The following is a 57,671-nucleotide window of genomic DNA, read 5'->3' as shown; positions in this document are numbered from 1 at the left end:
TCAAGCCGTCTGCGCGAACCGCAGCCGTGCTGACAACGAGGCTGCCGGCCGGATAATCGGCCGAATAAGAGCCCGCCGTCCCAACGCGAATCAGCGTCGTAACGCCGCCCTTAATCAGCTCCTCAAAGCATACGGCCGCACCCGGCGAGCCTACGCCATGGCTGACTATCGCTAGGCGTACGCCTTTATAGGTTCCAACATAGCTGCGGTATTCACGGCTGAATGCCAGCTCGCGCTTTTCCTCCAAATGTCCTGCAATCGTCTCGGCGCGTTTCGGATCGCCGCAAACGATAGCAATAGCGGGCAAATCCTCTGTATTCACTTGTAAAATCGGCAACAGCAAGTTAATCCCACTCCTTTTTATGCCATTCATCTTCCGGCAGCCCCAAATCTTCTCCAGAGAAGCGCTGCTCCTCAAACGGATCCGCGTAATTGTGGAAGCCATTGCGCTCCCAGAAGCCCGGACGGTCCTCCGTCATAAATTCAAAGCCGCGAATCCATTTCGCGCTTTTCCAGAAATACAAATGCGGCACCACGAGGCGCAGCGGCCAGCCATGCTTTGGCGTCAGCTGCTCGCCATCATAGCTGTGAGCAAGCAATACATCCTCCCGCAATAAATCTTCAAGCGGCAGGTTCGTTTCATAATCCTGATCGGCATAAATCATCACATATTTGGCTTCCGGCTTAACGCCAAGCAGCGGCAGCAAATCCTTGAATTTGACGCCTTCCCACTTCGTATCCAGCTTCGACCAGCGGGTTACGCAATGAATATCGCTTACCTGTGTCGTCTGAGGCATCGCCATCAGCTGCTCATAGGAAAACACCGTTTCCTTCTCTACAACACCGCTGATTGTCAGCGTCCATTCCGCCATATTATATTCGGGCACTTCATTCTCATGCAAAATCGGAAAACGATCCGTCAGCGCTTGTCCAGGCGGAACCCGGTGGGCGATTTCGGCAGCCACTTCAATATGCCGAACCGGCGCTTTTTTCAAACGTTCAGCTTTACTAAGCATACTCAATTAAACCTCCTTCAATTATGCGGCTTGCAGCAGCACTCCTAACGCGAGCTTTCGTTCGCCTTGCGCGCTTCCGCCAAATAGCTTTTATCCTTGAAGAAAAACATCGCAATAATCGTCACTACATAAGGCAGCATCATTGTAAAATGGACCGGCAGCGCATAGCCCTGCAGCCGGGTGCTGAGCGCATCCATAAACCCGAACAGCAAGCTCGCACCAGCAACGCCAAGCGGATTAGACTGTCCAAGCATCGTGGCAACTAGCGCGATAAAGCCTCGTCCTGCCGTCATGCCTTCGGTAAACATGGTCACTTGACCGAGCGACAGCTGTGCACCAGCTAGTCCGCACAGGACGCCGCACATCAGTACAGCTCCATACTGAATATGCGTCACTTTGATGCCGAGGCTTCTCGCAGCAACCGGATTTTGGCCAGCAGCGAGCAAGCGGAAGCCCGAAACGGTTTTAAATAAATAATACTGCAAACAAGCGACGAGCACGATTGATAAATAGACGAGCGGCGAATGGCCGGAAACGACATCTCCGACCCAAGGAATGTCCTTAATCAGCGGAATATCCCATTTTGGCAGGCCTACCATGCTTTTATCGTAATAAGCGCCTTTGACATCAAAGATCGCCCGCAAGGAAAACGTCGTCAGCCCAAGCGCCAGAAAGTTAAGCGAAATCCCGACGACGATGACATTCGCCTTCAAATGAATGGCCATATAAGCAAGCAATAAGGAGAACACGAGCACACAGACGATAGCAAACAGCACAGCGAGCCATACATTGCCCGTCAAATGGTTGCCGACAATCGCCGAGAAGGCGCCAATGAGAATGAGCCCTTCCAAGCCGACGTTAAACAGGCCAACCCGCGCGCATAACGCACCGCCGAGCGCTGCAAGCAAAATCGGCGTAATCATGCGGAGTGTCGAAGCGAACAGGGAAACATCAAACAGCTGATCCACCTTAAGCCCCCGCCTTCTTCTTTTTCTTAAAGAACGAATAAGTAAACTTTGCGGAAATAAATAAAATAAGTACGGCCTGAATAATGCTTGATACTTCCAGCGGTACATCGGTATTGCGCTCGACGCCCATTCCGCCGGTTTGCAGCGCAGCCAGCAATATGGCAGCGAGCGCAGTGCCTAGCGGATTCGATCCAGCCAGCAGCGTCGCCATAATGCCTGACCAGGCGTACCCAGGTGAGGTAAGCGCGCCATCCAAATAGCGGTATTGGGTGCCCAGTACCTCACCCGCTCCGGCGAGACCGGCAAACCCACCGCTGGCGAACATGCTGTACAGCATCAGCCTTCCGCGATTAACACCGCCATAGCTCGCGAACAGCGGATTGCCGCCCATCATCCGGATCTCATAGCCTTTAACCATATAACGCATAAACCAGGCAAGCGCTATAGCTCCAAGCAGCGCGAACAGAAACCCTGCATGCAGGCTCATCCCTTGAAACAGCTTCGGCAGCCACACGCTCTTATCCACCATGACCGTCTGCGCCATAGCCGCCGAGCCGGATCTGTCCATCAAGGGGTAGGAAACAACATAACCGGCAAATAAGGATGCTATATAATTAAGCAATAAGGTCGTAATCAATAAGTTCATGCGAAACCGGGCATCCAGCCATCCGGCAAAAGCGGACCATAGTCCGCCAGCAATTACGCCGGCAAGCAGCGCTGCAACAAGCTTAAACCAAGCTGGACCCGGCAAATAAATCGCGGTCACTGCGGCGCTTAGCGCGCCAAGCACCATTTGCCCTTCGGAGCCCATATTGAAAAAGCCTGCCCGGAAGGCAAGCGCCACCCCAAGCCCAATCAGCATAATAGGTGTAGCGCGGCTTAATGTATTTGTGAAAAAATAAAAACTGCCGAAGGCGCCCTTCCACATCTCGGCATAGGTCTCAGTGACAGATCCGCCAACTATCGCGATGGCGATAGCGCCCGCTCCGAGACCGACAACGATGGCGAGAAGCGGCTGCAATAACGCCCTCAGTATTCCTTTAAGCTTGTCCACCCGTTTATCCTCCCGCCATTAACAGACTAATTTCTTCTTCCGTAGCCGTTAAGCCCGGCAGCTCGCCAACGATCCGGCCATCATTCATAACGAGCACGCGGTCGGACAGCTTTAGTATTTCCGTCAGCTCCGAGGACACGAGCAAAATCGCTCCGCCATCAGCCCGCCGCTTCAGCAGCTCGCCATGAATAATTTCCATTGCGCCGATATCGACGCCACGGGTGGGCTCAGCTGCAATTAGGAAAGGTGTTTCCTGAGCAAGCTCGCGCGCCACAATCAGCTTCTGCAAATTGCCCCCCGATAAATATTGCGCCTTCGTATGAATCGAGCCTGTCTTAATGCCAAAACGCTCAACCCAGCCGCTTACGAGCTGGCGGATAGCAGCCCCGCGCAGCACGCCTCCGCGCTGATAGCGCCGGGTATGGCCCATTAGACCATTTTCCAGCACCGTAGCGTCCTTGGCCACGCCCCATTGATAGCGGTCCTCCGGTATATGGGCTAGCCCTTGCTCACGAATGCTGCGCACAGACTCGCCTGTAACCTCTTTGCCTCGCAGCTCGATTTTTCCAGAATCGACAGGGACAAGTCCCGAAATCGCCTGCAGCAGCTCCGATTGCCCATTGCCGGAAATACCGGCGATGCCGACAATTTCTCCAGCGTGAACGGTAAGGCTGACTTGATCAAGCTTCGGCTTGCCATGCTCGCCTTTTATCGTAAGCTGCAGCGCTTCAAGCACCTTCTCGCCGCTCGCTGGGGCCTCTTTCTGCAATTCCAGCAGCTCGCGGCCAACCATCATTCGCGACAGCTCTTCAATACTCGTATCCGCCGCATTAACCGTACCGCTAAGCTTGCCGTCGCGCAGCACCGTAATGCGATCAGCTACATCCATAATTTCCTGCAGCTTATGGCTGATTAGAATGAAGCTTTTGCCTTGTGCGGCCAGCCGCTTGATCGCAATAAGCAGCTCCTTGACCTCAAGAGGAGTTAATACTGCTGTCGGCTCGTCCAAAATAATGATTTCTGCTCCCTGATGCAGCACCTTCAATATTTCTACGCGCTGCTGCAAGCCTAGCGAGCAATCCTCTACCTTTTTCCACGGATCAACGGGCATGCCATAAGAAGCGCCCAATTGCTCTGTTATAAGTGCCGCTTGCTTGCGATCGAAGCTCACTGCCTTGGCGGGCTCCCGGCCGATGACGATGTTTTCAGAAATGGTGAACGTTGGGAACAGCATAAAATGCTGATGCACCATCCCGATTTTACTGTTAATAGCATCCGATGGGCTATGAAACGCCACCTGCTTGCCGTTTACAACGATGCTGCCAGAAGTCGGCGTCTCCATGCCGTACAAAATGCGCATCAATGTCGTTTTTCCAGCGCCATTTTCTCCGACCAGCGCATGAATTTCTCCTTTACGCAGCGAAAAATCCACTTCGCTATTGGCCTTTAGCGCTCCGTAGGATTTTGTAATCTTATTCATATGCAGCAGCATGCGGGCAGCTCTCCTCTCACAATAAACCAAGGTGAAACGGCCGCGCGCCGTCCTTTGACGGCGCGCGGCGTTTCAGTCCGAGAGAAATATAGAGAAAGTATGGCGAAATCATATACTTTCCTATATTTCAAAAACAAGCAAACCGGCTGCCCGCTGGCAGCCGGTGCATCTTCTTATTTCGCCGCTGGAAGCTCTACGACGACTTTGCCTGAAATAATATCTTCAGCAATGGCTTTCACTTTAGTAATTGTATCTTCGCCAACAAATGGGCTAAGTGCTGATTTGCTGTCTTGGGTTACAAATGTAAGACCTACACCTTTTTCCTTCAAGCCGTAGTCAGTTGCTGTAAAGTCGAATTGGTCGTTTGCGAATGCTTTAACTGTTTCATACGCTACTGCATCTGTACCTTTCAATTGGGAGAGGACGATGTGCTCAGGATCAAGCTCCGTACGGTCAACGTCTTGACCCGAAGCGTACAGGCCTTTTTCCTTCGCTGCTTCAAATACGCCAAGATCGCCTACTGCCGACATGCCGGCTACAAAATCTGCACCTTGCGAGTATTGCAGCAGTGCAAGCTCCTTGCCTTTTGCCGAATCATTGAAATTGCCTACATAGTTAGTCAAAAATTTTGCATCAGGGTTTGTGCTTTTAAGCCCCTGCTCAAAACCAAATGTGTATTTCTTAAGCAGCGGTGTATCCATCGCCACTACTGCGCCAACTACATTCGTTTTAGTGGAAAGGCCAGCTGCTGCGCCTAGCAGGTACGCTGCTTCCTGTTCACGGAACACGACGCTGCGAACGTTCGGCTGATTCACGATTGTATCGATAATCGCGAACGGCTTGTCCGGATTTTCTGGAGCTACTTTATTAAGGGCATCCTCCGCTTGGAAGGTTGCTGTAATGATCAGATCGTAATTGTCTGCTACCGCTGCGCGCAGGTTTTGCTCGAATGCAGCAGGGTCTGTAGACTCAATCGTTTTCACTTCTACATTAAATTCTTCACCGGCTCTTTTGAAGCCTTCATCCATCGATGCGAAAAACGGGTTAACACCGATTTGCTCAGGAAGCACGAGCGCAACGCGTTTTTGCTTTTCATTTTCAGGAGAAGCTGTTGCCGTGCCTTCATTTGTAGCCGTGCCGCCATTCGTACCGGTGCTGCTGTTATTTGTTCCATTCGAGCCGCAGGCCGCTAGTAAAACGACAACCATCAATAATGAAATTGTTAACGCCAATGTCTTTTTCATCTGTGTGCGTTTCTCTCCCTTAAATAGCTTGTATTTTTCTCTTTATCCTAGTAAGCTTATCGGATTTTGTCAATAGTGAATATTCGACAAAACTCTCGTTTATTCTACATTATTTTCATGAAAGTTAGTTATAAAAATACGATGTTGACACAAAATTGTAACAATGCTAGTATAATCGTACTATTCCGAGTCATTTAATATGTTTTGGAAAATAATATCCAATACCGGAGGGAACTTTATGAGCACAAAATATCCTGCACTAACCAGATCCTTATTGTCCGCATCTCTGGCCCTATCCATCGCTTTATCATCGGCTGTTCCTATTTATGCAGCTACTTCTACTACTACAGCAACAAGCACGGCAACGACTGCCGCTTCATCCGAAGCTAAGCTGTTCCTTAAAGAGAAGTTCGGCATCACCTTCACTACCAGCACGATTACAAGAGGACAATTCATTCAAGCTGTAGCGGGTGCGCTTAAGCTGGAGCAGCCGGAAGAGCTTCCTGCCTTCACTGATTTGACGGAGACCAGTCCTTATTATACCGCAGCAGCTGCCCTTCATAAACAAGGAATTCTCACATCAACAACCGTAAACGCCGAGCAAAAGCTGACAGCAGCTTCCGCTTTGTATATCGCCGTTAAAGCAGCTGGACTGCAAGAGCTGGCCCATACATACCCGCAGGCGAAAATTACAGCTGGACTGAAGAAGCTGAATCTCCCTGCCTCCTCTCTTGGAACAGCAGCAGCGCAAGAGCTAGCTGCAGCCGTTGATACAGGCTTGCTGCCAGCCTCCCAGTACAAGGCCATTAAAGGCAAAGGACTGACGCCGCAGCTTGCCGAAACACTGATCGTGCAAATTCTTTCCTTTAAAGGAGAATACAAGCACTTCATCGGCAACATCAGCGACAGCACTATTTACGCCCAATTGAATGATGCTTTCAAAACGTCCAACATTATTCAAGCACCTGAGCTGCAAACGATTGTAGATATGGCGCTCAAAAATAATTTGGTGACGGGCTACAACCTGAAGGACGCGCGATTTGACGCCAACTTCACGCCATCGCTATCCCTTACTTATGGACATAGTGACCTCAAGCATGTCATCCAGCTTATCGGGCTGCTGCGCAGCGAAGGCATTGACGCCAAAGTTCAACTGGAGCCTAAAACATCCGCCTTCGTCTTCATGAAGGAATGGGGCGAGCCGCCGACAAAGGATACTGAAAATTATAAAGTTGTCCAAATCGAGAACGGCAACTATATTACGTATGCGAAGGAATTCGACATCGCCTTTGAATTCAACAATGCAGCGGATAAAGCCCGCTTCCAGCCTATTATTTTGCAATATGCGAAAAAAGATAAAGCCGATCAGCCTGGCCTAATCTATGGCTCATGGTTCCAGCCGCTTTATTATTCCTCGACTAAGCTCGATGAATACGAGGTCATTACGAATAATAAAATTACAGGCAGCGGCTATTTTTATGCCCAGTCCTTCTCGCTGAATGATCAATCGAAAGACATCGTAGAGGGCTTCCGCAAGCTCGATCCGGCGGTCAACATTGATTCCTATACGTTCTGGGTAGACAAGCCATTCCATAACTACTTGAATGGCGAAGGTCTATAAGCTTTAGAACAAACCAGCTATTGTTAAAAAGGGATTCCTTCGTGAAAACGAAGCGAATCCCTTTTTTTGAAATACAGGAAAGGATATGATTTTCTCATTCTTTCTCTATATTCTCGGACTGAAACGCGCTGCGCCACCAAAGGACGGCGATAGCCGTTTCACCTTGAAATATAGGAAAGGATATGAGTTTTCCATCCTTTCTCTCTATTTCTCGGACTGAAACGCGCTGCGCCCCCAAAGGACGGCGATAGCCGTTTCACCTTGATATGAACGCATGGGAAGCTTACTGCGCAAAGGCAGCACCAAGGGCCAGTCAGCGGGACTAAGCCTCGCTGTTGTCCTCGCGCTTGCGTTCCAAATTTTCACTCATTCTTGTGAACATGCTCACGGTAATATCCATATCCTCCAGCGAAAATCCTTCATAGAGCCTGAGCATGAGATCTTCGCGAACACGCATAATGCCATCCACCAATTTGCGCCCCTCATCCGTGATTGTGAGCAGCACAATACGGCGGTCCTCTTCACTGCGCTCGCGGTCAATGTAGCCAAAATTAATTAATCGGTCTGCGATGCCGGTGACCGCGCCACTCGTGATTTGCAGAAGCTCCGCCATAACCGACGCTTTCTGCGGGCCATGCTCCGACAGCAGCAAAACCATCTTTGCATCCGTCATGCCAAGCCCTTGAACATTAAACCGATTCCATTCGGCATGGATTAGACGTCTGAGCTGGCGAAAGGCCTCGTCCATCTCACGCATTTTTTCTATTCTTTTCTCCGTATTTTCCTGATTCATTTATACCCCTCGCGATACTGGATTTCTTCACGTCACGATAATTATACTTTTCCTACTACTATACCGTGTTTTTCCTTGATAGCCAAGCCAGAAGCCGTATTAAGCATATAAGTCCATCAACATTACTAGCCAATGCTTGTCCTCTGTGTTAAACTCAAAGGTATCGACTTTTCATACTGGAGGGATTTTTAATGGCACCTAAGAAGATGCGTTCCGACATGATAAAAAAAGGATTTGACCGTGCACCGCACCGCAGCTTGCTGCGTGCAGCAGGGGTTGCGGAGGAAGATTTCGACAAGCCCTTCATTGCTGTTTGTAATTCCTATATTGATATTGTACCTGGTCACGTTCATTTGCAGGAGTTTGGCAAACTGGTTAAGCAAGCCATTCGCGATGCTGGCGGCGTTCCTTTCGAATTCAATACCATTGGAGTTGATGACGGGATTGCAATGGGACATATCGGCATGCGCTACTCGCTGGCGAGCCGTGAAATTATCGCCGACTCCGTAGAAACCGTTGTAAATGCGCACTGGTTCGACGGTATGGTTTGCATACCGAACTGTGACAAAATTACTCCAGGCATGATGATGGGCGCCCTGCGCGTCAACATTCCGACGCTGTTCGTCAGTGGCGGACCAATGAAAGCGGGTAAAACATCTGACGGCCGCTCGATCTCGCTCTCCAGCGTTTTTGAAGGCGTCGGCGCTTACCAAGCAGGCATCATCGATGATAAAGACTTGCTGGAGCTTGAACAGTTCGGCTGTCCGACTTGCGGCTCATGCTCAGGCATGTTCACTGCCAACTCGATGAACTGTCTTGCTGAAGGCCTTGGCCTCGCGCTTCCAGGCAACGGCACGATTCTTGCCGTAGCACCTGAGCGTAGAGAATTCGTTAAGCAATCGGCTACTCAGCTGATGAAGCTGATTGAGCTTGGCATCAAGCCTCGCGACATCGTAACGAAAGATACGATTGATAATGCTTTTGCCCTCGATATGGCAATGGGCGGTTCCACAAATACTGTTCTGCATACGCTGGCACTTGCACATGAAGCAGGCATTGACTACCCAATCGAGCGCATCAATGAAATTGCTGAGCGCGTGCCGCATTTGGCTAAAATCGCTCCGGCTTCCGATTACCACATCGAAGATGTGCATCTGGCTGGCGGCGTAAGTGCCGTACTGAATGAAATGTTCAAAAAAGAAGGCACTCTGCATGGCGATTGCATCACTGTAACTGGCAAGACGCTGCGCGAAAACGTAGAGGGCTGTGAAATTCAAAATACCGACGTTATCCGGACGATTGACAATCCGCATAGTGAGCGCGGCGGACTTGCTGTACTGTTCGGCAACCTTGCTCCAGGCGGCGCAATTATCAAAGTCGGCGCGATCGACAAATCGGTTAACGGCTATCATAAAGGTCCTGCTATTTGCTTTGATTCCCAAGATGAAGCTCTTGCTGGCATCGCTAACGGCAAAGTTAAAGAAGGACATGTTGTCATCATTCGTTATGAAGGACCTAAAGGCGGCCCAGGCATGCCAGAAATGCTTGCTCCTACCTCACAAATCGCTGGTATGGGCCTAGGCGCTAAAGTCGGTCTCGTAACCGATGGACGCTTCTCCGGCGCATCCCGCGGAATCAGTATCGGCCACGTTTCACCGGAAGCGGCTGAAGGCGGTCCAATCGCTTTCGTACAAGACGGCGACATCGTTGAGCTGGACATGAACAACCGTGGAATGAACGTTTTAATCAGCGACGAGGAGTTCGAGAAACGCCGTGCCGCATGGCCAGGCTTCGAACCAAAAATCAAACGCGGTTATCTCGCGCGTTATTCCCACCTCGTTACTAACGCCAGCCGTGGCGGCGTAATGAAAATGTAGTCTAACATCAAGCAGCGCTTCGGCGCTGCTTTTCTTTTGCCCTAGATGTGTATTCTAATCAGAATCGAGCTGCTTGTTCTTACATTACGTTTATCCCAATCCAAGCCAAGCCAATCTAATCTGACGGTTCAAGGCTCATTAGCCGCGGCATGCGAGTGTTGCAGGAACAACACAGCTCGAGGCGCTGCCTCCTTTTTGAAGGACTGAGGTTCCGCTATTGTGTCATTTTAGACGATTTGAGGCTGTACGCGGACAGGAAATCCGCTATCCTCCTCATTATCCCGGCAAAATAATGTTTGGCGGCAAATAGCGTCTCTGGAGTCCGCAGACTCTGCCATTACCCGTGATTCGGTTGAAATAGCGGCTGCTGTGTCCACCAAGCCTAAAGAGCTTGACCGAAGCGACCTTTCATTAAGCAGGCTCCTATTACTTGTGCGCTAAATTCAATCAGAAACTGCAGCTGGCTAGGCTTGCGGGTGAATGAAACAAGAAAAAGCACGCTCAACCGCGTTGACCGCGAGCAAGCGTGCTTTTTTGCATGGTCTTTCCTATTTAACCGCTAAAATGATTTAATAACAAGCAGATAAGCAAACTGGCTTGCAAGCAAGCTAAACCTGCAATTAAGAGCTTGATTTCTCGCTTTGGCTTAATGCCCCGGCAAGCACCATCGAGCCTCTTGGCTCTACCCCATTGGCATCCGGCTCTTGCGTAATGGCAATTTGATCGTAGTCATCCGGATTAAATGTAAAATACAGCGCTCCTACGCCTTCATTTGGTAGGAACGTCCCCGCATTAACCGGCTTGCCCTCTTTAAGCAGCCACACCTGAAAGGCTTCATCGCCTTGAAGCTTAGGCAGCTGCTCGACCTGAACGATCAAATGCATGCCTTTGCTGTCTACGCTAATCGTTGCGCGGCCCTCGGCTACAATGCCTGCTTCCGCTGGCTTAAGCGATACGACACCGTTTACCTGTGAAGCAGCAGCTGGACTGTCGGAGGCAGCAATCTGCTGCTTCAGCTGCTCCAGCTGGCTCGTTAAATCAGCCGTTTCATTGCTAAGCTGGTTAACCTGCTGCAATAAAAAGCCGGAAAGAATAACAAGCGAAGCCGCAACACCCGTCACCAAACGAGCAACCCAGCGTTTGCGCAGCTGAGCCTGTAGAGCTGCTGTCCGCTGCTCTGTTTGGCTTGGAGACGGTCGCTTGTCCGCCGCGCCTGCTTCCCCTGCTGCTGCTCGCAATGGGACTACCCCCGGGCGATGAGCGGATTTTTCACTGTCAGCCTTGTTTTCACTGTTAGAATCGATAGGGCTGCTTGCCTGATTATCACTGCTCTCTTGGCGTTCTGGGCGAATGCTTTCATCAGCGGCTGTTAATGTCGACATCGGTACAGGCGTTGGCGCAGACTGCAATACAGCAGCCAGTATACGCTGCTTCATACCGGCTGGCGGTTCTACCGACTCAACTGCCAGAGGGAATTGAGAGATAAGTGGTTGTAACTCCTCCACCATCTCTCTGCACTGCTGGCAATGCGACAAGTGATGTTCAAATTGCTGCGTTGCTTCAGCATCAAGGCCTCCAAGTGAATACATCTCCACGTCATCACAAAATGAATCATTAGGTTTAATCATTGCCGCACTCCCTCCTTCCATGTATGTTCGAATCGTTTGCGCAGCTGGCCTAGCGCCAGCCTTACCCTGCTTTTAACGGTACCAAGCGGAATTTGATGCTTGTCCGCCACCTCTTGCTGCGTATAACCCATATAATAGATCCATTCAACAACCTGCTTCTGGTCATCACTCAGCTGTTCAATGGCTTCTTTCATCTGCTCGCCGAGCATTCGGTCCTCCACAACCTTTTCAGTTGTAAGCGGATCGACCGTTCGCTCTAAGATGTTCTCTTCCTGAACCTGCTGCGGACGTCTGCCCTGCTTTCTGATCCAATCAATGGCAAGGTTGCGGGCGATTGCAAAAATCCAGGTGCTAATTTTTCCTGAGGCTTCTTCGGTTTCAACTCTAGAAGCCGCATTCCATACCCGCACAAACAGCTCCTGCACCACTTCCTCCGATGCCATCTCATCTTTCAGCATTCGATAAACGAATGAGTAGACGGGCCGTTCATAGCGATCGTACAGCTGCTCAAGTGCCGATGCATCCTGCCGTGCAATCAGCTGAATTAAATATTCATCAGATGTCGGTTCCCCCATCCTGGGATAGCCTCCTCTATAATTAAGTGATCTGTATGCCTTTTTTTCTATTTTAAAACTCCGGCCGCCTGTAAACAGACGCCGGAGTTCGATTATATGGTGGAAGTACTGCCCTCAATCGGAACAGCATCCACAGCAACTGCTGGCGCCGCCTGCAAGCTCGCCTCTTGACCTATGCTTACCCTCAGCAGCGCTGCTTGCGTATTTTGAAAAGCTTGTATTTTGCTCATCGGATATAGCAGCATACATGGATCAATCGCTTTCCTGCGCTCCTTGCTTTTCGCATTCCTCGGTTTCTTCGTCAACACGCGCATAAGCAGCCGCAAGTAAATTCGGGTCGTACGAGCAAATAAGCCGTCCGGCAATGGAATCACCTCAAAGCCAAATCGATCCGCTCCTCGATGAATCATTGTAACGCCGTATAATGCTTTCGCATCAGCCGCCGAGGGATCATGCGCCAATTGATGGGCAAGCATAGGCAATGCTGCTTCTACTTCCCGCAGCATTCTAATTCCAGCAGCTAGTGGCGATGCCGCTTCTGCCGCAATGCCGGACAGCTTGCGGTTGTCAAAATGCAGCTCCACCACGCGGTCTCCCTTGCTTAAACGTTCGCCCTCAGCTAGCTCGATTGGCTGGCCGCTGTAAGAAATCATTCGATAATGCAGCGCCGGCGACTCCACTCCTACCTGCTTAAGCTGAAACGCGAGATGGAATAAGCGCTCATACTGCAGCCAAAGCGTTATAAGTGATTTTTTAAACCATGACAGCTGGCGTTCCTTAGCTCGCTCTGTCAGCTTAATCATCTCTTCAATCGTAACAAAACGATAGCCTTGCTGGGAGCCTTCCTGCAAATAAGCCTCAAGTGCGATCAGCATATTAGCAGGAGCATCATGATGGGCGCCAGGCGTTTGCCCGCAATCATGAAGCAGCAGCACCTCGCCGGGGCGGAGCTTCTTCAGCATTTTCCGCTTAAGGCGTTCCGCCCCCAGGCTCTTGTTCCAATCTCCGAACATTGACGACCATAATACGATTTGCAAATGGCCAATGCTAGCAAAATCAAACACATTGATAATGCCCCAAGGAGGCCGATAATAATTGGAACGGCTCCCCGTCGCCTCTCGTATTATTTCGCATGTACGCTCGATCTGACGCTTGACGGACCTTGGCCGCATGAACCAATTGGTCTTGTGAACATAATTGTGTATGCCAAGCGTATGGCCTTCCTCATGTATTTTGCGCAATAGCTCCGGCTGCGCTTCGCCATGTGCACCAACGATGAAAAAAGTCGCTTTCGCATCATAGCGAGCCAGCAATTCAAGCAGCTTTGGCGTATAGATAGCATCCGGGCCATCGTCAAAGGTAAGGGCAATTTCCTTCTTTACCAGGCCTTTCTTAAAAACCCTAAATCCGAAAGTACGACTGATAAACGCAGGGAGGAAAGCGTAGAACGAGAAAAGATAAAGAGTCCAGACAACTAAGTTCTCCATATTGTTTCCCCACCGTTATTAAAATTTTAGCTGCATGTAATCGGCGATAAACAAACAACGATAACTTTAATTGTATCATATGGCTACAAAAAATAGGCAGCAAAATTAAAATTATAGTACAATCAAAACGAGATATACGAAATTGGAAAAGAGAGGTTTTCAGCTATGCTACCCTTTTATAAGAAATATTGGCGAACCGCTTTCGACATTGCATTGATCGCGCTAACGGTTTATTTAATTATGTTTGCCTTTAGTCATTTTTATCAATTGGCGACACCTATCATCTTCTCCTTTGTTATTTTTATGTGCATTGAGCCGCTGGCACGCAGGCTGAACAAGATTGGCATTAAGAAATCCATCGCGTCAGGCATATCGATTTTATTGTTTTCCATCCTTATTCTATCCGCCTTCTCCGGGCTCGGTTACATTATTTCGAAGCAGGGCTCAGAGTTTCTGGACAAGCTGCCGGAATATCAGGCTATTCTCGTGGAGCAGGTAGAGCTTAGCACGTCACAGGTGCAAAATAAAATTCAGGCCCTCCCGCCTGAGCTCGTCGCGCAAATTACGGAATACATCCAGGGCGCTGCCGAATATGTGCCGAATTTGGTCAAAACGATTTTCGCTGGAACCGTCGGCTACGTGTCCTCGTTCTCCAGCTTTATGTTTAACTTTCTGGTCGGTATTATATTAGCTTATTTCCTAAGTATTGAAATTAATGACTGGAAAAAAACAGCGGCGGATAAAACGCCAAAAACGTTTAAAAAAGCCTTTTTCTTCTTGCGTGAAAATGTATTAAAGGGCATTTCCGGCTACTTGAAGGCGCAAGCCAAGATGATTACGATTACGTTTTTCGTCATCTTCATCTCACTGCTGCTGCTCGGTGTCAAAAATGCCCTTGTAGTCGCCGTTATCTCGGCTATTTTTGATGTGCTGCCGCTGCTTGGGGTAGGAACGATCTTTATCCCTTGGATCATTTATTTGTTTATCGTGGGGCATACTTCCCTTGCGGTATGGCTGTCCGTATTATATATCGTCGTCGTATTGGCCAGACAGCTATTGGAGCCTAAAATTACCGGAGACACGCTCGGCGTATCTGCATTTACGATGCTGGCATTTATGATTATTTCGCTCAAGCTGTTCGGCATTGCCGGCGTCATCTTATCGCCCGTGCTCATCATTTTGCTCAAAACCTTGTATGACCAAGGCTTTTTCCATCGCTGGATCAGAGCGCCGCAAGGCGAATTCGACAGCCAGGTGCCTCCTCCAGGTGCCGGAGGAGGCACAGGCAACCCGCCTGCCCCTCCAAGCGTTTAAATCTGCTTTATCGCTTCGCTATAATATCCATGACGCCGCGAAACAGCTTCGTCGCCTGATTGCTTGTACCGGGACTCCTGTTCTCGGCAAGCACGGCGACGGCGTATCGCGGCGTATTTGTTGGTCCGTAGCCGATGAACCACTGGTGAACGCGCTCCTTGCCGCTGAGCAGCGTCTGCGCCGTACCGGACTTACCGGCAACTGGCCATATGCCATCCCGAATGGAGCGTCCCGTTCCGTACTCGGTGACCGCCTTCATCCCTTCCAGCAGCGTGCCAGCGGTTCTCGCATGTATCGGCGTTCCCGCCTGCCGGGCTTGCCGGGGCTTCAGCTCCACCATCAGTTGTCCGTTCGCATAACGAATTTCACTTACGATTCGCGGCTCCAGCCGTTGACCGCCATGTAAAATCGTCACGACCAAATTCGCCGCCTGCAGCGGCGTCATCCTGACATCCCGTTGGCCGATACCGCTTTGAGCCATAATGCCTCCGTCTACGTCAAGAGTAGGCTTGTCCTGCAATTGCTGCCAAATGCTCGCAGCAAACAACTGTCCGCCCTCTTCCTCGCCAAGCAGCCGCAAACGTCCGGCAAACGGGCCAAATGCTGATTCGGCATGCCAGCCAGATGGATCACCAATGCCAAGCGCCGTAGCAGTCTGATACAGCTCATAGCCACTCAACCGCTCCGCAAGCGTTGCAAACACAATGTTGCAGGACTTGGCTAATCCTTCCTCAAGCGTCAGACTTCCATGACCATCCTGCTTCCAGCAAGTTAAACCATATTTTCCGTATTGCCCACTGCATGTGAACACTTCTTTTTCATCCACAACACCAGCCTCAAGCGCCGCCGCTTCTGTTACAAGCTTAAAAATCGAACCCGGGGCAACCGCTTGGAGCGCATGATTCGACCAATCGGTTTCTTCATTCCGATCCAGCTGCTGCGGGTTCATCTGCGGTCTGGACACCATGCTGACGATATCCGCATTTTGCGCATCCAGCACGACGATTGCTCCAGCTTTCAAGCCATTTGCATCTGCGTACAGCTCAAGCTGCTGCTGGAGCTGTACATCCAGCGTCGTCTTTACTTTCAACGGATAATAGGCGCTATCCGGCTGAAAAACCCGCAGACCCAGCCCCTGAAGCGGATGCCGCTGCCCATCAACATAAAAAGATACCGACGTTGGCCCATTGCCTCTTAGCAGCGTATCCAGCGATTTCTCAAGTCCAGCACCGCCGATTTCATCTGTCAGCTTGCGCTTGCCTGACGCCAGATCCGCTCCATAAGCCTGCTCCAGCCATTCCGGATGCTGGCTTATAAAACCAATGGCTTGCCTGGCATTAAGCTGCGGCAAATACCGATTGTGATAGGGCAGCACCTTGACTCCATTTATATGGAGCTGCGAAAGTCCTGTGAGCTGGCTCGCAGAAAGGTCCAAGGGTGCCTTCTGCCCTTCCTCCCGCCAAAAATCAGCACTCTTGAGCGCATCCCATTTTTCCACCAGCTGCTCGTAAGACACCTGCAGAAGCTTCGCTAGCTTGCGCAGCTCTGTCGTCTCTCCCCGTGCCTTGCTCTCTACTGGAAATAGTGCCAATGCTGAATAGCTTTCCCCCGTAATGGCTCTCCCGTAACGATCCATAAAGTCGCCGCGCCCTGAATCCAGCACCAAATTTCGCTGCCGCTGAATAGCTGCCTTATGCTTCCAGTCGATATGCTTGCTGAGCATCTGGGCAGCGGGCTGACCCAAGCTTGGCACCAACTGCAGCGTCGCCAGCCTAATCAAATAACCTGCCATTATAACCGTTAAAAGTATTGCTACAATTGCTGCACGCCGCCTAATCATTTCAGCTAGCCTCCCTCCCCTCAGTATGGCCTTAATGCCAACGTATAAACCGCGTCGCCCTTCCCTTAAGCCCTTCAACACTCGCTCCAGCTGCCCCCAAAATAGTTCAGTTTCATTTAAGGTAGCCCAAGTATGATAACCCTCAAGAACCTACATGAAGAGGTGATGCTTCTATTATGAAGACGCACAAGAAGGCAGCCAAAAAAACGAAACGGATATGGATGATTGCAACGATTGCAACGATCGCAACGCTCTTAGGCCTTGGCTCATTGACATATGGTCTCGCAGACCGTTATTTGATCAAGCACGTTGAAGTCGTCGTAACTGACCAAGCTGCAACGTCCAACAGCTCAAGCGATACAGCTGCTTCAACTGCTGAAGTTCAAGCAGCATCAGATGATTGGAACTACAGCAGCGACGATATCCAAATTAAAATTGAGCAGGTTCAGACAGGCTCTGGCTCAGATCTGATCACGTATTTTGTCGCAGATGTCACGGTTCAAGATGCCAGCAGCCTGCGCTCTGCATTCGCCGAAAACAGTTTTGGAACGAATATTATAGAGGATACCTCGGTCATCGCTTCCAGCAATAATGCCATTTTTGCAATCAACGGCGATTATTATGGCTTCCGTGATGATGGCGTCATTATTCGCAACGGCACCGTATACCGCGATGATCCGGTGCGGGATGCGCTGGCACTATTCGATGACGGATCGCTCCAAACGTATGATGAAGCAGAGATTTCCTCCTCCGATCTGCTTGCTGACGGCGTCACCAATACGTTGTCATTCGGCCCCATACTGATACAAGATGGCATAATCACTAGTGATTTCAGCAGTGTGAAAATCGATACTAATTTTGGAAACCGCTCGATCCAAAATGCGAATCCGAGAACCGCGATCGGAATGATTGCTCCAAACCATTATGTATTTGTTGTAGTAGACGGGCGGAAGGAAGGTTATAGCCGCGGAATGACACTTACCGAGCTTGCTGATGTCATGGCTGGCCTCGGAGCTACAGAAGCCTACAATTTGGACGGCGGCGGTTCATCGACGATGTATTTCATGGGCAGAGTTGTCAATAATCCGCTTGGTAAAAATCAAGAGCGCGGCGTCAGCGACATCTTATATATTGGGGAGGAGTAATTCATCATGACTATATTAATTCCGGCCTATGAGCCTGATAATCGGCTGCTTGATCTGATCCAGCAGCTGCATGCGTTCCAGCTTGAGCCCATCGTCATTGTTGATGACGGAAGCGGGCCAAGCTACCGTGACATTTTTGAAGCGGCTGAAGCCTCCGGCTGCACCGTTCTGACCCATGAGGTCAACCTCGGGAAAGGACGTGCCTTAAAAACGGGGTTTGGCTATATACAAAAAGCCGGTTTGCCGGGCCACGTCGTCTGTGCAGATAGTGACGGGCAGCATCTGCCCCATGACATAAAGCGGATTTTCGAGAAGCTGCTCAGCCAGACAACGCCGGGCATTGTGCTGGGCAGCCGCCGTTTTAGCGGAACCATTCCACTGCGCAGCCGCTTTGGCAACTCGGTCACTCGGTCAGTCTTCTCTCTCACTACGGGCACTAAAATTTATGATACGCAAACCGGTTTGCGCGGCTTTTCATTTTCCATGCTGGACTGGCTGTGCCAAATTCCTGGCGAGCGGTTCGAATATGAAATGAACATGCTGCTGACCGCTCACCGGGATGGCTATAAGATTACCGAGGAATATATTGATACCGTCTATTTGGATCATAATAAATCATCCCATTTTCGCCCGCTGCTCGACTCTTTCCGCATTTATTTGCCGATTATAATGTTCAGCACCTCTTCCCTGCTGTCAGCAATACTAGATTTCACGCTATTATTCCTTATTCAAAGCATTAGCCACAACCTGTTCTTGTCCGTAGTAACCGCAAGATTGTGCAGCTCCATCTTCAACTATACAATGAACAGAAAATACGTGTTCACGGGCAGCAAAGTATCCAGGGTCCACCAATCGCTGCCTAAATATTTCTCGCTGGTCATTCTTGTGCTGCTCTTAAATTATGGATTGCTGTATTTTTACAATGAAACCCTTATCCTTCCCCTTGTTATCGCCAAATTGCTGACCGAGGCATCCATCTTTCTTTTCAGTTATTGGGCCCAGCGCAAATATGTGTATTAGAGTAAAATATGGCTTCAATGCATGAAAAGCTTGGCTTCCGATCGCCATTACTCCAGCACAACCTTTTCATTTTCGTTACGCATTTTTCACCATGTTTGAAAAAAAGCCGTTTGAACAAGGGAAGCACCCCGTTCAAACGGCTGAATGAAAGTCGATATTATTCGATTTTAAATTTCGAAAGCGAATCCTTCAGCTCACGCGATACGCTGCCCAGCTCTTCCGACAGGCTGACGAGACCGTCACTAATGCTAAGCTGCTCGCTGCTGAGGGAAGCTACCTCCTCTGATGTTGCCGAGGATTGCTGTGCTACTGCGCTGACATTCGTCATCGCCTCAGACAACACTTCCTGCGACTTGTCCAGCTCGCCGATGGAATCCGTTACCGAATCCAGCTTGTGTACAAACTGTACCATCTGCTCCTGAACACCTACGAAAATATCCGTCGCCTGCTTCACAGAAACAATTTGCTCCTGGAATAAAGGATAAGCATCCGACAATACGCTAACCGTATTGTCAATTTCCTCTTGGATTTTTTCCGTGATTTGTCCTACCACATCAATCGATTGACGGGATTGATCGGCCAGCTTGCGAATTTCATCAGCCACGACCATAAAGCCTTTGCCCGCTGCACCTGCACGCGCTGCTTCAATCGCCGCATTCAGGGAAAGGATGTTGGTCTGCTTCGTCAAATTGTTCAATACATCCAATATTTTAACGATAGAGCCTGTGCTGTCTTTAAGGCTGTCTACCTTTTCAACCATAGAGCGTGTCATTTGCTCGGTCTGTCCAGTTTTGTGGCTCAGCTCGCCCATGTAGGCCGCTCCACGCTCACTCGCTTTCTCTACCTCACCAGCTGCACGCACAATTTCCGCATTCGCCTGCTTCACCGTTTCCATTTGGGTCGAAATATTGCCGCTCAAGTCGCTGCCGCGCTCTGCTTCAACAGCAAGGCTTGAAGCGCCATTTGCGATTTCTTCGGTTGCGACTGATATTTCCCGTGAAGAAATGGCTGTTTTCCGCGATACATCCGTCAGCTCGCCTGCAGTATGCAGCACAGTATCCGCAGATTGTGTAGCCTGCTTCGCCAAATTGGTAATTTGCGTCATCATATCGTTAAAGCTGTCGCTCAGCTCACCGATTTCATCGGAACGTTTCCGAATCGTAGAACGCACCGTCAAATTGCCCCGTTGTCCCTCGTTCATCAAATTACGCAGGTTCGTCAGTGGCTGTGCAATCGTTCTAATGACAAGGAAGCCAATCGCAATCGCAATGAATACAGCTACAATCGCTGTAATAATGGTCATATTGCGAATAACTTTTGCATCCTCGACCAACGTATCTACCGGAATAAGACCGAGCAGCTTCCAATCTACGGAATCAAATGATTTATAGACCGTCAGCATGGATTCGCCATCGCTAGTATTCAGCTTTTCCGATCCTTCTAATGCAGCGTCTCCTTCAGTCGGAAGAGCTACTGGAGCCGGCTGAGCAATCAGGTCAATGTTAGGAGGCAAAATATAGTTGTTTTGACCATCTACGATCGAAAGCTCACTGCCTAGTCCCAAGGATACATCCTTTATTGAATCTTGGAGGCTTGCTAAATTAATTTCAATTAGCAGCATATAGGAAACTTCATTCAGCGTGCTGTCCTTCAGAAGACGGCTGATGCCAACCGTTGGCACACCGTTCGCACCGCCAAAGCCCTTCGGCTGGGTCGCAATCCATAGCGCCTTGCCATTTGCTTCTTGCACCTTGCTGAACCACTCTTCCTGCATCATCGCAGCGGTTGCAACAGAAGAAGCATTTCCTGCTGTTACGACTGGCATCTTGTCGTCCAACGGCAGCAAATAGATTGCCTTAATGCTGGAGTTGCCTAGCGCGTAATCCTGCATTTTGCTAGACAACTCGCGGCTTGCTTCAAACCGGGTATAATCGTCCTCGCCGTTACGCATTTTACCGATCAACGTATGTAAGTCTTTATTAATTAAAATTTGCATCGTCATTTCTTCATAGTTGTCCAAAATAATGTTCAAGTTCGCCGTTACCTGACTGACCGTCTGAAAGCTAGCCCCGGAAACTTTGCGCTCGACAATCGTTTTCGTCTGTGAATATGCAATTAGACCTACCGCCAAAACGCAGGTTACGATGCTGGCAAATATAATTAAAAACAGCTTCGTACCTACCGATTTATTGACCTGGTTCAGCTTCATTTCCTTCGTCAGCGCGAGCAGCTGCTTGGAGGAGCTTTTCCCGTACTTGCCCGTATTAGTGGCGATTTTTTTCATAACCGGTTTAGAGCTGCCCCAAAGCCCGGAAAGGGCTTTCATAGATTTTCCCGCTTCTGTTTTTTTCATCGCAATTTTCTTCGACTGAGTTTTGTCCTCATTTTTTTTCAATGATGACACCGCCTTTTTCATTTGTTACAGACTAGGTCTCTAGAAGCGTTCAATATGTTGTCAATGAATCCTTCTACTCTCTTTTCTTATGTAGCCCCTAATTCTATATATCGGTTTTCAACTCGCAAATAATTAATAAATAATAAAAAAAACACAGTTTTCGAAAAACGAAAACAGTGTCGTGGTCCTAGTTATTTTTTTATCATCAGTTTACGCAGCATATCCATTGGTTCAACAGGTGCAAAAGTCTTAATGTGGATGCGCTGAAGCGGGTGTCTTGCTGCATCCAGCTCTTGTCCCTTGTCATCGGTCATCCGCGTAATCGTCTGCTTGAAGTAGCGGCCGCCGGGACCTACAAACTCAACTTCTTGTCCCAATTTGAAGTGGTTGCGCTGCTGTACAACCGCAATGCCCGTCTCTTCGTTGTATTCCAGAACAACTCCGGCAAAATCATAAGGAGCTGGCTTATCTTCCGGCTCATAAATATGATCCTCTGCACCCGGTGTATCGAGGAAAAATCCCGTATTGAGCGGACGGTTCGCCGCTTTGAAAATTTCATCCAGCCATTCTTGCTTCAGCACAAAATTTTCCGGGTCCTCAAAATAGGAATCAATCGCTTGACGATACACATTCACAACAGTAGCAACATAGTGAATGCTCTTCATGCGGCCTTCAATTTTGAAGCTGTCTACGCCAACATCAATCAGCTCCGGCAAATATTCAATCATACACAGATCTTTAGACCCCATCGTGAATTGATCTTCGCCTTCGGTGTACATTGGCATATCATCAACGAACAAATCGTATTTCCAGCGACACGACTGCGAGCAGCCTCCACGGTTGGAATCCCGATCGGTAAAGTGATTGCTGAGTACACAGCGGCCAGAAAATGAAGAACACATCGCGCCATGAATAAATGCTTCAATTTCAATATCTACATGCTTTTTAATTTCGGCGATTTCTTCAAAGCTTGTTTCTCTGGCCAGAACGACGCGTGGCAGTCCTTCTTCCTTCCAAAACTGTACCGCCTGCCAGTTGAGCGTAGATTGCTGGGTGCTCAAATGCGCTTCCAGCTTAGGAGCTACTCGCGCAGCCGTCTCGATAATAATCGGATCTGCGACAATAATCGCTGAAATGCCGACTTCCTCCAGATTGCGCAAATACTCCTCAAGCCCGCCGATATCCTCATTATGCGCGTAAATATTCGTAGCCACGAAAACCTTAGCGCCATAACGCTTGGCAAACTCGACGCCTTCTCGCATTTCCTCAAAGCTGAAATTGCCTGCGTTGGAACGAAGGCCGTATTTTTGTCCGCCAATGTATACCGCGTCAGCGCCATAATGGATGGCGAATTTCAGCTTTTCCAAATTGCCTGCCGGGGCAAGCAGCTCGGGACGATCGAGTCTATGGCGTTTCCCTTGATAGCGGGTTTTCACCGGGCTCGTCGCCCCTGAATATGTGTTTTCTGCAACTGTCATAGTTGCTGCACCTCCTGCTCCATACCTCAATACACCTGTTCTTTATAAAAGAAACCAAAGCTCAGCTCACGCTGTGGATCTTGCGCTTCTTGAATCGGCTTCAGCCACTCATCCTGAAAACGGTAGCCCTCCGGATCAGCCATATAAGCGTCAATGACGTTGCGATAAGCCCTTACTACGATTTCATTGTATTCTATCGACTTGAGCAGCCCTTCAATCTTCAAGCTCTCCACGCCGATTTCCATCAGCTCATGCAGGTTTTCCAGCATGCAAATATCATCCGAGCTCAAAATATGCGTGCCGTTGGCATCCTCAAAAATAGGGAAACGCTCATCTTTACGCTCAGCTTCCATTACGTATAGCCCTTGCTCCTTGCTGGCGCTGCCAAGCTTGCCGGAGTCCTCCTGATGATCCAAATAGCTGTTCACAAGCGAACGCTTGGAATGATAAATATTCGTCAAGCCATGAACCTGCACCTCGATTGGCATCGTGGAGTTTTCTTTGATTTCAATGACCTGATCCATATTCAGCTCGCGGGCAAGCACAAACCGCGTAGCACCGCGCTTTCTCCAATATTCTGCTGTCGCATAATTCGTTGAAGTCATCTCGGCATTCCAATGCAGCGGCATGTCAGGAGCCGCACTCCGTGCAGCCATCAATACAGCGGGGTCACCGAACATAACGCCGTTTACGCCAGCTTCGGCCAGTGCCTGCAAATAGCCAGGCAAAGATTCCACGACTTTGTTTTCGATCAAATTATTTACCGATACATAAATGTTTACGCCGTGAGGCGCCGCCAGCTCCACCGCTTGCCTGATCATTTCCAGATCAAATTGTCCAGCAAGACGCATGCCGTAGCGTGCTTCTCCAATCAGGAAAGCATCAGCCCCGGCAGCAATTAGGCGCTCCAGCTCCTCCAAAGATGAAGCTGTCGTTAATAATTCTGGCTTTACTGCCATGCTCCTAACACTCCTTACTTAGACTGAGCAGTCTTGTTGCTGTTAGCAATATTCTGGTTATGCTCGCTAAAGGTTTTAGCAAACAGATGCTGTCCCGTTCCATCTTTCTTAGTTACATAGAAAAAATATTCCGTTTCCTGCGGATAAAGCGCCGCTTTGATTGAGCTAAGGCTTGGGGCTGCAATCGGTCCCGGCGGGAGCCCATCTACCAAATAGGTGTTATAAGGGCTGTCTACCTTGAGATCCTTATTATATAAACGTTCCTTTGGCTTATCGAGTGCATATTGCACCGTTGCATCTATTTGAAGCTTCATCGGCTTGTTCAAGCGATTATATATAACGCTCGCAACTATCGGACGCTCCTCGTCAACGACCACCTCGCGCTCGACCAGGGATGCAATCGTAAGCAGCTGATGAATCGTCAGCTTGCGTTTTTCCAGCTGAATCGTCCAATCATTGGGAAGCTGGGCAAGCTTGACATCAAGTTCAGAAATCATACGGTTCAATATTTCCTGCTCCGTACTGCCCTTCTTCATTTCATAGGTTTCAGGAAACAAATACCCTTCCAGACGGTGATGCAGCTTGGCATCAGCGGAAATCTCATTGACCGCATCCGCATTGCTCCACGTTTGCTGTTTATCGGCAAGCTCCAAAAATTTATCCTTGTCGATCAGCTTCTCTTCAGCCAGCTTATCGGCAATTTGCAGTACCGTAAGCCCCTCTGGAATCGTAAACCGGATCGTCTCCTGCTTGACGGTGCTGCCGCTGTTCAGCATAGCAATGACATCTGCCTTATCCATGCCAGGATTCATCGAATACGTGCCCGCTTGGAATTTGCCGCCTTCTTTTTCCAGCTTCAAATAATATTTAAAGATCAGGGCATTTTTAATAATCCCTTCCTCTTCAAGCACATCGGAAATTTGGCTCGCTGAGGCGCTGTTTGGAATGACAATCTGCTTGGCCTCTGCCGTCTTGGTTGGCTCTAATTGAAGCCACAAATAAATAAATGCGCCGCCCACCACTGTAGTGATGACGCCTAAAATGCTTAAAAATACGTAAAAAGCGATACGAACCTTGCTAGGCTTAGATGACTGCCTCTTTGCGTTGTCCAACCTGCTTTCCTCCTAATTCCCCAATACGTCGAGAAAAAGAGCGGTGTGCACCGCTCTTTTTCTCGATGTATACGTATAATAAAGCTTGCTTAAGGTCGCTCATCGCCAGCAAATAACAAATCGTCATAAGCTTCGGACGCCAGTTCCCATTCTTCATCATCCTCAATCGTTTCAAGCTCCGGCTCTTCGCCAAGCTCGCCAATGACGCGGAAAAGCTCCACTTCATCCTCGCCCTTCATCGCTTCCGACTGGAGCGCCGCATAGACGTAGGAGCCGAGTCTAAACTCAGCCTTGATGACGAATGTTTCCATAACGCCGCCACCCGCAAGCAGCTCGATTTGAGGACCGAAGGCTTCCCGCAGCCGCTCAAGCGGCTGCGGGATTAGTACCTCGCCTTGATCCATTAATTTTCTTCCTCCAATTCGCCGAGCAGCGTATTAAACGTCTCCTCCACGATGTTCCACTCTTCTTCGTCTTCAATCGTGTACAGCTGGAGGTCGTCGCCATCTTCCTCGTAGCGGAAGGCGTAAACCTCATCTTCCTCTTCGCTCTCGCCAACGAGCGGAACGACCATCATATATTTCTGATCAGAGCCATCTACTTCAAACTTCATGATGACTTCGAATTCTTCTTCATTGCCGTCTTCATCCGGAATATAAATAATTTCCGGCTCTTCGAACTGCATATCATCCTTTGTCATCTTAACCCTCACCTTTTCGTTTTGTAATTTGCGCCAAAATAGCTTTCGCTCCTGTTAACGCAAGCCCTTAGAATCGAGATAATTTTGTAAAATGAGCGTTGCCGCCATTTTGTCCACTACCAGCTTTCGCTTCTTACGGCTGACATCCGCTTCTATGAGAGTACGCTCTGCGGCTACAGTAGTCAACCGTTCGTCCCAAAGGTGAACAGGCAAGTGTAGTTTCTGTCGAAGCTGCTCTGCGAATTCAATACTAATTTCGCCTCGCGGACCGATGGTGTTATTCATGTTTTTCGGCAGTCCCAAGACGATTTCACTAACCTCATACTGCTGCGCAATTTCAGCGAGCCGATCCAATTCGCCATTGTCCCGGCGCTTCTTTACGACCTCAAGCCCTTGCGCAGTCCAGCCAAAAGGATCGCTTACCGCAACACCAATGTTGCGATCGCCGTAATCGAGTCCCATTGTTCTCATTGCTTGTCCGGCTCCTGACTATTATGTTTTCTTATTGTTCAAATAAAACCGGACAAGCTCTTCAATGAGTTCATCGCGTTCCTTCTTGCGAATCAGGCTCCTGGCGTTGTTGTGCCGCGGAATATACGCGGGATCACCGGAGAGCAAATAGCCTACAATCTGATTGATCGGATTGTACTCTTTCTCCAGAAGTGCCTCATGCACAGACAGCAAAATGTCCTGTGAGGAGGTTTCCAAACTTTCCGGCAACACATCAAACTTCATCGTTTTGTCCATGGAACTCATCGCCAGCACCTCGCTTTCCAACTACATTTCAATGAGATTACTATCGATACACATTCCTATCATATCACATTTGCTTGGGCGAGAACCAGTTCTTCCGCAAGTTTCAATGCTTCTTCCAATTTGGAAGCGTCTTTGCCGCCAGCCTGCGCCATATCAGGACGGCCACCGCCGCTTCCGCCGCACACGGCTGCTGCTTCTTTAATAATTTTGCCAGCGTGAAGACCCTTCTTCACCAAATCAGCCGATACCGACGCTACAAGGCTGACTTTATCCTCTTGAACAGCGCCAAGAATAATTACCGCAGAAGGCAGCTTAAGCTTCAGCTCATCAGAAATGCCGCGCAGCGCGTCTATGGATGGCGCATTTACTTGAGCACTAAGCACCGTAATTTCGCCGATCTGCTTCGCCTGCTGCTCAAGCGAGCCTGCTTCGATCCGGCTCAGCTTCGCTTGCAGCGATTCATTTTCACGGCTAAGCTCCTTCACCTGTGCATGAAGCGCTTCAATACGCTTAGGCACATCTCCATTGCTCGATTTCAGCAATGCTGCTGCTTGCCCCAGCAAATCAAGCTGGCTTTCCGTGTAGCTGTAAGCATGGCGGCCTGTAACGGCTTCAATCCGGCGCACGCCGGAGCCAATTCCGCTTTCGCTGATCAGCTTGAACACGCCGATTTGCGAAGTGCTGGCTACATGACAGCCGCCGCAAAGCTCAAGGCTGTAGTCGCCGACTTGCACGACGCGGACGACATCGCCATATTTTTCACCGAATAAGGCCATTGCGCCCATTTCCTTCGCTTCTGCAAGCGACTTGTTCGTAATGGTCACATCGGTGCTGTTCCAAATTTGCTCATTGACACGGCGCTCGATTTCTACAAGCTCCTCATCGGTAATGCTGCCAAAGTGAGAGAAGTCAAAGCGCAGACGCTCCGCCTCAACAAGGGAACCGGCCTGATTAACATGTGTGCCCAGTACTTCCTTGAGCGCTTTGTGCAGCAAATGGGTTGCTGTGTGGTTTTTAATGACATCTTCACGAACCGCTTTCGCAACAGCCGCCTGTACTTTCTCGCCCGTCTTCACGGTGCCGGATACAACGAGCGCATGATGCACGCTTTGGCCATGCGGCGCTTTCGTCACATCTTTCACCTGCAAGGAGAAGCCTTGGCCCGAAATGATGCCGCGGTCGCCAATTTGTCCGCCGCTCTCCGCATAGAACGGAGTACGATCAAGCAGCACAAACACTTCGCTGCCTTCGCTTGCGCTGTCAATCAGCGCATCCTCTTGCACAATGGCCGTAATGGCCGATTCAATTACCAATTCATTATAGCCAACAAATTCGCTTTTAACCGTGAATTCGCCGAGTGCGCCACCTTGAATCTTCATGCCGCCCGTATCCTGGCGAGCTGCCCGTGCGCGTTCACGCTGCGCTTCCATTGCTGCGTCAAAGCCTGCACGGTCAACGGTCAAGCCATTTTCCGCTGCAAAGTCCTCCGTCAGGTCAAACGGGAAGCCATACGTGTCATACAGACGGAATGCATCTTCGCCGCCGATTTCCTTGCCGCCAGCTGCGCGAGCCGAATCTACCAGCGTCGTGAGCAATGCCAGGCCGTCGGACAGCGTCTCGTGGAAACGCTCTTCCTCTGTACGAATAACCTTCTCAATAAATTCGCGTTTAGACACAACCTCGTCATAGTACACGCCCATCACTTCGCCGACAGTAGCGGTCAGCTCATGCAGGAATGGACGGTCGATGCCGATCGTTTTTCCGTAACGAACCGCTCTGCGGAGCAAACGGCGAATAATGTAGCCGCGTCCTTCATTAGAAGGCATAACGCCGTCGCCGACAGCGAAAGCAACCGTACGAATGTGGTCAGCGATAACTTTCAGCGCCACATCATGCTCAGCGTTCACATGATATTTCACGCCAGCAAGCTCACACGTACGCTCGATAATTGGCATGAACAGGTCCGTATCAAAGTTCGAATCTACATCCTGCAAAATCGAAGCGAAACGCTCCAGACCTGCGCCTGTATCGATGTTTTTGTTAGGAAGCGGCGTATAGCTGCCGTCTTTATTATGGTTGAATTGCGAGAATACGAGGTTCCATACTTCCAGAAAACGCTCGTTTTCGCCGCCCGGCCAGCATTCCGGATCATTCAAATCGCCGTATTTGTCGCCGCGGTCATAGAAAATTTCCGTACATGGCCCGCAAGGACCTTCGCCGATATCCCAGAAGTTTTCATCCAGCTTGTAGATGCGCTCCTCTGGCAGGCCGATTTTTTTATTCCAGAACTCGTATGCTTCCTCATCCTCCGGGTAGACGGTAACCGATAGGCGCTCTGGATCGAAGCCGATCCACTCCTTGCCCGTTAGAAACTCCCAAGCCCACGTAATCGCTTCTTCCTTGAAATAATCGCCGATGGAGAAATTGCCGAGCATTTCAAAAAAAGTATGGTGGCGGCGCGTTTTGCCGACATTTTCGATATCGTTGGTGCGAATGCACTTCTGCGAATTCGTAATCCGTGGATTTTCCGGAATGACGCGTCCGTCAAAATAAGCTTTCAGCGGCGCCATGCCTGCGTTAATCCATAGCAGCGATGGATCGTTGTGCGGCACGAGCGATGCGCTCGGCTCGATTGTATGTCCTTTGCTTTCAAAAAAAGCAAGCCATTTTGCCCGAATTTCACTAGCCTTCATAGTTGATACGCCTCCAATAGGTTTCATTATTTACGCCTGCATTTTGCAGCCAAATCTGATTTAAAACATCAAAAAGTCCCTGTCAGTTATGACAGGGACGAAAACTCGCGGTACCACCCTGGTTATTGCCAGCTTCAGCCTTGCGCTATTTCTAGCGGCACAGCCTTACGCAGCAATCTCCTCGTATGGACAATAACGGGTCCTCCCGGTGAAGTTCATTCACACTCCGAAAGCAGCTTTCAGCCATCCTTCGCCATAAAAGCTCTTGCAGCCAACGCCGGATAACGGCGAAGAAGCTTCCTCTCTGATTGACGGTCTATAGCTTACTTCTTTTTCATCAACGATTTCCATTTAAAATATAAGAATTTATAAGTATTGCACTTATAAATGGGCTTATATTTCTCCGACAAAGCTCTTCGCTCGTCCCAGAAGGACGACGAAGTCGTTTTTGCTTGAGTTGTACTAAAAATGAGTATATCGGCAGCAAGGCCCGCTGTCAAATAATCTTTCGCCGCACATAATAGGCAAACATATGCTGGACGATGACCTTCAGCGCCGCGAAAATCGGAACGGCGAGAATCATCCCCGCGACGCCCGCTACCTCTCCTCCGACCAGCAGGGCAAAAATAATCGCCAGCGGATGCATATGCAGCGTCCTCCCCACCACCTGCGGAGAAATGATATTGCCCTCTAAAATTTGGCATAGCGTATTGATTACCGCGACGAGAATCATCATTTTGACCGATATGGTCGAGGCCATCAGAATCGCTGGAATCGCCCCCAGAAACGGGCCCAAGTAGGGAATAATGTTCGTAATCGCTACAATGCCGGCAAGCAGCAGCGCATATTCCATTCCGATAATCGTGTAGCCGATATAGGCAAGCAAACCGACGATCAGACAGACGAGAAACTGCCCGCGTATGTAGCTGCCGAGCGCCGAGTCAATATCCTTCATCAACCGGACGGTGTTTTGACGATGCGACTTGGGCACGTACGTAATGATCGTCCGCTCGAACACCTCAAAATCCTTCAAAATGTAGAATGCCAGAAACGGCACAATAAAGGCAATAAACACCGTATTCAGCACCGAGCCGATATTGTTGATAAAATGGATCAGCGTTTCCGACAGCTTCCGCTCCATATGTAGCAGCGACTGGTTCATCCCATCGCGCAGGCTGTCCGGCAGAAACGATGTATTGTTGATATCCGTCACGAAATTTTGCGCCTTCATCGTCAGATCCGGCACCCGCTCGTTGAGCTCCTGCACCTGCATGGCAAGCATTGGAATGACATTGACGAGCAAGACGGTCAGCGCTGTGAAAAATACCGTATAAATGAGCAGCACCGCCATCGTACGCGGAACTTTACGTTCATGCAGCATCGTCACTACCGGGTTCAGCACGTAGGAAATAATCATGGCAACGATAAATGGCGCAAGAATCGCCTTGAGGAAAAAATAAATATTCATAAACATTGGCTTGACCAATATAAGCAAATACAGCGCCAGCAAACCTAGAATAATGTAGACCAACCATACAAACAGACGGCTTTTTGTGAACCGCTCCACTTTCCCTCACCCCCGCTCGCTTACCAAAACAGGCCCCTAGGCCGGTCTGCTACAGTATATGTACAAGCGGGGAAAATCATCCATGGTCATTGTAGAATTTCACAGGGAAACGGGGAGCAAGCTAAATAAAAGTCGCTTTTGCATCATACAAAATTTTCCGACCATTGACATATTGGACTTTGAGCAAGGACGTGCTCACGCACTTTCCCATTGACAAAAATGTTTCCCAGGAGCAATATTGTTTCATAGCACAAACAAATGCAATAGCTCCGTCATCTAAGCGTGAACGAAAGAAGGGTTTTTATGAGCACACAGTCCGATCAACTGGATAAAAAATCCGGCTGGCTCCGCGCGAGTGGAAATGTCAGCCTTGAAGAAGTGAACTCCTCTATTCATATACCGAAAAATGCAAGCGGCTTTCGAAAATTTCTTGCCTTCGCTGGCCCCGGCATGCTGGTCGCCGTCGGCTATATTGATCCCGGCAACTGGGCAACGTCCATTGCGGGCGGCGCAAGGTTCGGCTATACGCTGCTGGCCGTTATTCTGATCGCTAATTTAATTGCGATTTTGCTGCAAAATCTGTCGGCAAGGCTCGGCATCGTTACCGGCCGCGACCTTGCCCAAGCAACCCGCGACTCTGTCGGCATGAAAGGCGCTGTCATCCTCTGGCTGCTGGCCGAGCTTGCCATTATTGCAACTGATCTTGCCGAGGTGATCGGCTCCGCCATTGCCCTAAATTTGCTGTTTGGCCTCCCCTTAATAGGCGGTATTCTTATTACGACGCTAGATGTATTTTTGCTGCTGCTGCTGCAGAAGAAAGGCTTTCGGCTTATTGAATCCCTCATTATTGTGCTGATGGCTACGATATTCGGGGTATTTGTATTCGAGGTCATTATTTCGCGGCCGGATATATCAGCGGTGCTTTCCGGCTATGTTCCAAAGTTTGAAATCGTGAGCAGCCCAGCCATGCTGTTCGTATCCCTTGGCATCCTTGGGGCAACGGTTATGCCGCATAATCTGTATTTGCATTCCTCCATCATTCAGACGAGAAAATATGAGCGGACGGAGGAGGGACGGCGGGAAGCGATTAAGTATTCCCAATGGGATTCCGGCGTTTCGCTGACCATCGCTTTTCTGATTAATTCAAGCATCTTGATTCTGGGAGCTGCGGCCTTTTATGGAACGGGCCTGAATGTAACGGAAATCGAAGGCGCCTATCAGCTGCTTAGCCCAACGCTTGGCGTCAGCATTGCCAGCACCTTATTTGCTGTTGCCTTGCTCGCTTCTGGCCAAAGCTCGACAATTACGGGGACTTTAACGGGGCAAATCGTTATGGAGGGTTTTATTAAATTTTCGATCCCGCCTTGGCTGCGCCGTATTGTGACACGATTGCTTGCTGTCATTCCAGCGCTCATCGTCACCTGGCTGTTCGGCACGCGCGGAACGGGCGAGCTGCTGCTGTGGAGCCAAGTCGTCCTCAGCTTGCAGCTTCCATTCGCCATTATTCCGCTCGTGCTGTTCACAAGCAGCCAAGCCAAAATGGGTGTGTTCGCCAACAAGCCTTGGGTCAAAGTGCTTGCCTGGCTATGCGTCGGGGTTATTACAGCGCTAAACCTGTTCCTTGTGCTGTATTTGTTCGCCACTGGGCATGAGCTAGGGTAACTGCTATAACTGCGCAGCCTAAACGCGAATCAAGCTGCGCAAATAGGCTGTTACATTTCCGACACCTACTTTAGAGCTAACCAGCTTGCCCTGTGCATCGTATACATAAAAGGAGGGGAGAACTTCGCTTTCAAATAGAGAAATCCATCTATGCTCATTATCAAGCAGGACAGGTCCATCAATGCCAAGCTTCCCTACGACTTCCTGGACCCTTTCGCGATCTAAATCTGAATCACTCATCGGCACATGAATGGACAAAATCTGGAAAAAAGATTCATTTTCCTCGTACAGCTGTAAAATATCTGGAATAATCTCTTTACAATAGCCACAGCTGATGGACCATAAATAAACAAAAAGCTTTTTCTCACCATCCGGCTCCTTGCTGTAGCATTTGCCGTTCAACCAGTTTATTTCATCCTCCCATTTCGGGCTATACGACACCGCTGCATTCACAGTACCGCCTCCTTAAAAATTAGGATTGAATTTTTCGCGCCAAAACCTTGGCAAGCGCCTCTTCCGCAGCAAACGCTTCTATCGGGCTGTCAGGCTGTTCCCGGTGCTGCCTTAAACATTCAATCGCTGAATCGTCTACCTGTCCAGGATCCAGAAAGGACATCGCCCAAGCTGCCCAGAAGCACGCTTTACGATTGTCCGCATGAAGAAGCTTCTGCAGCGAAGAAATACTTTCCATTCCCATTCTCGTTAAAGTTAAAGCCGAAGCCATTCTGAGCTGTTCGTTGTTCTCGAGCAATAGAGCCGCCACCTGTTCAGCACTGCCTGCAGCCTTATGACCCATTTCCCCCAATACAACAACAATCATCGTGCGTATGGAGTCGTCAGCCGAATTCAATTGCTCAAGAAGCGCTGGAATAACTTGCTCCCCTTGATTTTTCAATATTTGCAAGGCTCCCATCGCCTCACCGGCATCTGGGCTGCCAAGCTTCATAATCTGGGCATTTACTGGCTTCAAATCTGACATAGTCACATCTCCTTGTATCATTTATATGCATATATACGAATGGCTCCATACAGGATGACAAGCGCCATGATGACCATTACGAGCATTTCGAGGGATAATTCAATTAATGTGGAGTGAAAAAATAATAATATAAATATGATTCCTATAATCACGATACAATACATGATCAGCCTCTTATAATAGGCTCCCATTGATATATCCAAGTTTTTGAGAAATACATCGACAAAAAGGCTAATGCGGAAACACGCTATCGCCACAAAAAGAACGAGCAGCCAACCAGCAGCAGCTATAGGCTCCAAGGCCAGATTTGCACCGATTGTTATACTAATAATGTAGTAGAGCCCTACCGTTGCAAAAGGTGGAATTAAATCTACGATTTCAAGCAAAATCACTTTTTTCAATCTGGAACCAGGCAAAAGAAGCAAATCTCCCGATTGCGCGTGCCTAATTAAACCAGAGAAAAAACCGCCTATTAATGCCGAAGCTAAAATAATCCCAAAATAAATCATTAACCATGAAGGCCATTTGATAACCATAACAATAGTCAAACCAGCACCTGCGATGAATTGAAAAACAAGCGCCGTACGATGCTTGCGCCATAACACCCACTCGAACCAAACGAAGGCAAATACACCTGTCCATGCTTTTCCGCCCCAATAGCTTGCTTGATCGCCCCCTTTCGCAGAAGCGGCCAACGAACTAAAGCTGCTAAAGCTAGACCAAAAATCAGCTTCTCTTGTAAGCTTCTCTTTTAATTCCAATCCCTTTGTTGCTGCCTGAATGACTAGGATAGCCAGTACAATAAATACGACTACGAACAGTAGCCCCGCAAAATGAAATTCACCTACCATAAATGCGCCTACATAAAAAGCAAGAAGCTCCATCGCTCCAGCAATGGAAGGAAACAAAGGCTCCTCCATCTGGCTAAAAAAGAAAGAGAGCGCTGTCACCATAAGTCCGATTGCACCAACTATGCCAACAGGTATCGAAACTTTCCATTTCCCTCGTGATGACGAAGCAGCAAATAACCCTGCTTCTAGCAAGCTAATAACCGCCAGACTCATAAATGCCTGAAAAAATAAATGCTCATAGGTATGACCCATCATGAAGCGAATCGTATCTGCAATTAGGGCTGCGCCTAACCAGAAGCTGCTTCGAAGCAATAGCTGCCAGCATAGGCACGTCAAGACAATACGGCTCATTGACATTGGCAGCATATAAACCCACATGACATCCTCCATACGGGAGGGAAGCCTGTTTGATAATAAGCCAAAGAGAATAAAAATAAATAAAATAACGATGACAACCCAACCAACGAGCTGTGCCATAGCTTCCTCTGGCTTTGACAATACATTCAATTGCAGCAAAGTAAATAAGGCTAGAATGAGTAGCGGTGCAATAAGGGTAACTTTGCTGCCCTTCTTATTCGTTAGCCAATGCCTTGTGCTGTTTTTGAGCAAGAAGACAGCAAGGTTAATCATCCGGCAGATGACCCCCTAGTTGCCCAATAACCTCTTTTTTCCAGAGCAATCGCTGTTCTTCATCACTAGGGACGATACTTTCAGCGACAATTCGGCCCTTTTTGATTAAAATAACGCGCTGCGCTGTTTCCATAACAAACTCAAGACTATGTGAGGACACAATAATGCTTTTGTTATGGGTTCTATTTTTCAGGAGCCATTGAGCCAACCATTCTTTAGAGGGAATATCGAGCCCAACAGTGGGCTCGTCAAATAGATATAAGTCCGCCTGTTGAATGACTGCTGCTGCTAGAACGACGCGCTGTTTTTGGCCTCTGGACAGATTGCCCGCTGGGCGGTTTGCATATGACTCCAAATTCACCTCTTTAAGTGCTAAAAGTACAGCTTCCTCCAGCTTTTTCGGGGGAATACGGAAAGCTTTAGCTTTAAATTGCAAATGTTCAGCTACTGTAAGCATAGGATACAGGAAGGGACTATCAGGAATAAAGGAAAGCAGCCTTTGAGCTTGCTCGGAGCCCGCCTTAAATCCATCAATTGTAATGGTTCCTTGCTGGGGCTTGTAGAGACCTGCAATACAACGCAGAGTTGTCGTTTTCCCAGCTCCATTCGCGCCGAGCAGGCCGACAATTTCCCCCCGTCCTATCGTAAAACCAATGTTCTCGACTCCTTCGTTACCGGGATATTGCTTGACCAAATTTTGCACAAGCAACAGCTGCTCCATATGCTGCCTCCTTATTTATTGATGAAAGAGTGGTGTGAAGCAGGCTCAGCCTTAACCCCAATTGCGCTTTTCAACTGAAGCTTATAATAAAGAATCGGGATAGAGAGCAAAACAAAATTATGAACAAAATGAGCCACTACTACTGCTAGAAAACCATAATGAATAAATATGAACCCTAAAAATATGCCAAACACCACTAACTGGGCCCATCTAATCCACCCTGGGTTATATCCGCTTCCTTGGTGCAAAAATGCCCATAAAATCGAAGTGATGGCCACTGCAAGCCATTCATTTTGAAAAAACCATAATAGAGTTGAAATGCCCAATAAGCGAAAAATAATTTCTTCCAAAATAGAGCTTTGCAAACTAATGCTTAAGCATTGCTTGAGCCGAAAGCCGGATAAAAAAACGGACCGGTCCGAGAGCTCTGGCGATACGCGAACAACGCCTTTAGATTCTAGAAGCTTAAATAAAAAAGCAAAAACTCCTAATGCTGCTAAGGCTGAACAGCACCCTATCGTTATTTGCAGGAATGCGTCATTGAATAACAAAAGTGACTGCCCTACAGCTAATTTCACGCCCGCAAGCGATGTAATAAATGCCATACAGCCATAAGCGATGCTTGCTACAACAGCGGAGACAATTCCGATCGCATACACAGACTTAATAGTCAAACGGGAATCAAACGCATTAACGATACTCATAGAAATATCATTGTTGACTGTAAGCAAGACAGCAGCAGCAATGACTAATCCTATGCCTAAGCTAAGCAGCGAATGATGGGCGCCCTCCACATAAATGAGCAAAAGAACGCCAGCGATTGTCGATAAAAAAGAACCGACAAATCCTGATAAATTAAGTGCAGAATCACGAAACTCCTGCCTGACGACTTTGCCCATCGTTTCTGTAAGGATTTCCGTTTCACTCAGTATACGGACGATACAATTGCCTTGTGTTTGTACGGAAAGCTTCATTCTTATTTCTTCTGACTCTTGCATATACCAATAAGTTACAATATCAGACAAATCCTCTTCACGAACGCCTTCTCCTGTAATTTTAGCGTTACCCCATAGCCCATTCTTGTTTCTGTCAAGGATCGATTTAATTTCAGCTGGCGTTCTCTTTGCCATTAATGGCTGGGAAGATGCTAGTCTTTGTGCACCTGCATCCACATGCAAAAAAGTAATTTCGCCCTTCGCATTTATACCTACTGCTACCGAGCTGCCTTGTTTCACGAAGCGAATTCTCCATGATTCCACCAGTCCCCATTGATATAAAACCGACCGCAGCCGATCCAGCATATTTAAATGGTGCAAGCGATTTACCGTTTCCCGATCATTCCAATACATACTATATGCGCGCCATCCTGAAACATCCAAGCCACAAAGCAATTGTAAGTAATCGGCTGCAACTGCAATCGCTTGGTCTTTAGGCATTAATATAGACGGGTAAGAACGTGGGCGATTTTTAATAAACAAAACAAGTCCGATCATTGCCGCAGCAATGAAAAGGATGATCGTTACCATACTTGCCTTCAGTCCTTTCTATTTCTATATAGATTAAACAAATGGCAAATCCGCTTCTTTAGGCAATTCTACTTTGCCGATACATTTGCAAGACGTAGCATTTTCCCGCGCACGCAGCAGCCTTTCAGGTGTTCCGATATCATCAAGCGAGTCTTTTAAAATATGACCCATGCTTGCACCCTCAATTTGACAGGGCGTGACCTCTCCATCTGCCCGAATATACCAAGCTAAATAGCCTGGCGTGCAAAAGTCATTACACCCATCATTCCCCTCATCACCCCAATCGGTAATGAGCAGCCGATCACCCCAATTCCTTACCGCCTCTTTCAACTTTTCGTCGACGTATAAGTATTGCTCATTGCTCAGTTCAAAATAATGATTGTCAGCCCTGCCAACTGGCAATGTAACACCTGCTCTGAAGGCTGCAGCTCCAGCATCGACAGCATCCTGAATAACCACACTGATATCTTCATAATTTTGCGGATTAACCGTCATTGCTATTAGACAAGGTATCCCTCTTTCGGCTAATCGCTTTATGTTCTTCATTGATTCTATGTAAGCGCCTTTTTTCCCTCGCAGCTTGTCATGTATATGTGCTGAACCATCGACACTGACTTGGACAAAAATATTTCCAAGGGCGCTAATAAGCTCGATTTCATCATCTTTCCAATATAAACCATTGCTAAATAAATGTACATTTGTAAATAATGTACTGGCTGTAGTTACAATTCTTTTAAACCCTTTTGCCAGCCTTGCTTCTCCCCCCGTTAAGGTGATATCCGAAACGCCGCTCGCAGACAGCTTCTGTAAAATTTCCATCCAATCCTCAACCGCCAGCTCCTGTTCTAACGGCTTGCCTGAGCTTGCGTAACAAAACGAACAAAATAAGTTGCAGCCATTCGTTAGTTGAAGAGTACAGCTAATTGGCAAATAGGATTTTGTTGATCCCGTGAGCCGAAGCTTTCCAAGCGCTCCTTGCATCCAGCTTTCGGTGAGCGGATGCTGATTCAATTCATGGATTAATTGATCCGTACTAAACGGGATTCCATTTATGTTGCTCCACACTTTTGCTGTTTTTTCCACGCTTTTCGTTTTCGCAAGCAATAAGGCTAACTGGGCAGCTGCTCCGCTTAAACGAAAATAATACATGCTGTTCCGCTCTACCAGCATAGCTCCATCCGGTTGTAAATGAAGAAAGTAACTCGGTTCGTATGAGACAGAAGCAACATCATTAACCATTTAATCCCTCATCTCCGTTTTCAAAAAATTATGAAATAATAAATTTGGACACAGGAGAAACCTTAACTATGGTCTCTTCTGTGTCCTCGTTTTCTATATCGCCAGATTAATAGGGGTTGGAGGCAAGCATGCACGTGTTAAAGAAATACTTTTAGCTCCCCAACAAGCGGCACATCCAATTGACTTAACTAGAGATGTGCCAGCTGGCTTGTCCAGCCCAGTAGAAACCGATGATTCCCATGTCGCTTTAATTTCTTTTTCTTTCATAAAAACACTCTCCCTTTACAAATTTTAACTACATTTACAATTATATAGTATAATTAACGTTTCAGGAATAGAAACAAAGTACCATTTCAAATCCAAATTTCTGTCGAGTTCAGTCGATTAGCGAAAAAAATTTAAAAAATAAAAAATGCAAAAAAGACGGAAATTTATTTATCCGTCTCTAGGTTGCTAGCTATTTTATTGCAGGTCTATACTTTCGCGTAATTAAACGATTCGTCTTACGTTAAGTGGCATGGATTTGTGGCATTTCATCTTCAAAAAACAGATCATCAAGTGAACTAAGCGTCCCATCTTCCTCCACTTGGTACACGGACATCTTCTCTCCGTTGACGGTCAGTTCAATGAAGCAGCCCCAGCAATAAAATTGATGGGAACCTATTTTTCCTATATCTTTCGAATTGCAGTTGGGACATCTCATCATCTTTCATTTCTCCCTATTCTTCGAATTGGAAGCTGCGACAGGCTCCAATTCTGCTTCACTGACAGCAGGAACGATAATCGCGTCTTCCCCGAGCAGCACGGCATCTGAACCTTCAGGAGCTCTGAGCCACTTGCGCCCTTCCATTAGATCCGATATAAAACCGTCCGTAAGCTCAAAGCCTACTATTGGTGTACCCATAAATGGATGAAAATAAACGTCCGATACTTGTCCAAGCATCACGCCGTGTACCGTCACCATAGGCATACCCTTGAGCTGAACTTTACTGGTGCAAAAGGTTCTGCCCAGCTGCTCAAGCTTTGTTTTCTGCACAGCTGCTTCGTCGGAAATAATTATCGCGTCTATGCCGCATGTCAGCACCGCATTCCAGTCCACCGTCTTGACAACATTAGCAAACCAGCCGTTGCTTTCAAGCACGAGTCCTGTAACGTTCCAGTGGGAGTCGAAAATCGCATCCTTGATCGTGCCTTCGCGCTTGCCGGAATGAATAACCAGCACGGGCAGACCGATCAATTGCTGTAGTTTAATCACGGCCGGGAAGCCTCCTAGGCGTTATTACGGATGCGCTGCACAATCGTTGCAACTTTTTGTGCTGCGGCACCCAGTTCCTCCTTAGTATTCCCCAAACCGAAGCTGAATCTTACGGCGGAAGCCAGCCTTTCCTCCGACAGCTTCATCGACCGCAGCACATGGGAGCGCTCCAGCGCCCCTGACGTGCAGGCCGAGCCGCTTGCGGCTGCAATGCCTGCCATATCGAGATTCATCAGCATCGTCTCGGTATCGATCCCGATAAAGCTGATATTGACGATATGCGGAAGTGCCTGCTCCGCCGCGCCATTGATGACCATATCAATATCCACATTTTTCCTAAGCAGCTCTACCCATACCATACGAAGCTCGCTCAGAAAAAGTTGCTTGTTTTGCGCTTCTTTCACACAAATTTCAACAGCTTTGGCGAAGCCGACGATGCCGGCGACATTTTCCGTGCCTGCACGGCGCTTGCGTTCTTGAGAGCCGCCCTGCGAGCTCGCCTCAAATGGCGTGCCAGCAGCGATATATAACGCGCCAACCCCTTGCGGGCCGTTGATTTTGTGGGCGGAAAAGCTCATCAAATCGATTGGCAGCCCATTGAGCTGATAGCTCGCTGTACCCAGTGCCTGAACGGCGTCGACATGAAAAATAACGCCTCGCTCATGCGCCAGGCGCCCGATGTCTTCAATCGGCTGCATACTTCCTACCTCATTATTGCCGTGCATAATGCTAATCAGCGCCGTATTTGGCTTTATTGCCGCCGCTATATCAGCAAGCGACACTTGCCCTTGCTCATCAACGGGCAGCAGCGTCAGCTCAAAGCCTTCGCGCTCAAGCGCTTCGCAGGGATGCAGCACCGCATGGTGCTCAGCCTCCGCTGTAATGATATGGTTTTTGCCTTGCAGCGCCTGCGCGCGGGCAACACCCTTGAGCGCCATATTGTTGCTCTCCGTGCCGCCAGACGTAAATACGAGTTCAGCAGGCTTGCAGCCGACAGCTGCAGCGATCTGGTCGCGAGAGCGATTAATATGCTGCCGCGCCGCGCGTCCGAAGGCATGCATGCTCGATGCATTGCCTCCCGGACCCTGCATCACTTCCAGCATCGCGCGCGCGACTTCTGGATGCATTGGCGTCGTTGCGGCATGATCGAAATAGTGCATAGCTTGTCTAGCTCCTTCTATATTAAATGTAGAACATATAGCTATCCGCTTTGCCTGGATCTTGGAAGCTGACCATGTCCTGAAGTGTGGTCGAATCTAATACGGAGGCGATGCCATCGCGAATACGCAGCCACAGATCGCGCTTCGCCGGATCATCCTCTTCGGTAAAATCGACTGGGGAGATTGGCCCTTCCAGCACGCGGATCACATCACCAGCTGTAATATGCTCAGGCTCCTTGGACAAAATGTAGCCGCCATAGGCTCCACGAATACTTTTTACAAGTCCAGCATTGCGAAGCGGCGCAACGAGCTGCTCCAAATAATGCTCGGACAAGCTATTGCGTTCAGCTATGCTTTTCAAAGAGATCGGTCCCTCGCCAAATTTCCCCGCAAGCTCCATCATTATCGTTAGGCCGTAACGGCCTTTGGTTGATATTTTCATAAAAGGGCACCTCGTTTTCATTAGTTGTGTTGCCTTGCGCATCCATGACTCGGTTTAAATCATGGTATTCCCATATAGCTTCTATGTTAGCATATAGTGCGTTCAACATGCGAGAAAAGCTTGTTATTCTTCTTAAAAAAGTTTTTTGTGCAGCGATAAATATATGCTACAATGAGAGATACTCGTTTTAGAGTTTGAATACAAGGCGGTGTAAGCAAATGGAAAAATCCAAACAAGAAACTAGAGTCGTTGTCGGCATGTCCGGCGGTGTAGACTCTTCTGTAACCGCACTGCTGCTTAAGCAGGAAGGTTATGATGTTGTCGGCATTTTCATGAAAAACTGGGATGATACCGATGAATTTGGTCACTGCACAGCAGAGGAAGACGCGGAAGACGTTCGCCGCGTATGCGACCAGATCGGCATTCCGTATTATACGGTTAATTTTGAGAAGCAATATTTCGATAAAGTATTCACTTATTTTCTAGATGAATACAAGCGCGGCCGTACGCCGAATCCCGACGTCATGTGCAACCGGGAAATTAAGTTCGGCGATTTTCTCAAAAAAGCGAATGAGCTGGGCGCCGACTATTTGGCGACAGGCCATTACGCGCGCGTAGAACGTACGCCGGATGGCGAAACGAAGCTGCTGCGCGGCGTGGACAGCAACAAGGACCAGACTTATTTCCTCAGTGCGCTGAACCAGAAGCAGCTCGCGAAGGCAATGTTCCCGATTGGCCATCTGCCGAAGCCAGAGGTAAGACGGCTTGCTGAGGAAGCAGGCTTGTACACCGCGAAGAAAAAAGACAGCACCGGCGTCTGCTTCATCGGCGAGCGCAACTTCAAGGAATTTCTGAGCGGCTATTTGCCAGCCCAGAAAGGCGACATGGTCGACATTCGCAGCGGTGAAGTCAAGGGCAAGCATGACGGCCTGATGTATTATACACTCGGACAGCGCCAAGGCCTTGGCATTGGCGGCTCCGGCAATGGCGAGCCTTGGTTCGTTGCGGACAAAGACCTTGAGCGCAACATTTTGTATGTGGTGCAAGGCGAGCAGCATCCTAGCATGTATTCGACTGGTCTAATCGCCAGCGGCATGAACTGGATTGCACCTCAGCAGCCCGAAGGTCCTTTTCGCTGCACGGCCAAGTTCCGCTACCGCCAAGCAGATCAGGGCGTTACCGTGACACCTGGCGCTGACGGAACAGCACATATTGTGTTCGATCAGCCGCAAAAGGCGATCACGCCAGGCCAAGCCGTCGTTCTCTATGATGGCAATGTTTGTCTGGCGGGCGGCACAATCGATATCGTAGAGAAGATTGAAGTCGACGAAGCGGCTTTCCTTGCCGCTCGTTAAGTATTTTTCAATTTGAATGGCTAGCAATCAGCAGGCTTTGAAACATGAGCTTCAATCCCAAGCAAGCAGGGCAAGTTAAGGCAAGGCAAGGAACCTTTTCACTGATGGGCAGCGCCCGGAGGAGAAGGTTCCTTTTTTTATATGCACAGCGCCCTTATGTCCCTGTCCCCTTGCCGTCAGCATTTCCAGCGTCTCCCTTCAAATCCTCTTGCTCCTTGTCTGAAGGATAAGCAGCGAGCCGGCTCACGCGAATACGGGAAATGCGGTAATGATCTGTTTCCTCGATGACAAACTCGAAATGATTGGCTTCTTTTACACGATTGCCTTTGCGCGGCAGGTTTTCCAGTTGGGAATACATCCAGCCGCCAATCGTATCAAAGTTGTCACAGCTAATATTCGTGCCGAGGCAGCTGTTTACCTCCTCAATCTGCATCATCCCGCTAATCGAGTGGCTCCCTTCGCCGAGCTGCTCAATCATCGCTCGCTCCTCGTCAAACTCATCCTGAATTTCACCAACAATTTCCTCCATAATGTCTTCCAGCGTTACAATGCCTGACGTACCGCCATATTCATCTATTAAAATCGCAATTTGCGTTTTGCTCTCCTGCATTTGCCCAAGCAGCTCCCGTATGAAAATCGACTCCGGCACCGTCATAATTGGGCGCAAAATTTGCTCGATGTCGGTCAGCGTATGCTGCGCATCCTTCCATAAATCTTTGATATGGACAAAACCGATAATATCATCCTTGTCGCTTTCACAGACGGGATAACGCGTATGCATTTCGGCAAGCGCCATCTGTTTATTTTCCGCAAGCGACAGCTGGGTGTACAAGCAGATGATCTCCCGCCTTGGAATCATAATTTCTCTCGCATGCGTTTCTGTAAATTTGAAAATATTATCAACAAGCAGCAGCTCCGTATGATGAATGTGTCCGCTACGCTGGCTTTCCTTGAGCAGCAGTCGAATGTCTTGACTGGAATATGCGCCCACCCGGGCTTCACCATCCTGAACCATCCAGCTGGACAGTACGTCCAGCAGCCGTGCCAACGGATACATGATTTTATGAAAATAAAACAGTGGTGCGGCCGCGAGCGCAACGACCCGCTTCGCACGATGTCCCGCAATGGCTTTCGGAACGAGTGCGCCACAAACGCTGTGCAGCATGGCAGCCAGCAGCAAAGCGGCTGCGACAGCGCATACTTCCGCTACGATTGGAGCGATGGGGACTTGCCCACTCATTCCAGTCAGCCATGAATCGAAGAGCAGGCGGAATGCCGGAATACCCATCCAGCCCATCCCAAGCGACGCGAGCGTTATTCCAAGCTGGCATATGGTTAAATAAGTTTGAGGCTCACGCAGCATCGCAGCAGAAGCAGCTGCCCTTTTTGATGAACGCCGCCCGCTCTGCAGCTTGTGAAGCTGATCAGGCCGCAAACGCAGCATAGCCGTCTCCGCCGCTGTGAAAAAACCGTTAGCCAGCAATAACCCTGCAAACAGCACAAACTGAATCGTTTCACCCAATGCGGCTTCGCCTGCCCTGCCCCAGAACATGCTTGCTCCGGTGACGGTAGGCGCACCCCCTCGTCCATCTCTCGCCGTTTTTAAGTGACGGTAATTATGTTTATTCATCGTAGTCCGTACATTATTCAGCATAGACCTAGCGTTTTTTTGCAAAAGTTCATAAAGTCGCCTATAATTTGCCGCAGAGCAGGCCGTTTGTCACACCCCAATATCTGATATAATGCTAACAGCTTGCTACAACATACTTAAGCTTCAGCTTACAAGGAGGAACAATATGAAACGTATTATTCTAATTATGCTGGCTGTTATTTGGCTAGTTCCCGGTGCCGTTTTTGCCCATTCCAAAATCGAGCAGGCCACACCTGCCGTAGACGAGACGGTAACGGCATCACCTGCTCAAATTTCTCTTACTTTCAATACGGATATCGAAAAGCTCAGTACATTCAAGCTTTTGAACGCGGCTGGCGAACAAATCGCCACCGATGAAGTCACTGTAGACGGAAAAACGATGAGCGGTGCGGTTCCAACGGCGCTGGAGAACGGGATATACACGGTAAAATGGGCGATTATCGGCGCTGACGGCCATGCGATTGAGGGCGACTACAGCTTCACCGTCAACGCGCCGGAAGCTGCTGCAAGCGAGCAGCCTGCATCGGCCTCCCCTTCGCCTGAAAGCTCATCAACGCCTGAAGCAGCGGCTACCGAGTCGCCTGCCCTTGAAACGGCAAGCCCTGCGGCAAGTGCTGCGCCAACAGCAGATCCTGCAGCCCCTACGGAAGGAAAGGATAGCAGCTCCACAACGAGCGTGATCATTATTGTCGTTGTCATTTTGCTTATTGCCGTTATCGCTGCCGCTGCGAGAAGACGTAAAAAATGATTTATTTGAGCGAGACGCTTCTGTATGTTTGCTTTGCGTTGTTAATGGGCGCATTTACTTTGCGTCTCGTGCCGGAGGGCAAGCGTCCGCAGGTTGTTGTCCCTGATCGCTTGCTGCTGGCCTGCACGCTTGCTATCCCTGTGCTTTCGTTTGTTCCGCTTGATCAAACGGCACGTACTTTCGCCGCCGACTTTGAACTTAGCTATGTGCAAATGATGAAAAGCCTGCTGCTTGATGCCGTAGCAGGCAAAGCCTTCGTGTGGACGCTGCTTAGCTCCCTCGGCCTGTCCGTCCTGCTCGCAATGAAATCCTTCCGGCAGGACCGCCATATGCCGAAGGTTGGGCTGTTCATAACCTTGCTGCTGGCTGTATGGCTCGGTTATGCCAGTCACGCCTCAGCGCTCTATGGGCTGAAAGGGGTCGTCATTCACAGCGCCCATTTTATAGCCGTCACCATTTGGCTGGGCATTGTCGTTACGATAAGCTGGTTTTCGAAGGACGAAAACCATTGGGAGACGTTTTTATCGTGGTTTTCAACGCTCGCCTTCGGCTGTTTTTTCGTAACGATATCAGCGGGCATTACGCTAATGACCTTTACAACGCCAGAATATGTTAACGCCTGGATGCTGCCGTACGGGCAAATGCTGTTGATTAAGCATTTATTGCTGCTGCCGCTGCTGCTGCTCGCGTATACGAACAGCTTCGGCTACAAAAACAAGCTCAAGCAAGATGCCGCTTTCCGCCCGCTCCCTTGGTTAAAGGCAGAAAGCCTGGTCGCCTTGCTGATTTTTATCGCCACAAGCGTGCTGGGCCAGCAGGCCCCACCGCATGAGGTGAAGGAAACACTGCAAACAACAGCACCATCTTCTTTGTTCACAACGATTTATAAAGGAAGCTTCAGCCCTGATATTACGCTTCATTTTTCGCTCGGACTTGATAGCTGGCTGCTGCTTGCATCAGCTGCTATTATGATTGTCGGCTTTTTCCGGATGTACCGCAGCAATTCGCTGATGCCTGCTTTTGCGATGGGACTGCTGGCTGCCGCATTTGGCTACGGCGCACTCCTGTTTGCCATTGCGTAGAGCGATGGATCTCTGAAGCACTTATCGGTTTTATCGAAAAAAAGCAAGGACGCTGGCGGCATTAGCCTCGGCTTCCTTGCTTTTTTATACTGGTTATGTTTCCAGAACCATTAGATTCGTCAAGCTGCCAAGCTTTTCGATTTCGATCGTAACATGGTCTCCTGCCTTGAGATAGCTTTGCTTGTCCACCGGATAACCGAGCATGACGCCTTCAGGCGTACCCGTCAAAATGACATCACCCGGCGACAGCGTCATATGGCGCGAAACATAGCTGACGATTTCCTTGCAGTTAAAAATCATATCGCTCGTGTTCGAGTGCTGACGCACCTCGCCGTTTACGATACATTTCATCTCCAGCTCATTCGGATTGCCTACCTCGTCCGCTGTTACGAGATAAGGGCCAAGCGGCGCAAATTTGTCGCAGGTTTTGCCCAGCAGCCACTGGCCTGTCCGCATTTGCAAATCGCGAGCCGACAAATCATTGGCCGCGCAGTAGCCGAATACGTAGCTGAGCGCTTCCTCCTCCGTCACATGCTTCGCTTCTTTGCCGATGACAATCGCTAGCTCTGCCTCGTAATCCACCTTCTCGGAAGCAATAGGAAGCGGCACCGCTTCTCCATGGGCAGCGAGCGTATTGCTAAATTTGCTGAACAAAATCGGCACCTCGGGAATGGCCGCATTGGACTCCTCCGCATGCTTGCGGTAATTAAGGCCTATGCAAAGAATTTTGCCAGGGCTTGTCACAGCAGGGGCAAACACCAGCTCCGCTTCATCGAGAAATACAGGGCCAAGCTCAGCGGCACGGCTGATCGCTTCGTCCGCCAGACGGTGAAGGGCTTCAACGGCCTCCGCCCCGCCTTCAATGACCTGATGAATATTTTGAGGTACGGATGCACTGCCTTTACAAGCTACGCTGGCTGCCGCCACATCGAGAATGCCTTGCTCCGTCTTTACTCCCAAACGCTCTGCACCTTGCTCCGTAAATGTTAACAGCTTCATAGGTTTATACAGCTCCTTTGTTTGGTGTTATTTTGTGGAATCCGGGTCGGCGGCCCAGAAAGAGTTTTCTACCGTGTCATCTTGGTCGCACCCGCGTAAAGTGTAGACCTCATCCCCACGATCCGTCTGCTTCGTTTCTATTCCTTCGCAGATCGTGCTTGGCCTGCCTAAATCGGAGCCAAACGCTTTTTTAAGTACAGTGAAATAAAAAAATGAATGATGGATAGCGATGAACACACAATAGAAATGGCTATATTCAAAAAGATACTCGAATAACTAGTAATAAAAGATACGACCACTGTATTCAGGATATAAAGTATAATCGCTAACGGAGCTATTGCACCTGCTTTCTTAACAAGTAATAACAATAGTTGTACGAGTATAGAATAAAACATAAGAAAGAAACCAGGTAAAAAAAACAATATGGTTGTAATATCAGTAAAAAGCACGAACTCATTGTCATTGTAATTCGGGTAAAAAGACACCATCCATAAAGAAACTAAAAAAGATACAAACAACCACATATAATATATTTTAAACACCTCAATATAATAATAAACCAAAGAGAAAAGAACAGGGAACGGGATACAACAGAGTCCACTCGACAAAGAGTTTTGGTTCTCGCTTTGCAATTTTCCTGAGCCTCCATACCAAGGCCGGCATTAGAAGGTTTCCATCTTATTCTTCAAACGGCTACTTCTTCCCTTTCGGACGTTTCCGCAGCTCTTGGTTTTGCCGGATTTTATCCTCCATGCCCTGTTCGGATGCCTGGTAAAAGCTCATTTCCCGCAACTTGTCTGGCAAATATTGCTGCTGCACATAATGCCCCGGATAATCATGCGGGTACTTGTAGCCTTCGTGACCAAGCTGCGCCGAGCCTTTATAATGCGTATCGCGTAAATGCAGCGGCACTTCGGCTGCGCCCAGCCCCTCCATCATCGTCATCGCCTTGCCGATCGCCATCGCCGTTGCATTCGATTTTGGGCTTTCTACCGCGAACAAAATCGCTTGTGACACATTGTATTTCGCCTCCGGCCAGCCGATTTTGTGATAAGCATCCATCGCCGTTACCGCCTGCACCATCGCTTGCGGATTCGCAAGGCCAATGTCCTCGCTGCAAGCGACGATCAGCCGGCGGATAAACGTCATCGGGTCCATGCCAAGCTTCTCCACCGCGTACAAAAACCAGAACAGCGCTGCATCGCTGGAGCCGCGAACGCTTTTATGAAACGCAGACAGCACATCATATTGCGTCGATTGATCCGCTTTGACCGCACGGTTGCGTATCGATTCCTGCGCCACCTCCAGCGTAATATGTACCGAGCCGTCCGGCTCAGAAGGTGTCGTCACAGCGGCCAGCTCCAGCGCGTTCAAAGCGCGGCGAATGTCGCCGCCTGCCATATTCGCGATATGCGCCAGCGCCTCCTCGTCGCAGTGCAGCTCCATAAAGCCCAGCCCGCGGCCTTTATCGGCCAGCGCCCGCTTCATGGACTCCAGCGCATGCTGCGGACCTAGCGGCTCCAATTGAAACAGTGTCGAGCGTGACAGAAGCGCCCCATTTACATGGTGGAATGGATTTTCCGTCGTCGCGCCAATAAAAATGATGATGCCCTGCTCAACCGCCGGCAGCAGCGCATCTTGTCTTGCCGTGTTGAAGCGATGCACCTCGTCGAGGAACAAAATTGTTTTTTTGCCATACATCGTTTTGCTCAGACGGGCTTGCTCAATAACTTCGCGCACATCCTTCACCGTAGCGTCAACGGCGTTCAGCTTGACGAACTCGCCCGCTGTCCGCTTGGAAATAATGTTGGCAAGCGTCGTCTTGCCGCAGCCCGGCGGGCCGTACAACAAAATGGATGACACCTGATCCCCTTCAATCGCCCGGCGCAGCAGCTTGTCCTCTCCAACGATATGCTCTTGCCCAATATATTCATCCAGCGTCTGCGGTCGCATGCGGTCGGCTAGCAGCCTCGCCCGCGGCGTCTCCGCTTCCTGATAAGAAAATAAATCCATATGCCTCACAACCTTCTTTTCTATTCTTATCGATCATAGCATATTCGCTTTTTATCGCGCCATGGGATTGGCTGTTGAGAAAGAAGGTTTTTTTGATTATAATAAACGGTAATTCATTGAAAAGGGGGTCGGTATGGATGGCAATACGAGATTGCCGGATTGGCACAGCCCACTGCAGAGCTTGTTTTAGAAGCGATACTTTGCAAGGGCGTACTCATAACTGATACGTTATCTCCCAGCCACGCTTATGTCGTTTCTAATACTTGGCTTTGCACCTTATTTTCTGCATGATCAAAACAAATAAGGGGCTGAACCTAAATGCGTGAACCATTTATTAGAAACCATCAATATAATGAGATAAAAAAACAAGCCGGTATTTTGCAGCATGCGCTTGGCACGGTTGTCGATTTGAAAATTTTGGAGTCCGTTAAATATACGGCAGAATCTAAAATTATGGAGATGTTCCCAGCCGCCACCGCCGAGCAGAAGCAAATGCTTGAGGCCGTTTCTACGCTGAGGACGAAAGAGGATTTTGCCAAGTATTTGCGGGATCTGGAAGCCTATTTGACGGAGTTTCCAGCCATTACAGCCAAACAGATACAGAAGCTTTTTCCCAAAAATAAAAAGCTCAGGCTGCCCGATCTAGCCGCTATCGACTATCGCTATGTCACTTATTTAAGCTGGATTGATATTGCGAGCAATAAGCTGTTTATCGTTTATCCGATAAATGGGCAGTTTGTTGGCGTCGAAGGCCGCTACAACCGGGCCAACAAGAAAAACTATTGCTTTGTGTGCAATCGGTTCGAGGAGCTTGCTTTATTTTCCGCCATAACGAAAAAAAGGCCCGCGGGCACATCACCCGACTACTACAAAGCCATCGGAAACTATATGTGCGCCAAAAGCGATGATTGCAATAAAAACATTACAAATACGACCGCACTGGAAAAGTTCATCGATGCGGTAATCGGATAATTTAAAGACGGGTTTACCTAAAGCGTGTACCGATATTCAATCGGTATGCGCTTTTTCATTTTGCTCATTACTGAAAAGCTCGCACAAAATAGGCTCCACCACAGGCACGGCTTTTGTCATATCGCTCCCCTATAGGGATGAATGCACTGCTGGCTTTTAACACTTGCCAGTTATTTGTGAAGCGCTTACAAAAAGTCTTTGACAAAACGTCCGCCTAGCAGCAAAATGAAAGCAGCGACGGTGCGCGTGAACTGTTGGATTTATTTTATTAGTCGTATGGCATGCCTTTGGTCCTCTGGTCTGCTCAAGCGACCTGCAACAGATTCGCTTGCCAGCATGGGCAGCGGCCCATTTCAACTTTACAACTGCTCTGAAGGCGGGGCCGCTATTAGAATTGGTGGCAAACAAAACCGGCAAAGGGAGGCATTCGCTCATGGCTCAAGCAAACGTCATTAAAGTTGTTATTGCCGAAGACGAAGTTATCATCCGAGGTACGCTGGTGCGCAAGCTCGAAGGTCTTGATCAGGCCATTCAAATTGTCGGCTCCGCCCAGGATGGCAAAGAAGCGCTCGAGCTTGTGAAGCGGGAGCAGCCGGATCTGCTCATTACCGATATTCGGATGCCCGTCATGGATGGCATTGAGCTCATTGGGTCCATCCACCGCTATTATCCACGCATGCGCAAAATTATTACAAGCGGCTTTGCGGATTTTGAATACGCGCGGCAAGCGATTCAGTACAATGTCATTGAATATTTGCTGAAGCCGATTGCAACCTCTGAGCTTGCGCGGGTATACAATCGCGTAAAGACACTAATTGAAGCGGAACGGACTGATTATAACCCCCCGGTGAAAAGCCTCCAGCCAAGCGAAGCGGATACGGATACGAATGAATTGGTGCAAATGGTACAAGGCTTCATACGCGAGCATTACAGGGAGAATCTCAGCCTGGAGCAAATTGCCCGCAGCTTCAATTTTACCGCCTCCCACTTGAGCAAAGTTTTTATGAAGCATACGGAGGAGTCCCCTTCCCGCTATTTGATGTCGCTGCGTATCAACGAAGCGAAATATTTGCTTCGCAATCATGCTCATCTCTCTATCAAGGAGGTTGGGGAGCAGGTCGGATATAGCGACCCGTTTTATTTCAGCCGCATCTTCAAGCAAATGACGGGCTTTATGCCGAAGGAGTTTCAGAAATAAACATGCTTATGCAACAAAAAAACCAGAGCCCATGATATGCCTGTGCATATCCGCTCTGGTTTATTTTATTTGGCTGTAAGCCGGGCTTGCCTAGACTGTAATATCTGCCTTCGCCAGCAGATCCTGCACGACGACACTGACCATAATCAGCCCCGCCACTGGAGGAACAAATGCATTGCTCGCTGGCGGCTGCTGTGCCTTGCGAATTTCCGGCGCGTTCTCGGGCACGATGCGCTGCGTCACATCTTGACGCGGCTTCTTCGGCGTCTCCGAGGAGAACACAACCTTCACGCCTTTATGAATGCCTTCCTTGCGCAGTCTCTGCCGCACAACGCGGGCAATAGGATCGGTGTGGGTTTTGGAAATATCCACCACTTCAAATTTCGTCGGGTCCATTTTGTTAGCGGCGCCCATGCTCGAAATAATCGGAATTTTGCGCTCCAGGCATTGCTTGATCAAATGGATTTTGTACGAAATCGTATCGGAAGCATCGACCACATAATCAATCGGATATTCAAAAAATTTCTCGAACGTCTCTTCCGTATAAAACATGCGCAGAGATACCGCGTCGCACTCTGGGTTAATGAGCTTAATGCGGTCGCGCATCAAGTCTGCCTTCGGCTCGCCAACGGTCGTCGTAAGCGCATGGATCTGGCGATTGACGTTTGTAATATCGACAACATCTTTATCGACCAAAATAATACGGCCAATGCCTGTACGGGCAAGCGCCTCAGCAGCAATGCCGCCCACGCCGCCGATACCAAGCACCGCTACCGTGCTCCCTTTCATCAGCTCGAGGCCTTCCGGCCCGATTGCCAGCTCCGTGCGTGAAAATTGGTGCAGCATCTAAAAATCGCCGTCCCTTCCGTAATCTATTCCATGCATCTAGGGTGGGAAGGCGGGCAATTTCGCCCGCCCATTCCATTAAGCTTGTGGTGCTTGTGGCGCTTCTGGTGCTGCTCCTACTGGTGCAGGCTGTTTTGCAGGCTTAGGCACTGTACGAATATGAAGCTGCTCTAATTGGGATAGCTCAACCTCGGACGGCGCATTGCACAGCAGATCGGTTGCGTTCGCTGTTTTCGGGAATGCAATCGTTTCACGCAGGTTCGTGCGGCCAGCCAGCAGCATGATGAGACGGTCGAAGCCGAAAGCAATGCCGCCATGCGGAGGCGTACCGTATTCAAAAGCATCCAGCAGGTAACCGAAGTTCTGCTGTGCTGTTTCCGGCGACAAACCGAGCGCATTGAACATTTTCTCCTGTACTTCACGCTTGTAAATACGCATCGAGCCTCCGCCTACTTCATAGCCGTTCAGGACGATATCATAAGCTTGTGCGCGGATTTTGCCTGGATCTGTATCAAACAGGTGCAGATCATCCTCATGCGGACGTGTGAACGGATGATGCTCGGCTACATAACGCTGCGCATCCTCATCCCAGCCAAGAAGCGGGAAGTCTACGACCCATACGAACTTAAATTTAGTGTCGTCGATCAAGCCAAGCTCGCGGCCCACTTTCAGGCGCAGATTGCCCATGACATCAACAACAACTTTTTGCTTGTCAGCAGAAAATGTAAGCAAGTCGCCATCTTCAACTTGAAGACGCTCAGTCAATGCCGCGATTTCCTCCGGTTTCAGGAACTTCACGATTGGACCGCGCCATTCGCCATCCTTCACCGTAATCCAAGCTAGGCCCTTACCGCCATAACGAGCAGCGAACGGCTGCAGATCGTCAAGCTCTTTACGGCTCCAGCCGCCACAGCCCTTAGCGTTGAATGCCTTCACGACGCCGCCGGATGCTGCTACGCTTGCGAATACCTTCACTTCGCTAGTCGCTACAATATCGGTAATATCTTGAATTTCCATGCCGAAGCGCAGGTCAGGCTTATCGGAGCCATATTTATTGATGGCATCTTCATACGTAATGCGTTGGAACGGAAGCGCAAGCTCCACGCCTACTGTCTCGCGGAACAATCTTGCAGCAAGCTGCTCCATCATGCCCAGCAATTGATCCTGTGACAGGAAGGAAGTTTCAATATCGACTTGTGTGAACTCAGGCTGACGGTCTGCGCGAAGATCCTCATCGCGGAAGCAGCGAGCGATTTGATAATAACGCTCAATGCCGCCGACCATTAGCAATTGCTTGAAAATTTGCGGCGATTGCGGCAGGGCAAAAAATTCGCCTTCATGCACGCGGCTTGGTACCAAATAATCACGGGCACCTTCTGGTGAGCTCTTGGTCAAAATTGGCGTTTCAACGTCAATAAAGCCTTCTCCGTCAAGGAAGTCGCGGAAAATCTTCGCTGCTTTCGAACGGAGCAGCAATGTTTTTTGCATTTCCGGACGACGCAGATCAAGGTAACGGTATTTCAAGCGCAGCGACTCGTCAACTTCAACGCCGTCTTCGATTGGGAATGGCGGTGTTTTTGCCGCGTTCATAATTTCTATTTTTTCAACGCGCACTTCGATTTCGCCTGTTTCCAGGTTCGCGTTAACGGTCTCTGGGTCACGCTCAACAACTGTGCCTTGAACAGCAAGAACGAACTCGTTGCGGGCACGGTCAGCAATCGCCAGCGCATCGCCGGAAAAATCAGGGTTAAATACCGTTTGTACAATACCTGTACGGTCGCGAAGATCAATAAACAATACGCCGCCTAGGTCACGGCGACGCTGTACCCAGCCGTTCAAAATGACCGTTTGTCCAATATCACTTTTCGTTAATTTTCCACATGGGTGTGTTTTCAACATAATGGTTAGGCTCCTTTTATTTGAAAGATTTAGTGAACGAAGGAGCTGAGAGGAAATGAGTACCCAGTGCGGTACTTTATTTCGTCGCAGTCTCTAAGCTTGAATCGCTGCTGCAAGCTCGCTGATTGCTACGGTGCGCTGCTCGCCGCTTTCCATATTTTTCAGGGCAATTTCGCCGCGCTCCAGCTCGTCATCGCCGAGAATGGCGGTAAAACGTGCCTTGAAGCGATCCGCTGACTTCATCTGCGCCTTCATCTTGCGGTCCGTGTAGTCACGGTCAGCGCGCAAGCCTGCTGTACGCAGGTCATGTACGATCTTAGTCGCCTCACGCTCTGCTGCCTCGCCAAGGCTGATGACGTAAACGTCGACCTGGCTCGTTTCCTTGATGCCTTCCGTCTTCTGGTGCTCCAGGAGCAATATCGTCCGCTCCAGCCCGAGGCCAAGACCAACGCCCGGCTGATCCGGTCCGCCAATATCGGCAACGAGCCCATTATAGCGTCCGCCGCCGCCAATCGTATCGATGGCACCGATGCCCTCCGCTTTATATTCAAAAGCGGTATGCGTGTAATAATCAAGCCCGCGCACCAGCTTCGAATTGACATCGAACGGAATATTCATCGCCGTCAAATACGCTTTAACCTTTTCAAAATGCGTTGAGCATTCCTCATCCAAACTATCCAAAATCGACGGAGCACCTTCAAAATGCTTCTGATCGACTTTGCAGTCCAGTACGCGCAGCGGGTTGCGGTCCATCCGCGACTGGCAATCTTTGCACAGCAGCTCGCGCTTCGGCTCAAGGAAAGCAAGCAGGCGCTCGCGGAAGGCAAGCCTTACTTCCGGCGTTCCGACGGAATTGATTTCGACGCGTACCCCTTTAAGGCCAACCTCTGTATAAAACGTGTAGCCCAAAGCGATAACCTCGGCATCAAGCGCCGGATTCACCGAGCCCATCGCCTCAACGCCGAACTGGTGAAACTGGCGGTAACGCCCTGCTTGCTGGCGCTCATAGCGGAACATAGGGCCGATGTAATACAGCTTCGTCAGATCAGGCTCGCCATACAGTTTATTTTCAACGAACGCCCGAACGACACCGGCTGTGCCCTCTGGACGCAGCGTCACGCTGCGATTGCCGCGATCCGTGAACGTATACATCTCTTTCTCTACAACGTCCGTTGTTTCGCCTACGCCGCGCTGGAACAGCTCGGTCGCTTCGAAGATTGGCGTGCGAATTTCGCGAAAATTAAAGCGGCGGCATATTTCGCGCGCCTTCTGCTCGACGAACTGCCAGCTGTCGATTGAGCCCGGCAGCATGTCCTGCGTTCCCGGTAATTTTTGAAATGCCATGTCATTTTCCTCCTGACCTGCTGCTTAAAAACATAAAAACAAGCAAAACAGCACTCACCGTGTGATGACGGCAGGGCTCATTTTGCGGTGAAATATAAGCCAGTGGTAAGTGTAAAACTTATAAAGTCTTATATTTAAAGCAAAAAACTCCCGCCCCTGAACAGCAAATATTGCTGTCAGGGACGAGAGTATAGCTCCCGTGGTACCACCCACATTCCGAGACAGCCGCCCTAAGGCAGAAGCTCGCTTGAAGACGGTTAACGCCCGTCACCCGCAGTACGGCTACTGAAACAATCGCTTGCCTAGGGCTTAAGCCCCAGCAGGCTAACGTTCACCGTCTGTTCTCCGGAAAGTCTGTTCATCCCGCCATTATAAGAATGCTTGCAGCCTAAGGCATTCCTCTCTGCATATATGCGCATGGATTACTTTATTCCATCATGAAATCATTATAGTGAATGGTGCTGATGCTTCATTTTACTTGGGCGTCGTCAGAAAGTCAAGATGCGATTCAGCAGTAATCAGCCCGATTGTATAGAAACAGCCGTATGCCCGCCTGAAGACAGAAAAAAACCTGCAATCACATTGCAGGTCCAAAAGTAAATTATATTTTAAAAAAGGGGGTCGAGGTCTATTATAGGCTTGCGATATTAAAATAGCGTTATCGTTTGATTACAGTAACATTACAGTTTAGAAAGCGTTTTATTTCCTGTTATTTCGATCTTTCCCCTGCTTTTGCGCCAGCGTATGCGAACAAGCGTTTAACCTATGTCAAATGGCTTCTGACATCGTATTGTATCATGCTTCCGGTTCTTTGCCGCGCGGGTACCCTATTTGCATTCGGCTCCATATTACGTGTCCCTTATGTCGCTCCGCTTGCCAGCAGCAGCTGGAAAGCCTGCCCATTCCTCTGCCGCCTCCATGTCTTCCTCCAGCTGTGACAGCCTGATGGCTTCATGCCGATCTGCATGAAGCAGCCTGCGGCTAATCCGCTCCAGCCCTTGCTCCTTGCGGGATTGATGCATGCGTTCATTCGCCTCCGGTACAAAATAAATAGGCGCTCAGCCACGGCCAATCGCTGCCGAATGCTTTAAGCGCGCCCATTCTCTCCCCTATTGTATCCAGAAGGTCTCCCCACTAATCTTCATCCCAGCATGATTGCTTGTCCAATCGCCATTCATGCTGCTGGAAAAGATACACCTCGAACCATTCATCTTTTATTTATTTGAAATAAAATCCAAAATATGAAACATATTCTGTTTTTTGATCGTCATAAAGTTACGTCCGATTCGTACGCAATCGTATCCTTAAAGCGCTTAGTCGTGCAAAGAAAATGGTATACAGAGATTTATCAGTAAGAAAAATCAAAAAAGGGGCATGAATGATGAGGAAAAAATCTTTGCTGACCGCTACAATCTTACTACTATCGGCTCTCATTTTTACGTCAACCGCTTTCGCCTATACGTTTACGGGCCACAAATGGCCCAAGTCCGTTAATAATACTTACAACGTTTATGTAAAATACGCTACCACTAATACGACTTATAAAGCTGCTTTTGATTCCGCCGTCTCTGATTGGAATAGTGCCCAAAGTAAAATAAAATTTAATCTTTCGGCGCTCAACACTTCAACATTCAGCACCGTTGGCACTCAAAATGTCGATGATCCTTCGATGTATGGGGTATGCATTACTTATGTGAGCCCAGGCACAGCTTCAACTAGCTACTTTACCGCGGATATCAATATAGGGAACCCAAGTGTTGTACATTATCCCCAAACAAGAAGGAGCACTGCAGGACATGAATTAGGGCACGCCCTTGGTCTGGGTCATAGCTCTGTTCCTGTGACGGCCCTTATGAATTCAAGCAGAGACAGGGAGAACGTATACTTGCCGCAAACCGATGATAAAAATGGAATAAATGCCCTTTATCCAAAATAATTAAAGGAGGAAATCATAATGACGATACGATGGAATCTTCGAATGATCCTAATTACAGTGTTATGCGCAGCGCTCATGACCTCAGTAGTTTTTTTTATAACAAAAGAGAAGGAAATGCCTGCTACGTATAATGTGAATTATGCACCGGATTATGCAGTAAGTGGGGATGTTGCAGGATTAGTTCATCATTCCGATTATGTGGTCTCCGGCCGCTACGAGAAATTTATTGAGGATTGGAACATGGGAGAAAACCATTTTAGCGAGGTGTATTCGTTTGTAGTCGAGGAAGCCTTGTTAGGCGATATTGAAGGCACGATTCATATTTCCATTCCACATAACATTTTATTAAAACATACGGTAGATGAAGTGGAATATGAAGCGGTGCTCAATTCGCCCAACTACAGCAAACCTGATTTTGATCAAACGTAT

52 protein-coding genes (2 of these 52 only partly in view) are annotated in these 57,671 nt (G+C 49.0%); 13 read left to right on the top strand and 39 right to left on the bottom strand.

Annotation, left to right across the window (positions count from 1 at the left end):
* From MHB80_RS09040 to MHB80_RS09015, 6 genes are all read right to left on the bottom strand, one after another.
* On the bottom strand, window positions 1-343 hold the 5' end (the start) of the coding sequence (locus tag MHB80_RS09040; protein ID WP_341281835.1) for a nucleoside phosphorylase. The gene continues 383 nt to the left of window position 1, outside the view; only the first 343 of its 726 coding nucleotides appear in the window; it begins with the start codon at window positions 341-343; its stop codon lies off the left edge, out of view.
* Window position 344: 1 nt separating this feature from the next.
* Window positions 345-1,016, bottom strand: coding sequence for a sulfite oxidase-like oxidoreductase (locus tag MHB80_RS09035; protein WP_341281834.1), 672 nt, complete (start codon window positions 1,014-1,016; stop codon window positions 345-347).
* Between the two features lie 44 nt (window positions 1,017-1,060).
* Window positions 1,061-1,984, bottom strand: a complete 924-nt coding sequence (locus tag MHB80_RS09030) for an ABC transporter permease (RefSeq protein ID WP_056040066.1) — start codon at window positions 1,982-1,984, stop codon at window positions 1,061-1,063.
* A gap of 1 nt (window position 1,985) precedes the next feature.
* Window positions 1,986-3,038 (bottom strand): ABC transporter permease, encoded by a 1,053-nt coding sequence (locus MHB80_RS09025; protein WP_341281833.1) that lies wholly within the window; start codon window positions 3,036-3,038, stop codon window positions 1,986-1,988.
* Between the two features lie 4 nt (window positions 3,039-3,042).
* Window positions 3,043-4,530: an ABC transporter ATP-binding protein gene (locus tag MHB80_RS09020; protein WP_341281832.1), complete on the bottom strand. Its 1,488-nt coding sequence runs from the start codon at window positions 4,528-4,530 to the stop codon at window positions 3,043-3,045.
* Window positions 4,531-4,703: 173 nt separating this feature from the next.
* Window positions 4,704-5,774 carry a BMP family protein gene (locus MHB80_RS09015; RefSeq protein WP_341281831.1) on the bottom strand — a complete coding sequence of 357 codons (1,071 nt, stop codon included), beginning with the start codon at window positions 5,772-5,774 and terminating at the stop codon, window positions 4,704-4,706.
* Window positions 5,775-6,012: 238 nt separating this feature from the next.
* Here MHB80_RS09015 and MHB80_RS09010 point away from each other — a divergent pair, with 238 nt between their 5' ends.
* Window positions 6,013-7,395, top strand: coding sequence for a hypothetical protein (locus MHB80_RS09010; protein ID WP_341281830.1), 1,383 nt, complete (start codon window positions 6,013-6,015; stop codon window positions 7,393-7,395).
* Window positions 7,396-7,717: 322 nt separating this feature from the next.
* Here MHB80_RS09010 and MHB80_RS09005 read toward each other — a convergent pair whose 3' ends face one another.
* Entirely contained in the window at window positions 7,718-8,188 is a 471-nt protein-coding gene (locus tag MHB80_RS09005; protein WP_341281829.1) for a MarR family transcriptional regulator, read from the bottom strand.
* Window positions 8,189-8,379: 191 nt separating this feature from the next.
* Here MHB80_RS09005 and ilvD point away from each other — a divergent pair, with 191 nt between their 5' ends.
* Window positions 8,380-10,065 carry a dihydroxy-acid dehydratase gene (ilvD, locus tag MHB80_RS09000; protein WP_341281828.1) on the top strand — a complete coding sequence of 562 codons (1,686 nt, stop codon included), beginning with the start codon at window positions 8,380-8,382 and terminating at the stop codon, window positions 10,063-10,065.
* A gap of 620 nt (window positions 10,066-10,685) precedes the next feature.
* Here ilvD and MHB80_RS08995 read toward each other — a convergent pair.
* The 3 genes from MHB80_RS08995 to MHB80_RS08985 form a co-directional block, all read right to left on the bottom strand.
* Window positions 10,686-11,693 (bottom strand): anti-sigma factor, encoded by a 1,008-nt coding sequence (locus MHB80_RS08995; RefSeq protein ID WP_341281827.1) that lies wholly within the window; start codon window positions 11,691-11,693, stop codon window positions 10,686-10,688.
* On the bottom strand, window positions 11,690-12,268 hold the full coding sequence (locus MHB80_RS08990) for a sigma-70 family RNA polymerase sigma factor (protein WP_341281826.1): 579 nt from the start codon (window positions 12,266-12,268) through the stop codon (window positions 11,690-11,692). The genes MHB80_RS08995 and MHB80_RS08990 overlap by 4 nt, the downstream gene beginning before the upstream one ends.
* A 92-nt stretch (window positions 12,269-12,360) precedes the next feature.
* Entirely contained in the window at window positions 12,361-13,755 is a 1,395-nt protein-coding gene (locus tag MHB80_RS08985) for a polysaccharide deacetylase family protein (RefSeq protein ID WP_341281825.1), read from the bottom strand.
* A 165-nt stretch (window positions 13,756-13,920) separates the two neighbouring features.
* On the opposite strand from MHB80_RS08985, the gene ytvI reads away from it, so the two are divergent.
* Window positions 13,921-15,069, top strand: coding sequence for a sporulation integral membrane protein YtvI (ytvI, locus tag MHB80_RS08980; RefSeq protein WP_341281824.1), 1,149 nt, complete (start codon window positions 13,921-13,923; stop codon window positions 15,067-15,069).
* Window positions 15,070-15,076: 7 nt separating this feature from the next.
* On the opposite strand, the gene MHB80_RS08975 is transcribed toward ytvI, so the two are convergent.
* Window positions 15,077-16,909 carry a penicillin-binding protein 2 gene (locus MHB80_RS08975; RefSeq protein ID WP_341281823.1) on the bottom strand — a complete coding sequence of 611 codons (1,833 nt, stop codon included), beginning with the start codon at window positions 16,907-16,909 and terminating at the stop codon, window positions 15,077-15,079.
* Window positions 16,910-17,085: 176 nt separating this feature from the next.
* On the opposite strand from MHB80_RS08975, the gene MHB80_RS08970 reads away from it, so the two are divergent.
* Both MHB80_RS08970 and MHB80_RS08965 read left to right on the top strand, forming a co-directional pair.
* Complete coding sequence (locus MHB80_RS08970; RefSeq protein WP_341281822.1) at window positions 17,086-18,054, top strand: phosphodiester glycosidase family protein; 969 nt, start codon at window positions 17,086-17,088, stop codon at window positions 18,052-18,054.
* Between the two features lie 6 nt (window positions 18,055-18,060).
* Window positions 18,061-19,074, top strand: coding sequence for a bifunctional glycosyltransferase family 2/GtrA family protein (locus MHB80_RS08965; RefSeq protein WP_341281821.1), 1,014 nt, complete (start codon window positions 18,061-18,063; stop codon window positions 19,072-19,074).
* A 157-nt stretch (window positions 19,075-19,231) separates the two neighbouring features.
* Here the strand turns inward: MHB80_RS08965 and MHB80_RS08960 are convergent, their stop codons facing one another.
* The 10 genes from MHB80_RS08960 to MHB80_RS08915 all read right to left on the bottom strand — a co-directional run bounded on the left by MHB80_RS08960 (window position 19,232) and on the right by MHB80_RS08915 (window position 30,734).
* Window positions 19,232-21,469: a methyl-accepting chemotaxis protein gene (locus MHB80_RS08960; RefSeq protein ID WP_341281820.1), complete on the bottom strand. Its 2,238-nt coding sequence runs from the start codon at window positions 21,467-21,469 to the stop codon at window positions 19,232-19,234.
* A gap of 191 nt (window positions 21,470-21,660) precedes the next feature.
* Window positions 21,661-22,947, bottom strand: a complete 1,287-nt coding sequence (locus tag MHB80_RS08955; protein ID WP_341281819.1) for a U32 family peptidase — start codon at window positions 22,945-22,947, stop codon at window positions 21,661-21,663.
* Window positions 22,948-22,973: 26 nt separating this feature from the next.
* Window positions 22,974-23,906, bottom strand: coding sequence for a peptidase U32 family protein (locus MHB80_RS08950; RefSeq protein WP_341281818.1), 933 nt, complete (start codon window positions 23,904-23,906; stop codon window positions 22,974-22,976).
* Window positions 23,907-23,920: 14 nt separating this feature from the next.
* Entirely contained in the window at window positions 23,921-25,018 is a 1,098-nt protein-coding gene (gene mltG / locus MHB80_RS08945) for an endolytic transglycosylase MltG (protein ID WP_341281817.1), read from the bottom strand.
* A gap of 89 nt (window positions 25,019-25,107) precedes the next feature.
* A complete protein-coding gene (locus MHB80_RS08940; protein ID WP_341281816.1) occupies window positions 25,108-25,422 on the bottom strand; it encodes a DUF1292 domain-containing protein in 315 nt (104 codons plus the stop codon).
* On the bottom strand, window positions 25,422-25,718 hold the full coding sequence (locus MHB80_RS08935) for a DUF1292 domain-containing protein (RefSeq protein ID WP_338555341.1): 297 nt from the start codon (window positions 25,716-25,718) through the stop codon (window positions 25,422-25,424). The genes MHB80_RS08940 and MHB80_RS08935 overlap by 1 nt, the downstream gene beginning before the upstream one ends.
* 54 nt (window positions 25,719-25,772) lie before the next feature.
* On the bottom strand, window positions 25,773-26,189 hold the full coding sequence (ruvX, locus tag MHB80_RS08930; RefSeq protein ID WP_341281815.1) for a Holliday junction resolvase RuvX: 417 nt from the start codon (window positions 26,187-26,189) through the stop codon (window positions 25,773-25,775).
* A 21-nt stretch (window positions 26,190-26,210) separates the two neighbouring features.
* The gene (locus MHB80_RS08925) at window positions 26,211-26,474 is read right to left on the bottom strand and encodes an IreB family regulatory phosphoprotein (RefSeq protein WP_056040153.1); all 264 of its coding nucleotides are present in this window, start codon (window positions 26,472-26,474) and stop codon (window positions 26,211-26,213) included.
* A 59-nt stretch (window positions 26,475-26,533) separates the two neighbouring features.
* On the bottom strand, window positions 26,534-29,167 hold the full coding sequence (gene alaS, locus MHB80_RS08920; protein ID WP_341281814.1) for an alanine--tRNA ligase: 2,634 nt from the start codon (window positions 29,165-29,167) through the stop codon (window positions 26,534-26,536).
* A 496-nt stretch (window positions 29,168-29,663) separates the two neighbouring features.
* On the bottom strand, window positions 29,664-30,734 hold the full coding sequence (locus MHB80_RS08915; RefSeq protein ID WP_341281813.1) for an AI-2E family transporter: 1,071 nt from the start codon (window positions 30,732-30,734) through the stop codon (window positions 29,664-29,666).
* 303 nt (window positions 30,735-31,037) lie between these two features.
* Here MHB80_RS08915 and MHB80_RS08910 point away from each other — a divergent pair, with 303 nt between their 5' ends.
* Window positions 31,038-32,396: an Nramp family divalent metal transporter gene (locus tag MHB80_RS08910; protein WP_341281812.1), complete on the top strand. Its 1,359-nt coding sequence runs from the start codon at window positions 31,038-31,040 to the stop codon at window positions 32,394-32,396.
* 18 nt (window positions 32,397-32,414) lie between these two features.
* Here the strand turns inward: MHB80_RS08910 and MHB80_RS08905 are convergent, their stop codons facing one another.
* The 11 genes from MHB80_RS08905 to MHB80_RS08855 form a co-directional block, all read right to left on the bottom strand.
* Entirely contained in the window at window positions 32,415-32,849 is a 435-nt protein-coding gene (locus MHB80_RS08905) for a TlpA disulfide reductase family protein (RefSeq protein WP_341281811.1), read from the bottom strand.
* A gap of 19 nt (window positions 32,850-32,868) precedes the next feature.
* Window positions 32,869-33,375 carry a HEAT repeat domain-containing protein gene (locus MHB80_RS08900; protein ID WP_341281810.1) on the bottom strand — a complete coding sequence of 169 codons (507 nt, stop codon included), beginning with the start codon at window positions 33,373-33,375 and terminating at the stop codon, window positions 32,869-32,871.
* A 17-nt stretch (window positions 33,376-33,392) separates the two neighbouring features.
* Window positions 33,393-34,856 carry a sporulation killing factor system integral membrane protein gene (gene skfF, locus MHB80_RS08895; protein ID WP_341281809.1) on the bottom strand — a complete coding sequence of 488 codons (1,464 nt, stop codon included), beginning with the start codon at window positions 34,854-34,856 and terminating at the stop codon, window positions 33,393-33,395.
* Complete coding sequence (locus MHB80_RS08890) at window positions 34,849-35,577, bottom strand: ABC transporter ATP-binding protein (protein ID WP_341281808.1); 729 nt, start codon at window positions 35,575-35,577, stop codon at window positions 34,849-34,851. Before MHB80_RS08890 ends, skfF begins: the two co-directional genes overlap by 8 nt.
* Window positions 35,578-35,588: 11 nt before the next feature.
* Window positions 35,589-37,103 carry a CPBP family intramembrane glutamic endopeptidase gene (locus MHB80_RS08885; RefSeq protein ID WP_341281807.1) on the bottom strand — a complete coding sequence of 505 codons (1,515 nt, stop codon included), beginning with the start codon at window positions 37,101-37,103 and terminating at the stop codon, window positions 35,589-35,591.
* A gap of 33 nt (window positions 37,104-37,136) precedes the next feature.
* The gene (skfB, locus tag MHB80_RS08880; RefSeq protein WP_341281806.1) at window positions 37,137-38,342 is read right to left on the bottom strand and encodes a sporulation killing factor system radical SAM maturase; all 1,206 of its coding nucleotides are present in this window, start codon (window positions 38,340-38,342) and stop codon (window positions 37,137-37,139) included.
* A 93-nt stretch (window positions 38,343-38,435) separates the two neighbouring features.
* Window positions 38,436-38,609: a sporulation killing factor gene (skfA, locus tag MHB80_RS08875; protein ID WP_338555326.1), complete on the bottom strand. Its 174-nt coding sequence runs from the start codon at window positions 38,607-38,609 to the stop codon at window positions 38,436-38,438.
* A 241-nt stretch (window positions 38,610-38,850) separates the two neighbouring features.
* Complete coding sequence (locus MHB80_RS08870; protein ID WP_046234401.1) at window positions 38,851-39,048, bottom strand: hypothetical protein; 198 nt, start codon at window positions 39,046-39,048, stop codon at window positions 38,851-38,853.
* A gap of 3 nt (window positions 39,049-39,051) precedes the next feature.
* A complete protein-coding gene (locus MHB80_RS08865) occupies window positions 39,052-39,597 on the bottom strand; it encodes a photosystem reaction center subunit H (protein WP_341281805.1) in 546 nt (181 codons plus the stop codon).
* Window positions 39,598-39,611: 14 nt separating this feature from the next.
* On the bottom strand, window positions 39,612-40,757 hold the full coding sequence (locus MHB80_RS08860; protein ID WP_341281804.1) for a cysteine desulfurase family protein: 1,146 nt from the start codon (window positions 40,755-40,757) through the stop codon (window positions 39,612-39,614).
* Window positions 40,758-40,779: 22 nt separating this feature from the next.
* Entirely contained in the window at window positions 40,780-41,199 is a 420-nt protein-coding gene (locus tag MHB80_RS08855; protein WP_341281803.1) for an Rrf2 family transcriptional regulator, read from the bottom strand.
* 218 nt (window positions 41,200-41,417) lie between these two features.
* Between MHB80_RS08855 and mnmA the strand changes: the two genes are divergently transcribed.
* Window positions 41,418-42,554 carry a tRNA 2-thiouridine(34) synthase MnmA gene (mnmA, locus tag MHB80_RS08850; RefSeq protein ID WP_341281802.1) on the top strand — a complete coding sequence of 379 codons (1,137 nt, stop codon included), beginning with the start codon at window positions 41,418-41,420 and terminating at the stop codon, window positions 42,552-42,554.
* Window positions 42,555-42,708: 154 nt separating this feature from the next.
* Here the strand turns inward: mnmA and MHB80_RS08845 are convergent, their stop codons facing one another.
* Entirely contained in the window at window positions 42,709-44,184 is a 1,476-nt protein-coding gene (locus MHB80_RS08845; protein ID WP_341281801.1) for a hemolysin family protein, read from the bottom strand.
* A 166-nt stretch (window positions 44,185-44,350) separates the two neighbouring features.
* On the opposite strand from MHB80_RS08845, the gene MHB80_RS08840 reads away from it, so the two are divergent.
* Window positions 44,351-44,953, top strand: a complete 603-nt coding sequence (locus MHB80_RS08840; protein ID WP_341281800.1) for a copper resistance protein CopC — start codon at window positions 44,351-44,353, stop codon at window positions 44,951-44,953.
* The gene (locus MHB80_RS08835; protein ID WP_341281799.1) at window positions 44,950-46,035 is read left to right on the top strand and encodes a CopD family protein; all 1,086 of its coding nucleotides are present in this window, start codon (window positions 44,950-44,952) and stop codon (window positions 46,033-46,035) included. The genes MHB80_RS08840 and MHB80_RS08835 overlap by 4 nt, the downstream gene beginning before the upstream one ends.
* A gap of 93 nt (window positions 46,036-46,128) precedes the next feature.
* On the opposite strand, the gene MHB80_RS08830 is transcribed toward MHB80_RS08835, so the two are convergent.
* Complete coding sequence (locus MHB80_RS08830; RefSeq protein ID WP_341281798.1) at window positions 46,129-47,034, bottom strand: fumarylacetoacetate hydrolase family protein; 906 nt, start codon at window positions 47,032-47,034, stop codon at window positions 46,129-46,131.
* Window positions 47,035-47,727: 693 nt separating this feature from the next.
* Window positions 47,728-49,047: a replication-associated recombination protein A gene (locus tag MHB80_RS08825; RefSeq protein WP_341281797.1), complete on the bottom strand. Its 1,320-nt coding sequence runs from the start codon at window positions 49,045-49,047 to the stop codon at window positions 47,728-47,730.
* 318 nt (window positions 49,048-49,365) lie between these two features.
* Between MHB80_RS08825 and MHB80_RS08820 the strand changes: the two genes are divergently transcribed.
* Together MHB80_RS08820 and MHB80_RS08815 are read left to right on the top strand one after the other, a co-directional pair.
* On the top strand, window positions 49,366-50,019 hold the full coding sequence (locus MHB80_RS08820; RefSeq protein WP_341281796.1) for a FusB/FusC family EF-G-binding protein: 654 nt from the start codon (window positions 49,366-49,368) through the stop codon (window positions 50,017-50,019).
* A 433-nt stretch (window positions 50,020-50,452) separates the two neighbouring features.
* The gene (locus MHB80_RS08815) at window positions 50,453-51,217 is read left to right on the top strand and encodes a response regulator (protein ID WP_341281795.1); all 765 of its coding nucleotides are present in this window, start codon (window positions 50,453-50,455) and stop codon (window positions 51,215-51,217) included.
* Between the two features lie 90 nt (window positions 51,218-51,307).
* On the opposite strand, the gene MHB80_RS08810 is transcribed toward MHB80_RS08815, so the two are convergent.
* The 4 genes from MHB80_RS08810 to MHB80_RS08795 all read right to left on the bottom strand — a co-directional run bounded on the left by MHB80_RS08810 (window position 51,308) and on the right by MHB80_RS08795 (window position 56,328).
* Window positions 51,308-52,063: a tRNA threonylcarbamoyladenosine dehydratase gene (locus MHB80_RS08810; protein ID WP_341281794.1), complete on the bottom strand. Its 756-nt coding sequence runs from the start codon at window positions 52,061-52,063 to the stop codon at window positions 51,308-51,310.
* Between the two features lie 78 nt (window positions 52,064-52,141).
* Complete coding sequence (gene aspS / locus MHB80_RS08805) at window positions 52,142-53,962, bottom strand: aspartate--tRNA ligase (RefSeq protein ID WP_341281793.1); 1,821 nt, start codon at window positions 53,960-53,962, stop codon at window positions 52,142-52,144.
* Between the two features lie 93 nt (window positions 53,963-54,055).
* Entirely contained in the window at window positions 54,056-55,306 is a 1,251-nt protein-coding gene (hisS, locus tag MHB80_RS08800) for a histidine--tRNA ligase (RefSeq protein ID WP_341281792.1), read from the bottom strand.
* Window positions 55,307-56,154: 848 nt separating this feature from the next.
* Window positions 56,155-56,328: a hypothetical protein gene (locus tag MHB80_RS08795; RefSeq protein ID WP_341281791.1), complete on the bottom strand. Its 174-nt coding sequence runs from the start codon at window positions 56,326-56,328 to the stop codon at window positions 56,155-56,157.
* Between the two features lie 356 nt (window positions 56,329-56,684).
* Between MHB80_RS08795 and MHB80_RS08790 the strand changes: the two genes are divergently transcribed.
* Both MHB80_RS08790 and MHB80_RS08785 read left to right on the top strand, forming a co-directional pair.
* The gene (locus tag MHB80_RS08790) at window positions 56,685-57,242 is read left to right on the top strand and encodes a M57 family metalloprotease (protein WP_341281790.1); all 558 of its coding nucleotides are present in this window, start codon (window positions 56,685-56,687) and stop codon (window positions 57,240-57,242) included.
* Window positions 57,243-57,260: 18 nt separating this feature from the next.
* On the top strand, window positions 57,261-57,671 hold the 5' portion of the coding sequence (locus tag MHB80_RS08785; protein WP_341281789.1) for a hypothetical protein. 270 nt of this gene lie beyond the right edge of the window; 411 of the gene's 681 nt are visible here — the first part of the coding sequence; it begins with the start codon at window positions 57,261-57,263; its stop codon lies beyond the right edge, outside the window.

Origin of the sequence: Paenibacillus sp. FSL H8-0537 (genome assembly GCF_038051995.1) — a bacterium.
In the GTDB taxonomy this organism is placed as follows: domain Bacteria; phylum Bacillota; class Bacilli; order Paenibacillales; family Paenibacillaceae; genus Pristimantibacillus.
Note: the sequence above shows the minus strand (reverse complement) of the source record. Positions and strands in the feature narration are given on the sequence as shown.

Excerpts from the sequence above, each read along its gene's own strand:
- MHB80_RS09035 (WP_341281834.1), bottom strand. The coding sequence starts at position 1,016 with ATGCTTAGTAAAGCTGAACGTTTGAAAAAAGCGCCGGTTCGGCATATT.
- MHB80_RS09020 (WP_341281832.1), bottom strand. The coding sequence starts at position 4,530 with ATGCTGCTGCATATGAATAAGATTACAAAATCCTACGGAGCGCTAAAG.
- MHB80_RS09015 (WP_341281831.1), bottom strand. The coding sequence starts at position 5,774 with ATGAAAAAGACATTGGCGTTAACAATTTCATTATTGATGGTTGTCGTT.
- MHB80_RS09010 (WP_341281830.1), top strand. The coding sequence starts at position 6,013 with ATGAGCACAAAATATCCTGCACTAACCAGATCCTTATTGTCCGCATCT.
- MHB80_RS09005 (WP_341281829.1), bottom strand. The coding sequence starts at position 8,188 with ATGAATCAGGAAAATACGGAGAAAAGAATAGAAAAAATGCGTGAGATG.
- ilvD (WP_341281828.1), top strand. The coding sequence starts at position 8,380 with ATGGCACCTAAGAAGATGCGTTCCGACATGATAAAAAAAGGATTTGAC.
- MHB80_RS08995 (WP_341281827.1), bottom strand. The coding sequence starts at position 11,693 with ATGATTAAACCTAATGATTCATTTTGTGATGACGTGGAGATGTATTCA.
- MHB80_RS08990 (WP_341281826.1), bottom strand. The coding sequence starts at position 12,268 with ATGGGGGAACCGACATCTGATGAATATTTAATTCAGCTGATTGCACGG.
- MHB80_RS08985 (WP_341281825.1), bottom strand. The coding sequence starts at position 13,755 with ATGGAGAACTTAGTTGTCTGGACTCTTTATCTTTTCTCGTTCTACGCT.
- ytvI (WP_341281824.1), top strand. The coding sequence starts at position 13,921 with ATGCTACCCTTTTATAAGAAATATTGGCGAACCGCTTTCGACATTGCA.
- MHB80_RS08975 (WP_341281823.1), bottom strand. The coding sequence starts at position 16,909 with ATGATTAGGCGGCGTGCAGCAATTGTAGCAATACTTTTAACGGTTATA.
- MHB80_RS08970 (WP_341281822.1), top strand. The coding sequence starts at position 17,086 with ATGAAGACGCACAAGAAGGCAGCCAAAAAAACGAAACGGATATGGATG.
- MHB80_RS08965 (WP_341281821.1), top strand. The coding sequence starts at position 18,061 with ATGACTATATTAATTCCGGCCTATGAGCCTGATAATCGGCTGCTTGAT.
- MHB80_RS08955 (WP_341281819.1), bottom strand. The coding sequence starts at position 22,947 with ATGACAGTTGCAGAAAACACATATTCAGGGGCGACGAGCCCGGTGAAA.
- MHB80_RS08950 (WP_341281818.1), bottom strand. The coding sequence starts at position 23,906 with ATGGCAGTAAAGCCAGAATTATTAACGACAGCTTCATCTTTGGAGGAG.
- MHB80_RS08940 (WP_341281816.1), bottom strand. The coding sequence starts at position 25,422 with ATGGATCAAGGCGAGGTACTAATCCCGCAGCCGCTTGAGCGGCTGCGG.
- MHB80_RS08935 (WP_338555341.1), bottom strand. The coding sequence starts at position 25,718 with ATGACAAAGGATGATATGCAGTTCGAAGAGCCGGAAATTATTTATATT.
- ruvX (WP_341281815.1), bottom strand. The coding sequence starts at position 26,189 with ATGAGAACAATGGGACTCGATTACGGCGATCGCAACATTGGTGTTGCG.
- MHB80_RS08925 (WP_056040153.1), bottom strand. The coding sequence starts at position 26,474 with ATGAGTTCCATGGACAAAACGATGAAGTTTGATGTGTTGCCGGAAAGT.
- alaS (WP_341281814.1), bottom strand. The coding sequence starts at position 29,167 with ATGAAGGCTAGTGAAATTCGGGCAAAATGGCTTGCTTTTTTTGAAAGC.
- MHB80_RS08910 (WP_341281812.1), top strand. The coding sequence starts at position 31,038 with ATGAGCACACAGTCCGATCAACTGGATAAAAAATCCGGCTGGCTCCGC.
- MHB80_RS08900 (WP_341281810.1), bottom strand. The coding sequence starts at position 33,375 with ATGTCAGATTTGAAGCCAGTAAATGCCCAGATTATGAAGCTTGGCAGC.
- skfF (WP_341281809.1), bottom strand. The coding sequence starts at position 34,856 with ATGATTAACCTTGCTGTCTTCTTGCTCAAAAACAGCACAAGGCATTGG.
- MHB80_RS08890 (WP_341281808.1), bottom strand. The coding sequence starts at position 35,577 with ATGGAGCAGCTGTTGCTTGTGCAAAATTTGGTCAAGCAATATCCCGGT.
- MHB80_RS08885 (WP_341281807.1), bottom strand. The coding sequence starts at position 37,103 with ATGGTAACGATCATCCTTTTCATTGCTGCGGCAATGATCGGACTTGTT.
- skfB (WP_341281806.1), bottom strand. The coding sequence starts at position 38,342 with ATGGTTAATGATGTTGCTTCTGTCTCATACGAACCGAGTTACTTTCTT.
- skfA (WP_338555326.1), bottom strand. The coding sequence starts at position 38,609 with ATGAAAGAAAAAGAAATTAAAGCGACATGGGAATCATCGGTTTCTACT.
- MHB80_RS08870 (WP_046234401.1), bottom strand. The coding sequence starts at position 39,048 with ATGATGAGATGTCCCAACTGCAATTCGAAAGATATAGGAAAAATAGGT.
- MHB80_RS08860 (WP_341281804.1), bottom strand. The coding sequence starts at position 40,757 with ATGCACTATTTCGATCATGCCGCAACGACGCCAATGCATCCAGAAGTC.
- MHB80_RS08855 (WP_341281803.1), bottom strand. The coding sequence starts at position 41,199 with ATGAAAATATCAACCAAAGGCCGTTACGGCCTAACGATAATGATGGAG.
- mnmA (WP_341281802.1), top strand. The coding sequence starts at position 41,418 with ATGGAAAAATCCAAACAAGAAACTAGAGTCGTTGTCGGCATGTCCGGC.
- MHB80_RS08845 (WP_341281801.1), bottom strand. The coding sequence starts at position 44,184 with ATGAATAAACATAATTACCGTCACTTAAAAACGGCGAGAGATGGACGA.
- MHB80_RS08840 (WP_341281800.1), top strand. The coding sequence starts at position 44,351 with ATGAAACGTATTATTCTAATTATGCTGGCTGTTATTTGGCTAGTTCCC.
- MHB80_RS08835 (WP_341281799.1), top strand. The coding sequence starts at position 44,950 with ATGATTTATTTGAGCGAGACGCTTCTGTATGTTTGCTTTGCGTTGTTA.
- MHB80_RS08830 (WP_341281798.1), bottom strand. The coding sequence starts at position 47,034 with ATGAAGCTGTTAACATTTACGGAGCAAGGTGCAGAGCGTTTGGGAGTA.
- MHB80_RS08825 (WP_341281797.1), bottom strand. The coding sequence starts at position 49,047 with ATGGATTTATTTTCTTATCAGGAAGCGGAGACGCCGCGGGCGAGGCTG.
- MHB80_RS08820 (WP_341281796.1), top strand. The coding sequence starts at position 49,366 with ATGCGTGAACCATTTATTAGAAACCATCAATATAATGAGATAAAAAAA.
- MHB80_RS08815 (WP_341281795.1), top strand. The coding sequence starts at position 50,453 with ATGGCTCAAGCAAACGTCATTAAAGTTGTTATTGCCGAAGACGAAGTT.
- MHB80_RS08810 (WP_341281794.1), bottom strand. The coding sequence starts at position 52,063 with ATGCTGCACCAATTTTCACGCACGGAGCTGGCAATCGGGCCGGAAGGC.
- aspS (WP_341281793.1), bottom strand. The coding sequence starts at position 53,962 with ATGTTGAAAACACACCCATGTGGAAAATTAACGAAAAGTGATATTGGA.
- hisS (WP_341281792.1), bottom strand. The coding sequence starts at position 55,306 with ATGGCATTTCAAAAATTACCGGGAACGCAGGACATGCTGCCGGGCTCA.
- MHB80_RS08795 (WP_341281791.1), bottom strand. The coding sequence starts at position 56,328 with ATGCATCAATCCCGCAAGGAGCAAGGGCTGGAGCGGATTAGCCGCAGG.
- MHB80_RS08790 (WP_341281790.1), top strand. The coding sequence starts at position 56,685 with ATGATGAGGAAAAAATCTTTGCTGACCGCTACAATCTTACTACTATCG.